This window comes from Pseudomonas meliae (genome assembly GCF_001400515.1).
Taxonomy (GTDB): Bacteria; Pseudomonadota; Gammaproteobacteria; order Pseudomonadales; family Pseudomonadaceae; genus Aquipseudomonas; species Aquipseudomonas amygdali.
In genome coordinates this window covers 16,656-59,341 of record NZ_LJQT01000260.1, presented here as the reverse complement: position 1 = coordinate 59,341, position 42,686 = coordinate 16,656, and the positions used below count along the sequence as shown (strand labels likewise).

Sequence of the window (42,686 nt, the reverse complement as noted above, 5' to 3'; positions counted from 1 at the left end):
CGACGCAGAGCGTCGAGACCTGCATTCCCACGCGGGAGCGTGCGGAACGATAATCGCAACTATCGTACGACGCTCCGAGTCGTAAAGCCCAATGCTGGAGCGTAGCGATAACCGCTAGCGGTGTTCTGTCGTGCACGTACCGCTTTCTACACCTTCTTGTACAACTGGCTGCCTTCCTGCTTGAAGCGCTCGGCCTGCTCGGCCAGGCCTTTGGCGACATCGACTGCTTCGATCCGCTGGTTGGCGGCGTACTCGCGTACTTCCTGAGTGATTTTCATCGAGCAGAATTTCGGCCCGCACATGGAACAGAAATGCGCGACCTTGGCCGAGTCCTTGGGCAGGGTTTCGTCGTGGTAAGAGCGTGCGGTGTCCGGGTCCAGGCCAAGGTTGAACTGGTCTTCCCAGCGGAACTCGAAACGCGCCTTGCTCAAGGCGTTATCACGGACCTGCGCCCCTGGATGGCCTTTGGCAAGGTCCGCTGCGTGGGCAGCGATCTTGTAGGTGATGATCCCAGTCTTCACGTCATCCTTATTCGGCAGCCCCAGGTGCTCTTTGGGCGTGACGTAGCACAGCATGGCGCAACCGAACCAGCCAATCATCGCGGCACCGATGCCCGACGTGATGTGGTCATACCCCGGCGCAATATCGGTGGTCAGCGGGCCCAGAGTGTAAAACGGCGCTTCGTCGCAGCATTCCAGCTGCTTGTCCATGTTTTCCTTGATCAACTGCATCGGCACATGACCGGGGCCTTCGATCATGGTCTGCACGTCGTGCTTCCAGGCGATCTTGGTCAGTTCACCCAAGGTTTCCAGCTCACCGAACTGCGCCGCATCGTTGGCGTCGGCAATCGAGCCAGGACGCAAACCATCGCCCAGCGAGAAGCTGACGTCATAAGCCTTCATGATTTCGCAAATGTCTTCGAAATGGGTGTACAGGAAGTTTTCCTGATGATGCGCCAGGCACCACTTGGCCATGATTGAACCACCACGGCTGACAATCCCGGTCACACGTTTGGCGGTCAGCGGTACATAACGCAGCAACACACCGGCGTGGATGGTGAAGTAATCAACGCCCTGCTCGGCCTGCTCGATCAGTGTGTCGCGGAACAGCTCCCAGGTCAGGTCCTCGACCGCACCGCCGACTTTTTCCAGAGTCTGATAGATCGGCACAGTGCCGATCGGCACCGGCGAGTTGCGGATGATCCATTCACGGGTTTCATGAATATGCTTGCCGGTAGACAGGTCCATGACCGTGTCAGAACCCCAGCGAATGCCCCAGGTCAGCTTGGCGACTTCTTCTTCGATGGAAGATCCCAGCGCGCTGTTACCGATGTTGCCGTTGATCTTCACCAGAAAGTTACGGCCGATAATCATCGGTTCCAGTTCGACGTGGTTGATGTTGGCCGGGATGATCGCGCGACCACGGGCGATCTCTTCGCGCACGAACTCGGCAGTGATTTCCTTCGGGATGCTCGCGCCGAAGCTGTGCCCCGCATGTTGCTGGGTCAGCAGGCCAGCGGCACGGGCTTCCTGAAGCTTCATGTTTTCGCGGATGGCGACGTATTCCATCTCGGCGGTAATGATGCCCTGACGCGCATAGTGCATCTGGCTGACGTTGACCCCCGCCTTGGCCCGGCGCGGGTTGCGCACATGAGCAAAGCGCAGCGCAGTCAGTTCGGCGTCGCTCAGGCGTTGCTGGCCGAAGTTGGAACTCAGGCCGGGCAGACGCTCGGTGTCATTGCGCGAGTCGATCCACGGCGAGCGAACATCCGCCAGGCCTTTACGCACGTCGATGATCACGTTGGGGTCGGTGTACGGGCCGGAGGTGTCATAGACCGTGACCGGCGCGTTGATTTCACCGCCGAAGTCAGTCGGTGTGACGTCCAGAGTGATTTCGCGCATCGGCACGCGGATGTCCGGGCGTGAGCCCTGAACGTAGATTTTCTGCGAACGGGTAAACGGCTGTACCGATCCGGAATCGACTTGTGCCGACTCGCTCAAATGGGCTGCGTTTTTTAGTGTTGTACTCATCACGGGCTCTCCAGACATCCGGTTGCGGATTTATTGTCGGAGTGACCTGACGTGACGGACGGGTGCACCAGTGCTGGTGCTGAGTATCGAAAGGAGACGTACGCTGTTCATTTTTTGAACAATCGACCCCGGACGATACTCAAGAGGACTCGCCGGGAGACGAGAAATCTTGTTCCCTACGCAGGCGCTAACCTGATCAGGTTCAACGGGATCCGGTTTAACCGATCTCAGCCTCATAGCAAGGCACCCCGACAAGAACGCGATCAGTCTATGCCGGGGCGCGGTCGCAATGCCAACCTATTTGCACAGGGCTCGATAAATGGCGCAAATCGCCGATTGTTGCTAAAAGAGTCTGGCTCTACACTCGCTAACCCGGTTTCTCTTTAAACCGTGATTACTTTCTTCATGAACAGGGAATGCCTCATGCTGCGCAAACTTTCGTTGGTTGTGGCCGTTTCGTTTGCGTCCAGCGGCCTGACGTGGGCAGCCGATATGCCACTGCCGACCCAGACAGGTCTGCTGAATGTCTATCAGAAGGCGGTGGACAACAATGCCGACCTTGCGGCATCCCGCGCCGATTACGATGCCCGCAAGGAAGCCGTACCGCAGGCCCGCGCCGGTTTGCTGCCGAACATTTCCGGCAGCGCACAAAGCAACAATACCCGCACCAGTATCGACCAGCCCAGAGCCGTGGCCACCCGTAGCGGTAACGTCTATCAAGCCACCCTGAGCCAGCCGATCTTCCGTGCCGACCGCTGGTTCCAGTTGCAGGCCGCCGAGGCGAGCAACGAGCAGGCGGCACTAGAGCTGTCGGCTACCGAGCAGAACCTGATCCTGCAAGCGGCACAAAGCTATTTCAGCGTGCTGCGCGCCCAGGACAATCTGGCCTCGACCAAGGCCGAGGAGGCAGCGTTCAAACGCCAGCTCGATCAGGCCAACGAGCGTTTCGATGTCGGCCTGTCGGACAAGACCGACGTGTTGCAGGCGCAGGCCAGCTACGACACCTCGCGTGCCAGCAGGATTCTCGCCAAGCGCCAGGTGGATGATGCGTTTCAAGCCCTGGTGACGCTGACCAATCGGGGATACAACTCCATCGAAGGCATCGTGCATACCTTGCCTGTGCTGGCGCCAACGCCGAACGATGCCAAGGCCTGGGTCGACACCGCAGCACAACAGAACCTCAACCTGCTGGCCAGTAACTACGCCGTCAACGCTGCCGAGGAGACCCTGCGTCAGCGCAAGGCCGGGCATGCCCCGACACTCGATGCCGTGGCGACTTATCAGCATGGCGACAACGACGCACTGGGTTTCAGCAACCCTAACTACACCGGGCGCAATTATGGCGGCGACGTCGAGCAGCGCAGTATTGGTGTGCAGTTGAATATCCCGATCTACAGCGGTGGCCTGACCAGTTCACAGGTACGCGAAGCCTATGCGCGCCTGAGCCAGAGCGAGCAACGCCGTGAAAGCCTGCGTCGTCAGGTGGTGGAAAACACGCGTAATCTGCACCGGGCGGTGAATACCGATGTCGAGCAGGTCCAGGCCCGCAAACAGTCGATCATCTCCAACCAGAGCGCGCTGGAAGCCACCGAAATCGGTTATCAGGTGGGCACCCGCAACATCGTCGACGTGCTGGATGCGCAGCGCCAGTTGTATGCCTCGGTGCGTGACTACAACAACACGCGCTATGACTACATCCTCGACAACCTGCGCCTCAAGCAGGCAGCTGGCACCCTGAGCCCGGGCGACCTGCAGGATCTGTCACGCTACCTGAAGGCTGACTACAACCCGGACAAGGACTTCCTTCCGCCCGACCTGGCAACCGCCGCGCAGAAGAACTTCGAGCGACCTGCAAAGCGCTGAGATTGCTGACCGATCTGGATGCTCTGCGCCCGACTTCAAGTCATGCAGCGCGACGCAGATTTGTGACGCGGAGNNCGTGAGGAACGATAGGCGTCTGGACGAGCTCAACTATCGTGCCGACGCTCTGCGTCGGCATGCAGTTCTGGACGCTCCGCGTCCTCCGACTCAGCGCCTGCCCATCAACCGCCCGATCCCGTCGAGCAGGCGTTGCAGCGCGCCCTGATTGGCCTTCATCACAGCCAGCCCTGCATCGGCCATGCTGCGAGCCTGCTGTGGCTGGTCGAAAAGCCCCTGCACGGCGGCGGCCAGCGTGGTCGCATCGCTGACCTCTTGCAACGCACCGGCAGTGCGCAGCATGGCGGCAATCTCGAGGAAGTTGAACAGGTGCGGGCCGCTGAGCACCGGTTTGGCCAGCGCAGCAGGCTCCAGCAGGTTGTGGCCGCCGTTAGGCACCAGGCTGCCGCCCACAAAAGCGATATCCGCCAGCGCATAGAGAAACAGCAATTCGCCCATGGTATCGCCCATCAGCACCGAGACGTCCGGCGTGACAGCCTGCGCGGATGAGCGCCGAACCGTCGCAAAACCCTGCTGCTGACACAGCGCATGCACGCTGTCGAAACGCTCGGGATGACGCGGCACCAGGATCAGCAGCGCATCAGGATGGCTCGTCAATAACGTGCGATGAGCTGAAAGAACGCTTTCATCCTCGCCTGCATGGGTGCTGGCGGCGATCCATACCGGACGCTGCGTCGCCTGCCATTGCTCACGCAAGTGCGCGGCACGTTCCAGCAATTGCGGGTCAATACTCAGGTCGAACTTGATCGAACCGGTCACTGCAACGCACTCGGGACGCGCGCCCAGATCACGAAAGCGCTGCGCCTCGACTTCTGTCTGCACCGCGAACCAGGCCATTTGCGCCAGCATCGACCGGGCAAGCTTGGCAAAACGTGCGTAGCCCCTCGCCGAGCGCTCCGAAAGCCGCGCATTGGCGAGCACCACGGGGATCCCGCGCAGGGCGCATTGGTGGATGTGGTTGGGCCACAGCTCGGTTTCCATGATGATGCCCAGCCGGGGCTGCACATGATCGAGAAAACGCCCTGCCGCCCAAGGCAAGTCATACGGCAGGTAGCAATGCTGAATGCGCGGTTCGCTGGCGAACAGCGCCATGATTCGTTCCGAACCTGTGGGCGTCATGCAAGTCACAGTGATCGGCAGTTGGGGGTATTGCAGCAGCAGCGCGCGAATCATCGGCGCGACCGCGATGCTTTCGCCCACTGACACCGCATGCACCCAGATACCACCGCGCTGCATGGCAGGCAGGCCGCTGGCGAACCGCTCGCCGATGCGTTGGCGATATGCCGGAGCCTTGCGCGCACGTAACCACAGGCGCAGGGCAACCAGTGGCAGGCCGAGATGAAACAGTAGGGTATAAAGGGTTCTAGTCATGGGCGCGGAGTTTATCAGCCCGCCATCACAAGTCGCTAGAATGCGCAGCCTGACGAAAAGGAATGCACCATGAACGCTTATTACCTGCTGGCTATCGCCGTTTGCGCGGAAGTCATCGCCACTACTTCTCATGAAAGCCGTGAAAGGGTTCAGCACTCCCCTGCCGCTGTTGCTGCTGATCACTGGTTATGCGATTGCATTCTGGATGCTGATTCTGGTGATGCGCACGATCCCGGTCGGCATCACCTACGCCATCTGGTCGGGCATGGGCATTGTCATGGTGAGCATTGCGGCGTTCTTCATCTACGGCCAGAAACTCGACCTGCCCGCGTTGTTGGGCATGGGCATGATTGTGGCTGGCGTAGCCGTCATCCAGCTGTTCTCGAAAACCGCCGGGCATTGAAAAGCCGATCCTTTATAATGCTCGTACTTTTTGCTCACTGAGGTGCTCATGCCATCGGTTATTTCCACTGACGTGCTGATTGTCGGGGCTGGCGTAGCCGGTCTATGGCTCAACGCCCGGTTGCGTCGTCAAGGGTTCTCGACAGTGCTGGTAGAAAGCGCCAGCCTGGGTGGCGGGCAAAGCCTCAAGTCTCAGGGGATCATCCACGGCGGTGCCAAGTACGCGCTGCACGGCGCGCTTTCCGGTGCCTCCGAGGCCATCGCCGATATGCCGCGCCGCTGGCGTGAAGCTCTCGATGGCAAAGGCGAGCTGGACCTCTCCGGTGTACGCCTGCTGTCCGAGGCCCACTACTTGTGGTCGCCAGGCACCATCGCCGGCAATCTCACCAGCTTCTTCGCCAGCAAGGCGGTGCGCGGCCGTGTGGATCAGGTCAAGGGCGAGCAATTACCGCCCGCACTGCAAAACCCCAAATTCAAGGGCAAGGTCTATCGTCTCGCGGAACTGGTGGTCGATGTGCCGAGCCTGATCGAGCGACTCGCCGAGCTGGCCGGTGACAGCCTGCTGGCCGGTCAGAATGTTGAGCCGCTGTACGAGGGCGATGAGCTGGTCGGGCTGCGCGTCGATGGGCGCGATATTCATGCCCAGCGCATCGTACTCAGTGCTGGCGGTGGCAACGCCGACCTGCTCAATGCACTTGGCGTATCGCAACCGCAGATGCAGCGCCGCCCGTTGCACATGGTGCTGGTCAAGGGCCCGACCCTGAAACCGCTGTTCGCCCACTGCCTGGGTGGCGGTCCCAAGCCGCGCATCACGGTCACCACCCACCCTGCGGCTGACGGCCAGTGCGTGTGGTACCTGGGTGGCGATCTGGCTGAGGCCGAGGGCGTGGTGCGCGAGCCGGACGCGCAGATCGCCGTCGCCCGCAAGGAGCTTGAAGCCCTGCTGCCGTGGGTCGACCTGAGTCAGGCACAATGGGCGACCCTGCGCGTGGACCGCGCCGAGCCTGCCCAGTCGGGGCTGGTGCGGCCAGACAACGCCTTTCTCGACAGCCAGCGTCGCCTGATGGTTGGCTGGCCGACCAAACTGGCACTGGCTCCGGACTTCGCTGACCGGGTTCTGTCGCAGCTTTCGAGAGATGGCATCCATCCGACACCGCAGTCACCACTGGTTGATGTACCAAGGCCGCCGATGGCCATACCTGTCTGGGATGAGCTGCTGCCATGAGCCTGAAAACCCTGCACGACCTGCATCGCCCGCTCGGCAATAGCGGCCTGAGCGTATCGCCCCTTGGCCTGGGCACCGTCAAACTGGGCCGCGACCAAGGCGTCAAATACCCCAGCGGCTTCAAGATTCCCGATGACCAGCAGGCGCAGATGCTGCTGCGCATGGCTCGCGACATGGGCATCAACCTGATCGACACTGCACCCGCCTATGGCACCAGCGAAGAGCGCCTGGGACCGCTGCTGCGCGGTCAGCGCCAGGACTGGGTGATTGTCAGCAAGGTCGGCGAAGAATTCGACAACGGTAAGTCGAGCCATGACTTCAGCGCTGAGCACACCCGCAAATCGGTCGAGCGCAGCCTGAAACGACTTGAAACCGATTTTCTCGATCTGGTGCTGGTGCATTCGGACGGCAACGACCTGGCGATCCTCAACGAGGCCGAGGTGTATCAGACCCTCGCCGACCTCAAGCGCGAAGGCAAGATTCGCGGCTTCGGCTTTTCCGGCAAGACGGTCGAAGGCGGCCTGTTGGCATTGCGCGAGGGGGATTGTGCGATGGTCACCTACAACCTCAACGAGCAAGGCGAGAAACCGGTGCTGGATTACGCTGCCGCCCACGGCAAAGGCATCCTGGTGAAGAAAGCGCTGGCCAGCGGTCATGTCTGTCTGACGCCGGGCACAGACCCGGTGCAGGCCAGTTTTCAGCTACTGTTTAAACATCCGGCGGTAGCCAGTGCTATTGTCGGCACCATCAATCCGTTGCACCTGGCGCACAACGTTGCAACTGCCGCTGCCGTGATTTGCCGTCAAGCCTGATTGAGGCGGCCGACCCCAACGCAAGAAGGAGCCGTTATGCCGCGAACACTGATCCGCAAGAACCCCAGCAACTTCAAGACCCTGCCGCTGTTTGTCGAGGCCACGCCGGAAGGCCTGAGCTACCAGAGCATCGGCATGCCGATGAACTTCGCGCAGACCTTGCAGCGGCGGCGCAAGATCGACGTGCCAGACACCGAACGTTTCTCCACCGAGCTTGCCAATCTGGGGGTGTCCGTTCGCCTTACCGTCAGCTGGCAGAATCGCGATTACTGGGTGCTGGTTCGCCAGCGTCGCCAGGACCGTGGCGACGTCGTACTCAAGCTGATCTCGGGTTATGTGCCGGCCCACGAACTGACCCTGCCACTGCATACCGCCATTCAGGAAGTGGCCGAAGAGTGCATGATCGAAACGCCTCAGGGCTGGCTGAGTGGACTGTTCAAAGAGACCTGGCTGCCTGCGCCATATGCCGCTGCGCTGCATTATCGCGAGGCCATGCCCTTTCGTCTGAGCCCGCTCTCCGGCGCAGCGCGGCCGGTGCGAAGCGGCAGCCTGACACTGCTGGAACGCCCACGGGCTTATGTGCATTTACCCACCGCGTCCTTGCAGCTGATTTACGACATGCGTCTGGAAATCCCCAAGGAAGCGCGCCCGGTCAGCCTTTTCCATGTTGATGAAGTGCTTGAAAACGATCAACTGGTCGCCCGCCTCAACCGCAGCAAACCCGACCTGTACCTGATGCCGCTGGAAAATGGAGTGCCGCTGCCCGAGCTGTACACGCTCAAGCGCGACAAACTGATCCCGGCTGGCACCCGAGGGCTGTACCTGGCCGAAAGTTTCGCCGCGCAGGATGGCTGGATCGTGCGTGAGGAACGAATTCGCTGGAAAGACTGGCTACGCCAGCAGGGCATGGCCCCACCGGCGAAGAAGTCAGGACTGAAACGCCTGACCGGAAAAGCCCGTGAGCTGCTGCACGCCATGAGCGGCAAGCTATGAGCCTCAAGCCTTTTGATTTGCCTTGGCTTACGGCTTGCAGCTAAAAACTATCCCTGCCCGCGGATCTTCTCGACAATTGCCGTAGTCGAGCTGTTTTCCACCAGCCCCAACACACGCACATCGCCACCGTACGCATGGACGATATCGGCACCGACCACCTGGTCAACGCCGTAATCACCGCCCTTTACCAGTACGTCCGGTTTGACGTGACTCAGCAGATTTTCAGGGGTGCCTTCAGGGAAGCTGATCACCCAGTCCACTGCACCCAACCCTGCCAGCACGGCCATACGCCGGTCGACACTGTTGATCGGACGGCCCGGCCCTTTCAGGCGGCTGACAGACGCATCATCGTTGACGGCAACGATCAGACGATCACCCTGCGCGCGCGCCTGCTCCAGGTAGGTCACATGACCCGCGTGGAGGATGTCGAAGCAGCCATTGGTGAAGACGATTTTCTCTTTGTGCGCGCGCGCATCATCGACCGCCAGCAATAGTTGCTCCAGCCCCAGCACGCCGCGCTCGGAACCTTCTTCACGCTGAATGGCGCGGCGCAGTTCCGGGGCGCTGATGGCTGCTGTACCCAGCTTGCCGACCACAATGCCTGCTGCCAGATTGGCCAGCGCCACCGCATGCGGCAGTTCCTCGCCCGCAGCAATCGCTGCTGCGAGAGTGGAAATTACCGTGTCACCGGCGCCGGTCACATCGAACACTTCGCGAGCGCGGGCTGGCAGATGCAGCGCCTGCTGATCAGGACGCAGCAGGGTCATGCCATGTTCACCACGGGTCACCAGCAGAGCGCCCAGGTCAAGCTCCTGCATCAGCTGCGCGCCTTTGGTGACCAGCTGTGCCTCGTCTTCACAATGCCCTACGATGGCTTCGAATTCGCTGAGGTTCGGCGTAATCAGGCTGGCACCGCGATAAATCGTGAAATCCTTGCCCTTGGGATCAGCCAACACCGGGATTCCGCGTTTGCGGGCAGCCTGAATCAGTGCCTGATGGTTTCTCAGCGCGCCCTTGCCGTAATCGGACAGGACCAGCACCTTGATGCCATCCAGCAGGCTGTAGACCTCTGCACTCAGTGCCAGCGGGTCAGTATTGAACGCCTCTTCGAAGTCGATACGCAGTAGCTGCTGATGGCGACTGATAACACGCAGCTTGACGATAGTGGGCTGATTGGCAATGCGCTGAAAACGCGCCAGCACACCCGCTGCTTTCAGGCTGTTGGCCAGACTTTCTGCGGCCTCGTCGTCACCCGTCACACCGACCAGCGAAGCCGGTGCGCCCAGTGCAGCGATGTTCAAGGCCACGTTGGCAGCGCCGCCCGGACGGTCTTCGATTTGATCGACCTTGACCACAGGCACCGGCGCTTCAGGGGAAATACGCGAGGTGCCGCCATGCCAGTATCTGTCGAGCATCACATCGCCAACCACCAGGACAGGGGCCTGATCAAAGCGCGGCATGGATAACTTCATGGAACTACCCGTACTTTAAAAATAGACAGGGGCGGAATCTTAGCACAGGGGTTTATAACCGACAGGCTGTTGAATCACACCGCCCGAAGGCAGGCAGGCCGCAGGGGCCCGCCCGGTGAGAGCGAGGTCAGACTGCCCCGACAGGTGCCGGCTCGTCCAGACCCATGGCATGCAGACGGGCGTAATAGCCGTTCTGTGCCAACAGCTCGGTATGCGTGCCGCGCTCGACGATCTGCCCGGCGTCCATGACCAGAATCATGTCGGCCTTTTCGATGGTCGAAAGGCGGTGAGCGATGACTAGCGTGGTTCGGCCCTTCATGACGTGATCCAGGGCCGCCTGGATGTGGCGTTCGGACTCGGTGTCGAGCGCCGACGTAGCTTCGTCGAGGATCAGCAGCGGTGCGTTTTTAAGCAGTGCGCGAGCAATGGCCAGACGCTGCCGCTGACCACCGGACAGCAGCACGCCGTTTTCGCCCACCTGAGTATCGAACCCCTGCGGCAACTGGTCGATGAACTCTTTGGCATAGGCATCGGCGGCGGCCGCTTCGATGTCGGCACGTGGAGCACCTGCCAGATCGCCATAGGCAATGTTGTTGGCGATCGTGTCGTTGAACAGCGTGACGTTCTGGTTGACCTGGGCGATGTGCCTGCGCAGGTTGCGCAGGCGGTAATCATTGACTTCAACGCCATCGAGCAGGATGTTGCCCATCTCGTGCCCGTAAAAACGCGGTATCAGATTGGCCAGGGTCGATTTACCGCTGCCGGAACGGCCTACCAGCGCAATCATCTGCCCAGGCGCTGCGGAGAAACTGATGTCGTTCAACACCTGACGCTCGGTCTGCGGGTAGAAGAAGCTGAGGTTCTTCACCTCCAGGTGGCCGGCCACGCGATCACGCTCGATCGTGCCGGTGTCGACTTCTTCTTCCACGTCCAGTTGTTCGAAGATGCTCTCGGCCCCAGCGACGCCTTTCTGGATCGTCGAACTGACTTCCGACAGCTGGCGAATCGGCTTGGGCAGCAGACCGGCAGCAGTGATATAGGCAACCAGATCGCCCGCGGTAGCATCGCCTCGCAGGAACAGCACCAGAAACATCAGCACTGCCATGGCGCTGTAGATCACCAGTTGCAGCATCGGCGTATAGATGGCACCGGTTTTGGTCATGCGCAGTTGTTTGCGCGTGTTGCTGTCACTGGCCTGAGCGAAGCGGTTCTGTTCGTAGGACTCGCCACCGAAGCTGCGTACCACGCGATAGCCCTGAATGGTTTCCGAGGCAACGTGCGTAACATCGCCCATCGCTACCTGAATCTTCTTGCTCTGCTTGCGGAATTTCTTGCTTGCACTGCCGACCATGACGGCAATCAGCGGCAGGATGGCGAGCATGACCAGAGTCAGCTTCCAGTTCATCATCAACAGGTAGATGAACAGGAACACCACGGTCAGCCCTTCACGAATCACCACTTTGATGGCATCGGTGGCGGCACCGGTGACCATCGTGACGTTGAACGTGATACGCGAAATCAGGTGGCCGGAGTTGGTCGTATCGAAGTAACGATTGGGCAGTACCAGCAACTTGTTGAACAGCTCCACCCGCAGGTCATGGACCAACCCGAGAGACACCTTGGCCAGGAAGTAGTTACCCAGGAAAGAGCCAAGCCCCTGCCATGCGGCGATCAGAACGATCAGCAACGGCACTGCCTGCAACAGTTGCAGCTCACGCAGATAAGGCACATTGGGGAACAGCACGGCTTCAGGGTTGGTCAGGCCATCGACGAAGTATTTCAGGATGCCGGCAAGCATCGGCTGGGTCGAGGCGAAGATCACGAAACCAATGATGCTGAGCAGGAAGATGCCCACATACGGACGCACATAAGACAACAGACGGAAATAGATTTTCACGCTGGAAGTCGAGGACGATTCGGAGGTTGTCATGAGAATCCGTCGTATTAAAAAGAGGCCGAATTGTATCACAGCGGTTTTCGCGGCTGCCTGCTGCGGTAACATAGGCGGCTCGTCCATTCCCTGAGGTTTCTGATTGCTGCTTGAAACCGGCAAAGCAGGCTTCTGTATGACGACCAGTAGCCCTTGGGGCGTAAAAACCGGAGTATCGATGCAAGCGCTTGACCACGCCCATTACCTTGATCTGGTTCAAGGTGCCGAAGTGCTTGAAGCCGATGGCACGGGCGACAAAGTACTACGTCTGCGTGACGGCTCCATGTTGAAATTGTTTCGACGCAAACGCCTTGTCAGCTCGGCAGCCTGGTATCCCTATGCCCAACGCTTCGCAGACAACTGTGAAACGCTGATCAAACGCGGCATTCCCTGCCCGCGCATACGCTCGGTAAGCCGCATCGCCGAAATCGAGCGCGATGCAGTGCATTATGATCCGCTGGCAGGCTTCACCCTGCGCCAGCTATTGGGCAGTGCGGTGGCCGACGACAAGCTGCGCAGGCAACTGGGAAGCTTCATTGCCCACCTGCATGAAAAGGGCATCTACTTTCGCTCGGCCCATCTGGGCAACGTTATCCTCACACCGGAAGGCACCCTTGGCCTGATCGACATTGCCGACATGAAAACCTATCGCCGCGCATTGCGTAAAAGCCTGCGCTTGCGCAACTTCAAGCACATGTTGCGCTATCAGGAGGATCGCCAATGGCTGCTGGATAACGGCAACCCGGCGTTTCTGGATGGCTACATGAGCGCTCAGAGCCTGTGCGACACCAGCGAACTGGTCCAGGCTATTCAGTAACGCTTTCACTAAAAGAATGGCCGCTTTCGAAGCGGCCATTTTTTATCTTACTGCTGCTGCCTGAGCCGATGCGCCTGCACAATACGGCCCAGCACCATCGTTGCCGGTAACAATACCAGCACCCAAAGCTCATCCGGGTTACCGACCAGCTGGCCACCGTCAAAGTTGAGCATCAACAGCGCACAGGCCAGGTAAAGGCCCCAGGCATCACCGTTGCGCAAGGTGTTCCACAGCGTCATCGCCATCACGACCAGAAACATCACCAGCGAAGCCGCGCCGGTGTACAGCCCCAGCGACACGAAAATGTTGTGTGGATGCTGGATGGGCATACCGCCCGTTAGAGTCTGGGTGGTATAAAAATCGACACCACAACCCAGCACCCAGCCGCAGCGACGCCATTCACCGGTCATGATTTCAAACAGCTCGACGCGATAGGAGTCGCCTCTGACCATCAGCAGAGCGACCCACTGCTCATCTTTCACAAGCCAGAAGCCTATGGCAGCCACAACGCCTGTCACCACCAAGGCCACTGCTGTGCGCAGCGGAAAGCGGTAAAGCGAATACGCTGCGCAGATGGCAAACAGGAAGGCTGCGCCCACCAGCGCGGTGCGGGTCTGGACGACGAAAGCCGTTAACACCAGAGTAACGAGAACTGCAGACACCGCTTCAATCCAGCGCCGCTCTCTGGCCCATAGCGGCAGTGCCAGGGCAAGGCTGCAAACCAGCCATGCGCTGGTGTAGATCACATTCTCCATACGCCCCGGAAGAATGGCCACACGCTGACCGAACTCAAATTTCCCGGTTCCCCAGCTGTAAATGCTGCTGAGCAGAATGTACAGGCAGATGGCCCAGAACATGCCGCGCACGAACAAACCGCGCCGGAAGAAACCGTTTTCCGTAATACCGGCCACGACAAAGACAAACAGGCTGACGTAGACAATATGCTTGTAATACTGGAACTCCTGCGCTTGCAGCGCCGGCACCAGAAAACACGCCATGAATACAGCCCAGGCTATGCCCAGCGGCTCTGCAAACACCCCGGCGCTGCGGTACTTGATCAAGAAGAACAAGCCCGGCAAGGCGGTGAATGCGTAAAACAGATTGTTGGTGATCTTGGCTGACGGGTTAAGAATGAAACTCAGCAGGAAGACAACAATCGCTACGGTGAAATACGTCTGTACTTTGTTGCTGGGGATTGTGATTCGGTCAACTGACATTATTGAGCAACCAACCTGTTACCAGACCAGCAAGCACAGCGATGATCAGCTTGACGCGATCACGACGCTTGCGACGCTGTTTGTCGAGCCGCTCCTGCGGCACCACCACATGCTCACCGAACCCGGTGTGCAATACGGCATCATTTTCCAGAATCAGAGCGTAACGGTTTTGCGACGCGAATAATTGTGAAAGTTTCTTCTCGCCACCATGCTCGGCATACGGTGCATGCTGCTGGTAATCAGCCAGGCGGCGCAGCCCGGGATTGAAGGAAAAACCCTGCCACTCCGGCTTGTGCGAGCCCAGCTTGTAAAACGGGATACCTTCGACCACTTCACGCTCGTTCAGATAAACATAGGGGCTGTGAATACGCAGATCATGATTGTAGCTGCGCAACCAGACCTGCAATGCCTGAGGGTCGTGCTTGAGCAGCGTCATTGATTCTTCGATGAAGTGCGGGCGGTAGAAATCCCAGTCATCCTCGCAATGGAAAACCCAGGATGTCTCGACCAACGAATAGGCCGCATCGACAGAGCGCATCTGCCCCAGCTTGGGACTGTTGATGATGAAACGTGTATGCGGGCGCCAGTGTTCTGGAATACAGGCCTGGACCTGAGCATCACCCGAGTCTTCGGTAATCAGCACATGGCGTATGGGCGCGGTATTGAAACGGTCGAACGTTTCCAGGGTGCGCTTCAACAAGTCGAATCGACCACAACTGGTGACGACCAGCGTAATGTCGCTGTTTTCGCTGAATACCATCATTCGTTCCCAATCATTGAATATTCATAATTCCTTACCATCCCAACCGTGACCGCAGGCGATCGAGCCAGCTCATCGCCGGCATGCTGCGCAGCGGCGAATGCATTGCGTCCACGATGGCTTTTCCAAGGGCATGGAATGTAAAGCGTTCTTCGACCAAAGTCTGCCCATTACAGGATATTTCGCTGGCCAGCACGGTGTTCTCGCGCAACTTCGCCAGCTTTTCACGAAGCTGGGGAATGTCGCGATAGAGCACGATGTTGTGCATGTCGACAAAGCCCAGCGCGCGGTTTTCTTCAGCGCCCTGATCAAAGGCCAGTAGCACGCAACCGCAGACCATGGCCTCGAAATTCTTGATCATGTACTCGCCCATGCCGACATCGGCACTGACGAAAAAGCGGATGCGGTTAAGGGTGTCGCAATACTCTTCCCCGGACTTGGTACGCGTGACGAGCAGATTCTCGACCTGCCCCAACTCATCCAGCAACGCCTTGCGGCCGCTGTAGGCCACACTGTTGGTGCTGCCCACGAACGCCAGTTCGATGTCACGCTCACGCGCCTGCAATTGCAACAGGCTCTGGTCATAGCCCTTGGGCACGAACACCGCGTCGAAGCCTTCCTGGCGCAGGCGCTCGCTGACCATGAACCCCGAGCAGATCACCCGCGCCCAAGGCAGCTTGCGATAGTGCGCACTGAACCTGCCGGTGTATTTGCAAGGAATGTAGTTCTGGTAGGCATCGTGTTCAAGGATGACCAGATTGGGAATCGTGCGGATGAACCCGACCTGACGCACTTCCTGCTTGAAGCGCAGGAAAAACACGATCCGGTCATAACGGCTGACGTCCACTTCGCGGCGGAAATAGCCACGCAGGTTGCGTTGCTCCGCGGAACTCAGCCAGCGCACATCGCATTCGCAGTGTGCCGCGATGCCGTCATAGAGACGGTCCAGAATCGCACGCTGCTCTTTCTGGACCAGAAGTAGAACTTTCATGGTTTTCCTTGCAGTACTGCGCCTGCTGAATCAGATGTCACGGCTGCGCCAGAACAACTCGTGTCGTCGCACAGCTTTGCGGAAGAATTCGTTTTCGCCTTCGGCCGGCCAGTGGCGACCGGCCAGAACGCGTTGCAACGTACGGCGCACACGGCGTTTGAACGGCATCGGCGGCAACAGGTCATGCATCATACCCAGCGCCATTGCCTTGTCGCGTTGGGCCGCAACCGATAAGTGCAGGCTGTACGGTACCAGCGGCAGACTGGCATCGAATACCGGCGGCAGGCTGATGCCACTGTAGGCATCGCCCATTGGCCAACGGTCGTTGTCGTGCAAGTGGTTGGCGTAACCGAGCACCACGTCTGGCTGCCATTCAAGACCGGCCAGCGCTTCACGCACGGCTGCCTGGGCACAGATATGGTCGGGATGCGGATCGATGGCCGGGTGCGGCATGACAATAACCTGCGGCCTGGCCTTGAGGACCAGTGCACGCAGGTCGGCGAGCAGGTTATTCCAGGTCGGCAGGCCGTCATCGCCGGGCAATGGTAGCGTATTGAACTGGCGAAACAACCGCGTATCGGTCAGATCCGCCTCACGCGAAGCGACCGGCGTATCCGGCGCGGCCTGCATGGCGGGTAACTGCAGGCAGAAATAACCCAACTGCACACACTGAGACTCAGGCACACCGCCCCAACGTGCGACGGCGATGCTGTCCCAGGCCCGCAACCGGCCTTTCATGCGCGCAGCTTCGGCGCGCTGCATGCCCATCTGGCGATAATGTTCAGCCTCGATCTCACCGGCGGTCAGCGTGACAATCCAGGCTTCCTCGGCCTGGCTGTAAAGCCCGAACGCGGCGAGCTCGGCATCGTCGGCATGCGGTGCGATGACCATGACACGCTGCTTTCGCGCATCCGCCTGACGAAACAGCCAGAGGCGCGGCGTACCAGCAAGACGACAGAAACGTCCGCGCAGTTGCAGGGCACCCGCAGCAAGCGGCTCGCCAAGCCCGTTCAGGTTCAGATAACGCACGCCGCAAACGCCACGCTCGAAGGCCTGCCGGTCACTCAAGGCCTGCCCCTGCAACTCCACCACCGGGTCGAGAAAACGTCCCAGCCAAGTGCTTTTTACTGTCAGTGCCAGTATCAATGTTTCGTCGCCGTTCAGTTGCACGGCGGGGTCGATCAGCAACGTGCCACCGTCCAGGCGGACGCTTGGTACTTCGCTGTCGGCCGGAAAACTGTACTGATAGTCGTCGGCGGGTGAATAAAACAGATGATCGGCAAACCAGGCTTCATGGGCGACCCATGCGCAAACAGCCACGAGCGGCACCAGCCACCAGAACGTCAACAAGCCGATGGCAATCAACAGCAGCAGGCCACCCAGTAACGCCAGCCGCTTGCTACGGCGATGGCGCTTGAGCAACTGTTGCTTGCGACTCAAATCTGGAACACCGGAACGGGGTTGCACCATCGGTCCTTGTACTCGCGGTCGGCACGACCAAAGGAAAAACGCAGTGATTTGCCCAAGGCGCGGGCGTTCTCCCAGGCGGACTGGGTATTGACGAAACTCAGCACGCTGCCTGGGCTGAAGTCCCGGGTTTCGGGATCGACACCGCCGTTGACGTACTCGATGCTGACCCACTGCGGCGCTTCGACGCGATACACCAGTTGAATGGCAATCGGCGCATCGTTGAGAAACACCACCGAACCGATCAGCAGTTCACGCAGCAATTCGATGACCTCGGCCTTGTGCCGGGCACCGGTGGCCTCAAAGCCCCAGCGACGCTGAAACAGATCGCAATACATACTCGCCAGCTCGGCGCTGCTGAACTCGCTGACAGGTCTTACCGTGCCGCCAGCCTCCTCCAGCAAGCGAAGTTCACGACGCTGGTTGTAACGAAATTTCTTGGACAGTTCTTCGGGCGTACGCGCCATCGCCAGCGATTCGGTCTGCGGCCTGAAGGTGCTGATGCGGCCCTCGTTGAGCGCAGACACATAGCGGGCACGATGGCGGACCGGGACCTGAATGTCATCGGCCACCGGCAAAATCAGCTCGGCGTTGCCCAGGTCGAACAGGCCTTTCTTGCCGTGACGCTTGAGTTCGTCCTTGGACAGCGCCAGCGAACGCCCCCAGGTGGCAATCGCTGCCTTTACTTCGCCGCCCTGCTCCCAGGCCAGATAACGCACAGCAATACCGGAAAACGCCGACAGGCGCGCAACGACCAGCGGATGAGTGGCTACGCTGCCACCCAACCGTTGCCATGCCTGCTCGTAAGCAGCCGCGTCGATCTGCACCCAGCCACGCTCGCGCCAGCCTTTGAATCGATTGAGCATCAGGCCCCCGCCGTCAGGCTGGAGACTTGCGGCAGCCGCCAGAAGACATCGCGCACAGCATGATCGGAAAAGCGTTCGCGCAAACGCAGCAACATGCGCTCGGCGCAGTCCTGACGCTGCTCGGCGTCAAGACCGGCCATGTGTACCAGGCCGTGCGCCAGGCTGTGAACATCACCCAGCGGGAACAGCAGACCCACGTCTTCGACCACTTCCTTCGCGCCGCCGCAGGACGTTGCAACCAATGGCACACCAGCCACCATCGCCTCCAGCAGGACCATGCCGAACGGCTCGTGGTCAGAGCTCAGGGCGAATACATCGAACGCCTTGAAGTAGCGACGGGCGTCAGGCACCTGCCCAAGAAACAGCACCTGCGGACCAATGCCCAGCTCCAGCGCAAGCGCCTTGAGGTTTTCTTCCAGGCGGCCCTTGCCGAGAATCACCAGCTGGCTGTTCTCGGGAAGATTGGGCAGAGCCTCGGCAAAACCGCGCAACAGCGTGGCCTGATCCTTGTCCGGATGCAGGCGACCGACGTTGGCGACGATCCAGGCCGATGCCGACAGCCCCAGCTCTGCGCGGGCATCTTCAGCGGAAAACTGACTGCCCTGCAGTTGCTCGACGTCGATCCGGTTGTACAACGTCTGAATGCGCTCGGCCGGCCACTTGGGCAGGCTGCTGCGCATGTCGTCGCGGACCGCATCGGAAACACCGAGCAGGCTCAGGCGCTTGCGAAACAGGTTGGCGAACAGCTTGCGACTGCGCCGGTGGTAATCGCCGAACGCATGATGCACACCGATCACCGGCAACCTCGTCGCCAACAGGGCGATGTACACCGGCTTGAAGCGGTGCGCGATGCAAAAGCTGAACGAGCGCGTCGCGGCAATTTTGCGCAGGTCACGGATGGCACCCAGCTTCAGGCCACGAATGGCGCTGGAGCTGTATTCCATGAACAGCACTTCGTCCGAACCGCAGTCAGCGACGACATCCGGATCGGCGGCACCGGTCAGAAACACCGTCGTCACCCGATAACCCTTGCCGGCGAACAGGCTGGCGTATTGCCGTGCGCAGTCCAGAAACGGCCCATCATAGCCGTGACAGAACTGCAGTACGTGACGATCAGCCGAGCGTGTCATAAGCCTCGACGCCCTCTTTTACCACCAGGATGTCTTCCATGATCAGGTACTCGAGATCCGAGCCGAAGAACATGTTCAGCGCATCGGTCGGCGAACAGATCATCGGTTCGCCACGGCGGTTGAGCGAGGTGTTCAGGGAAACGCCATTGCCGGTCAGTTCTTCCAGCGCCTTCATCATGTCGTAGTAGCGCGGGTTGTATTCGCGCTTGAGCACCTGGGCACGGGAAGTGCCGTCTTCATGGACGACTTCCGGAACACGGGTTTTCCACTCTTCCGCCACTTCGAAAGTGAAGGTCATGAACGGTGCCGGGTGATCGATCTTGATCATCTGCGGCGCGACGGTGTCGAGCATCGACGGGCAGAAAGGCCTCCAGCGCTCGCGGAACTTGATCTGATGGTTGATACGGTCGGCTACCCCGGTAACGCTCGGGCAACCGATGATCGAGCGACCACCCAGCGCACGCGGACCGAACTCCATGCGTCCCTGGAACCAGGCGACCGGGTTGCCCTTGACCATGATTTCGGCAATCCGCTGTGGCGTATTGTCGATCTGACGCCAGACCGGCTTGCTCGGGTGACGGGCACAGGCCGCGATCACGTCTTCGTTGCTGTACGCCGGGCCAAGGTAGACGTGTTCCATCTTCTCGACTGGCACACCGCGAGCGTGGGACACATAAGCCGCGGCACCGACCGCCGTACCAGCATCGCCGGACGCAGGCTGCACGAACAGTTCCTTGACTTCAGGACGGGCAATGATGCGCTGGTTGAGCTTGACGTTCAGCGCACAGCCACCGGCGAAAGCGATCTTGCCGGTCTCCTTGAGGATGTCACCCAGGTAGTGATCCATCATCTGCAACGCGAGCTTTTCGAACAGTGCCTGCATGCTCGCGGCATAGTGAATGTAGGGCTCGTCGGCTACGTCGCCAACGCGTTTCGGGCCGAGCCACTCGATCAGCTTCGGCGAGAAGTAGAAGCCCTTGCCGTTCTCTTTATAGCGACGCAGGCCAATGACATTGGCCAGCTCGGTATTGATGATCAGCTCGCCGTTCTCGAACGTGGCCAGACGCGAAAAATCATACTTGCTGGCATCGCCGTACGGTGCCATGCCCATCACCTTGAATTCGCCGTCGAGCATCTCGAAACCGAGGAATTCGGTGATAGCGCCATACAGGCCGCCCAGCGAGTCCGGATCGAAGAATTCCTTGATCTTGTGGATCTTGCCGTTTTCGCCATAGCCGAAGAAGGTCGTGGCGTACTCACCCTTGCCGTCGATGCCCATGATCGCGGTTTTCTCGGTGAAACCGGAGCAGTGGTAGGCGCTGGATGCGTGGGCCAGGTGATGCTCGACCGGCTCGATCTTGATCTTTTTCGGATCGAAGCCCAGCTGCTCGAGGCACCAGACGATCTTGTTGCGGTAGCGCTTATAGCGGCGGTTGCCCATCAGCAACGCATCAAGGGCGCGATCCGGCGCGTACCAGTAGCGCTTGGCGTAGTGCCAGCGGGCCTTGCCGAACAGGCTGATGGGGGAGAACGGAATTGCAACCACGTCGACGTCCGAAGGCTTGATGCCTGCCTGTTCCAGACAGAACTTCGCCGACTCGTAGGGCATGCGGTTCTTCGCGTGTTTGTCACGAACGAAGCGCTCTTCTTCAGCCGCTGCTATCAGCTTGCCGTCGATATAAAGCGCTGCGGAAGGATCATGGCTAAGGGCGCCGGACAGGCCAAGGATCGTCAATGCCACTAGGGTCTAGCCTCTTTAGTCTGCATGCAGGCGCATTGCGCCCGAGAAAAGGTGTGCCCCCGCACAGCGGGCTGAGGGCAGCTAAAGGGCGGGATTATAACGTAATGACCAAGGATTGGCTCGACGCGCTGAAATGTCATCGGGGATGCCCGCCGGACGGCGTAGGAAACATCTCTTTCTCAGCATCAATAACTATCTACGACCTGACGCCCGTTGCTTCTGATTAATTGAGGTCCATCGTCGCCGGCCCTAAGGCCGTCGCTCAAACCTCAGCGCCTGAAGCGCGCAATGGAACGCCTGTCATGACACAAACACTGTCCTCTTTGGCTATAACGCCTACACCACTGAAACCTGCCGATACCTGGCCTGCCGCCTCCGCCGCACTGAAAAGGCTCGATGAACTGCGCACACTTCTGGCCATCGAGCTGAAGGCCCAGCCTGGCCCGGGCGAAGCGCTGTTGACTGCGCTTGGCGGTGCCGATGTTTCTGAAAGGGAACTGGAAATATTCAGCCTGCTGCAACAGACCGATGACTACTGGACAGACCCTGGCAAAAACGCTGAAAGCCGCCGCGACCGGCTTGTACCTGCCTTGCAGCGAGCCTTGCGTGATGAAGCCAGCGTCAGGATTCACGAGCGTGATCTGGAGAGTGGCTATCTTGTCTGCCTGCCGGACTCGCCCGATCAAAGCCCGGCGCTCACTTACGCCTCGCTGCATGTGCAACTGCACGATGACGAACACGTTGAAATGGCAGGCGCGCTGGCGATATCCGAGGAACAGGGACGCACGCTGCTGATGTTACCCGGGCTCGGTATCATGGGCTTTGCCACGCAGGCACTGATGCTCGTAACCCTGGCGCGCTGGCTCAACACAGCGACGTTGCAGGATGCTCTTCTGAACACGATGGAAAGGCGTCATCAAGATCAGCTTTTCAAGATCATCCAGGACGCCGACCTTTACCTTGAGCCATTCAAGGCTGAAGACCTGCAACTACAGCCGGTCACCACCACCCCCTTCATGCATGCCCTGGATCGCCTGCTGAACAAGCAGCGCAATGACATTCGCCATGCGTGCGAACGACCTGATACTGAAGACCGGGCAACACGTCAGGCGCTGATTCAGGCAGCCATCGACATGCGCGGCCTGCTTGGCCCTGCCTACATGCTCGAACTGCGCGAACTGACCAACAGGCAACGTCAGTATCATCGAAGCATGCCGGACTGGATGAAGATTGCCAGCGAAGCCGACCTGCAGACCTATGCCTGGCACTTGCGACACTACGATGAGGCGCATGCAGCGATGCTCAGTGTACTGGGCAGCGCGGCCTCTCCAGAACATTTTGCCGAAGCACGTTTGCGCACCCGGCTGGCCGATGACCTGGGCCATGATCTGGACCCACGCGCATTGAGCATCGACACGCGGCGCACGCTGCCATCCACGAGCGAGACCTACCGCGTGACATGCTCACTGGTCGAGCTGGCACTCTATGGCCTGCACCCGGAAGACGAGAGTGCAGGCTCGGACTTTCTCGATCACACCGTTATCACTCTTGATGGCAAACCGCTTGATGCAGCCTGCTCGGCATTGAATCCAGCTTACCTTGCCGGAGTTATCGATGAGCTCGATCTGCGGGCGGAGTTTGGCGAGTTTCAACGCAAGGCTTACCAGCAAGAGCACAACCGGCAAATGCTCTGCGCACTGGCGCGAACCCGACTGACCGCGCAGGGTTGGGCGGCGAAGATGCAGGGGCATATCCAGCCCGGTGATTTCGCCATGGTCGCGGCACTGACCGGCCCGGCAGCGCGCGCATCCGATCCAGCACTGCGTGTACAACAGATCAAACTCAACAACCGCAACGTGATGGCCAGATTGCTGGTGTTTCGCAAGCAGGGTGCCGAGGGGCGTACGCAGCGGCTGATCATGGTCGCCACCGATGCACCCGGGCAGCAGTACTTCAAAGCCTTCGACACTGAAACCCAACTGCTGCACGAGGTGGTCGGCTGGACTGCTTCGCCATCAATGGTCAACTACCTGCTCGATCAGGTGGAAGTGGATGCCCGTGCGGCACTGGCAGAGCAACTGACGGCACTGGCGCTCAAACCCCAGCCTTCGAAAGACTTCATTCAGTTTATTGATCATGCGGACTGCGAGTCGGCCTTGCGCCGCTTTACCGACGAACAGACCCGCATATTGCTTTCCGAACAGGCCAGGCATACGCCGGACTGGTACCTGCGCGCCAGTCGCGCCCAGCGCCGGGAACTGCTGGCCCTTGAACAGGCCATTGGCGGAGCGCTCGACAACTATCAGGCGCAGCCACACACCGGAGTCAAGCCATTCAAGGATTACGTACACCAACGTGCCAGCCAGCAAATCGGCAAGCTGCTTAACGTACCAGCCGGCACGGTAGACCCCGACCTGATCGTAATTACCACCGAGCGCGAAACACTGACCTACACCGACATGCTGCTCAATGGCTATGACGACAGCATTGACCCCTTGCGTGCTTCCGCAGCAACCAACGCGACGTTCAGCGGCCCGGAAGGCATCGACGTGAGCGCGCTGTCAGCTGCTGCCGTTGCAGGTTCGGTGCGCGGTCAGTGGCTGGCGGACGAGTACATTGCCTTGATCAGAAACACCCTGCTGAACAGCGAAAGCGAAGGCTACGCCTACCGTCGCCAGTTCAGCGTGATAATCACGCAACTGCAGATGCAGGCAGCGGCATTGCGCAGCGTGCTGAAAGGTCATATCGAAGCAGCGCACTATGCGTGGTTGAAACAATCTCTGGATAACGCCCACCTTGACGACACCGCCTCCCGCGAGCGATATCCCCTCTACCCGCTGCAAGTGCATGTGGACAAACCGTTTATCGCCTCGGGGCTGACCGGCGTCGATCAACTGGTCATTCCCAGCACGCTGCTCACCCACGTCGAAACCGTGCAGGGCTGCGTGGTGATCCTGCCGACACAGACTCGCCATGCTGCGCTGCTCTACACGCCGCAGGCGCCTGACGGTATCGAGTTTCGTCTGTTCAGCGACTTTGTGCGCTCGCTCGTTAGCGAAGGCATGATCGATTACTACAAGGATCGCTGCCGGATCAAGGCGCGTCGAACCTTGTCGTTCTTGCTCCGCGACATGCAGCAGGGCAAGGCCAACAAACCTCCGGTCATTCCCAAGGCATTCATTGCAGACTTCGCCGACACCTGTTTCAACAGGCCGCTGGAGCGCAGGTTGCGTGATGTGGAAGAGACCACCACCGGCCGCAACGACATGCTCGTCCGGCTGATCTGGGTCAGCGTCGAGATAATTGCTACCGCCTTGACCCTGCCGTTCCCACCGGCAAGCTTTGCGGTTGGCAGCCTGCTTTCATCGCATGACAGCGGGCAGGCAGTTGCCGCCTTGACTGAAGGCGACCAGCAACGCGCTGCAACATACATGCTCTCGGCACTCTTCAACGGCATCGGCGCAGGCAGCGACTTGTTGGTTGGCATTAAGGGCTTCGGCGGCGTATTGCATCAGCTTGAGCACGGTCATCAATCACCGCCGGTCCTGCGCTCGTTCCAGCGCCAGTCCTCGCTGCCGCGTTACGAGGACCTGTACCCGGTTGAACTGCAGGAGCAGGTTTTTCTGAGCGGCAAGCCCAACGCCCATGGTCACGCCGCAGTTTTCCATGCACCCCACGTCGCCTCGGCGCCCCCGATGGCAACCGGTCAGTTCGCCCTGCGAGAAGCCGCTGGTGCCTGGCAGCCGCTCCTGCCACCGCCCAACGCCGTGGCGCGCGTGCCTTCGGGGTTGCGCACCGACCTGGCAGTCGACGTTTCGCTGGATAACGTGCCACGTATCACCGACGGCCACGCGAAAGGCGTGTACGCACTCAACGGAAAAAATTACATCCGGTTGTCAGATCACACCTTTCAGGTTCAATACGATGCGCATCTGCGCTGCTGGCAGATCATCGATCCGGCCAATCCATTCGCATTCTTCGGCAAACAGCCGGTTCGCCTGAATGAACAGGGCCAGTGGCTGGTCGTCGACCGGCGCTTGCGCGGCGGCGGGCTGGACGGTCCGGGGAGCTATAGGCCACTGCCTGAAGATGCCGCCGCAGGCTCGCTCAACACGTTGATCGACTATGAGATGCCAAGCACCATGAGAGCGCATCTGGACATCGTCATCAGCAAGGAAGTCTTTGACCCGACCGGCGCAGGTCTGGAAATCTATTTCGAGACCTATTTCACGGAAATACGCCAGACCTTTACAGCGTTTCGGGAAAAGCTCTACCAGGACGCTCAGGCATTTTTTGCCCGATTTTCTCCGCCGCCCAGGCCGACACTGCCCGCTTATGGCCTGCCCGGTAGAGTCGAGACGCTGATCGAGCACATCTTCACGCACAGCAACGGGTTGGTTTTCAGCGAGGCCCCAAAGTCGGTAGCCAGCAAGCGCCTGCTCCTGCTCCTGCTCAACATGCCATTGCTGGCAGAACAGCGTGTCGAGGTCCTGTACATCGAACACCTGCTCACCGACAAACACCTGCGCAAACTGGCCAGATATCGCCAGTTGGGCAAAAAGAGTCGCTCTGGCTCTCATGAGCTCAAGTACTACCTGCACGACGTCAATCGCGGCGCCTTGAACAACTCGAGCAGCGAATACGACTACTACCACCTGATCAAGGAAGCCCACCGTCACGGCATCGAAGTGCGCCCGTTCAGCTCGTCGATAAGCTACCCGTTTTTCGGCCATTCGGTGCTGGCCGCCGCTGATGATCCGGCAGCGGCCAGCAAAATGAGCAACTTCTTCGGGCACAGGCTCATCAGCCAGGACATCGCACCCGGCTCTTCCAAACGCTGGGTCGCACTGCTCGACCAGAAACTTGCCACGACGCATGATCAGGTGCCCGGCATTGCCGAGATGCAAGGGTCGTCAGTGTGCATGTTCAGGACATACCGGCAGGACGCCCGACCCGCATAAGTGAAGGTACCGACGGGCCGCATCAAAACACGCCGACTCGCTGTGACTTCACCATCGCGTTTGCCGACCCTGCGCTGCCGGGCATTCCGCTGCCCCCCGCCACCCCTGTGGATGACATGCTGATCCGAGAACTGAGGGGCTCCGTTGCCGAGGGCGAGCATTGGGCGGGCCAGTACGGGTTTGTCCACGGCGAAAACACTACCTGGCTACGCGTACCACCCGAAGAGTGGACTGCCGACAGCCCGATGACAGCGATCCAGCAATCCTTGGCCGACGCGACCTATGAGATGCCGCTTGATACCAGAACGACGCTTCATACATTGGCGAACTTCGAAAGGAAAGGGCTCGACATGGAGTATTTTTTTGAAGACACAAAACTCGACACTGTTCGCAATACGTTCGCCCAGCGCCGCAAAAATCTCCAAAAGGACGCCGCCACGATCAGATCAGCCCAACTGCCACCTCGCCCGACATTGCCAGCCATCGAGCCACAGACGAGCACGGCGGGGCTGCTTGAAACCCTGTACCGTCACACGGAAGGCATCGTTATCGGCGAGTCGCATTTTTCTGTTTCGAGCAAAAAACTGATCATCGACAACCTGCCATTGCTGGCGCGGCAAAACGTCAAGACGCTGTACATGGAGCACCTGCTGACCGACCTGCATCAGGCGGACCTGGATCGTTTCTTCGAAACCGGCCAGATGAGCAAAACGTTGTTGCATGACCTGAAAATCCTGGACCGTGGGCATCACACCGATCCGGACAAGGTCTATAACTTCGAACAACTGATCATCAAGGCGCGGCAGTACGGCCTGGAGGTCCGCGCTATCGACTGCGCAAGCAGCTATCACCTCAAAGGCATTGCCAGGGAAGAGTCCATCACCCGCCAGCAGATGATGAATTACTTTGCGTCGCGCACAATCCGCAGGCATCAGGACGTGATGGGTTCCCACAAATGGATCGCGCTGGTTGGCAACAGCCATTCCAATACCTACCAGGGCGTTGTACCCGGTATTGCAGAACTGCAAGGAGGGATCGGTCTGCGGGTTATCGATGTGGCACCAGGGAAATCGACCGGCGTAGTACCGGATCCGGGAGAGCTTGTTACGGGAGGCATAACCAATGAACAGGTCTACATCAAGGGCGATTACCGAGTGGCTATGGAAGTGTCGCGCCCAGAGTCAGCCAGGCTCTTGAGCATTGACCAACGCCTCTTCAAGCCGGGAATGTTTCTGGTGCAACAGGGCGAAGGCGATTTGCAGACCATCGTCCATCGTGCTCGTGACACATGGATTCATCGCACACCGGTGCAGCGCAATGCCGAGGGCAAACTGTATCTGGAGCGTGTGCGTTGGCCGCGTATCCACCTCAAACCCTTCGACGACATGGGCGCGCTGGTGACGGCCCTCGAGGCGATGAACCTCACCCGCATTGCCTGAGAGGCCAGGCTCAGTCTGGCGTGATCTTCGGCAAGCGCTGCTCCAGTATCTGGTGCAGCGCACTCTGCACCGGCCAGTTGCGCATAAACCGCGCCCGGTCACGCGCGTAGGCTGCTGCAAAGGACGATTGAGAACTGTGCTGCTGCATGGCATCCAGGTCGATCATCGCCCAGCGATCGGTGTGCCAGAACAGGTTATGCCCCTTGAAATCACCATGACTGATACGCGCCTGGATAAGCTGTGCGAACAGCGTGTCCAGCGCCAGCAGTTCGGCCTCTGGTGCATCACCGGTTGCCACATGGGGAGCGAAGCGCTCGATGATGTCCGGTCCCTCGATAAACTCGGTCACCAGCCAGGCTTTGCTGCGCAAGCCGAGAAAACGCTTTTCCTGAACTGCCAGCGGTTTTGGCGTGGCGATGCCGAGAAACATCAGGCGGTTACCTTCGCGCCATGAATGCCAGGCCCGGCTGGGACGCCAGAAGCGCTTGAGCCAGTAACTGAAATTCTTGATGTTGTAACGCTTGATGACCAGCGTACGACCACTGATTTCGACACGGCCGACGCTCGCAGCGCCACCGGTCTTGTACAGATGCCCCTTGCCGAGCAGGGCATCAGCCTGAGCCAGCACCGGTAGCATCGCGGGTTTTTCCTCGCGACGAACAGCACGGAACACCGAAGCGCTGTCCTCGACGCTGAACAGACTGCAATCGCGCACGGTCTTGCTCATGAAGTCCTTGAGCCGCCAGCTGCGAACCTTGTCGATCTGCTTTTGCAGCGCCTCCATCGGCAAACCATGTTCGGCGTTGCTCAACAGGTAATGCACCAGCAACTCTTCAGTGAAGAGCTCGAAAGACCTGGGCAACTGGGCGAAGAACACGCCGAGGTTTTCCAGCACCTTTTGCCGGGACAACGGTTTGCCGGCCTGCTCGGCGCGAATGCCAGCACCATCAATCAGGTACAGCCGGCCTTGGTGGCGCAGCAGATTGTCCAGATGCAGATCTTCCTGCCACAAGCCTTTGGCGTGCTGTTGAGCGATGGCGCTCAGCGCCTCGCCGAGCACGGCTTGCTGCTCATCCGCCAGCGGTGGCAGGTGCTGGACAGCATTCCAGGCATCGCCCAGGCTTGACGCCTGCTCCAGAAACTCGAACAGCAGCCAGCCACCCTCGCCATCCTGCAAACCGTCGGCCAGCAGCAGCGGAGTGGTCAGCCCCTGTTGGGCAAGCAGACGCACCCCGGCCAGTTCACGCTGAAAGTGCCGGGCCGCTTTGTCGCCCACCAGCAGTTTTGCCAGCACCGTTCGGCCTCGCCAAACGCCTGCGCCCACATAGCGCTGCCCCGGCAATACCCGCAGCAGGGTCAATAATTGCAGTTCAGCCGAACCGGCAGCATCGGCCAGCGTCAGACTCATCGGCAACTCGGGGGTACGTCCGGCATTCTTGAGTTCAGACAAGCGCATCAACGGGTCTCTTTATCATCGCGGTGTTGAAGGTCTCGTTTGTGAGCGCTGCGCTTGCCCAAACGCGCATTCCAGGCATCGACCAGCAAGCTGTCCGGAGTGGCTTGCAGATAAGCCGCCAACAGTTCGCGGCGATCGGCCTCATTCCACATCGGCGCGCGGCGCAGCAGCGGTTCGAGGTCCCGGGCAAGGTCACGCTTGCCGAAGATCACCGGACGGGTTTTCTCCAGGTCGATCAATTGCGCCTGGTAGCCCTTTCCCACCGCCTGCAGAAAAATATGCTTGGGATAAAAGCAGCCATGAACCTGTCCGGCGCCGTGCAGCGTGCGCGCCAACTGGCCGCAGGCGTGAAGTACCGCCAGACGCTGGACGCTCTCCATCTGGTTCCAATGCTGCAACAGTTCGTCAAGATCGGTCCAGCCGTCCAGCGCACGCGTCATGAGGATCGCCCGGTATTCCCCGTCGACCTTGCGCTCGCCATAAAACACCGCTTGCAGCGCTGGAATGCCCAGCTTGCGGTAGCGACTGATGTTACGAAACTCACGAGAGAAGGACGGCTCGCCAAACGGATGATGCAACGTGTGGGTCAGGTAATTGCTCTGGCGCTTGAGGTAAAACCCCTGACCGTCCAGGTCGAGACGGAACACACTGCTCCAGCCGCCGCGCCCGGTATTGGGCTCGTCGACCGCATCAAGCCTGATGTTCCAAAGCGATTCAAAATCAGCCAGGTTGTGACGCGCCAGTAACGGCTGGTCAGCACTGGCAATAAAAACGCTCATTCACGGCCCTCGAAAAAGCTGACGATATGTCGAATACGTTTCTTGTCGGAGGCGTTCAACCGCGTTCGCTGACGGTACTGCAGGTAGAAGCGCAGACGCTGGGTAGCTGACAAGTGATACTTGGCGACCTTGTCCAGGCACGCCAGATCCTTGGTGATCCGATAGCGCAGCATGAAGCTCCACCAGAATGCGCCATTGGGGCAATCGATGAAAAACAGCTTGCCTTCGTCATCGACCAACAGGTTGCGCCATTTCAAATCATTATGTGTGAAATGGTTGTCGTGCATGGTCCGGGTACAGGCAGCCAGCTGATGACTTACAGCGTCGACCCATTGCCGGTCGGCCAGTCGCGGATCCTTGCGTTGCGCCAGCGCAGACAAGTCTTCGGTATTGGGCAAGCCGCGAGTGATCAGTGCGCCGCGATCATACGCTGCGCCGTTGCGCTCCAGCCCCCAGGCCACCACTTCTGCCGTGGGAATGCCCCATTTGGCAAAACGTTTGAGGTTCTGCCACTCGGACTTGACCCTGGGCTTGCCGATGTAACGGCGCAGGCCTTTGCCCGCACCTACGTAGCGTTTGACGTAGTAGTAAACCCCGGCGCGCTCGACGCGGATGACGTCGGACAGCGGGTCTCGGGTCAACTGCTGGCCTTGCAAGGCAAACACGGAATCCAGACTGCCGAAATCCTGCTGCAGAAAAGCGTACTCGGGCTCAAGCTTCCAGCCCGCCATCAGAGCGCATCCCCGTAGCGCACTTTGCGCTGATACAGCTTGTCGGCCTTCTTCTCCAGCCAGCTCAGCAGCGGCGCTTCCTTGAGCAGTATTTCGCGCAGCGGTTTCTGGAAATAACCCTTGAGAAAACGCAGCTTGTCGCGTCGCGTGAGACCAATGTCCAGCGCTGAAAAATACAACGCGGCCAGGTCCTTGTTGCGCCAGCGCGGCGTGATCGCACGTCGGGTCTGAGCACGGTGCAGGTCGATGACCGACAATCTGAAATCGTCAGCGGTGACCGGCGTATCGGTGTGCAGCAGAAAATGACAGATGTAACAGTCGCGATGGTTCACGCCGGCGCGGTGCATCATGCCAACCAAGCGGGCAACTTCGGCGATAAACGCTCTTTTCAGACGGGGCTCGGGCGGCTGGGTGCGCCAGTTGAGGCTTACGTCTTCCAGGCTGGTAGTCGGGGCCAGCTCTTCAGTGACAATAAACGAATGCTGCGCGGCAGGGTTGCTGCCACGTTCACCATAGGCCACGGCCGTCATGGTCGGCACGCCGACTTCATGCAGACGCTCGATGGCGTCCCACTCCTTGCCCGCGCCCAGCACCGGCAACTTGGCAGTAGCCAGGTTCTTGGCGATTTCGCCCCAGCCGATGCCACGGTGGATCTTGACGAAGTAGCCACGCCCGTTGACCTCGGTGCGCAGCGTGCGGCGTCCTTCCAGCTCGCGGTAGACCTCGCCGCTCAGGCCCTCGACCTCGACGAACGCATCGCGTCCGGCCCACAGGCTCTTGAACGGTTCAGCCAGGAACAGCTTCATCAATAGTGCTCCGCCAGAATCACATCCGCAGCGTGTTGCGGCATGCTGTAAAGGTCCGCTGTGTCAGCAAAGGCCAGGCCATTGCGACCCCAGGCGCTGCGCACGTCATCATCCTCAAGCATGTCCGACAGGTAGCGATTGAGTTGTACCTGATCGAACGGCTCGTCCAGCACCCGCCCGCAGTCAGCTTCGGCTATGTAATGGGCGTACCCGCAGACTGCACTGACCAGAACCGGCAAACCGGCGACCAGTGCTTCAAGCAATACGGTGCCAGTATTCTCGTTGTAAGCCGGATGAATCAGCAGGTCGGCGCCCAGCAGAAAACGCGGAATATCGCTGCGCCCTTTCATGAACGTCACCTGGTCGCCCAGGCCCAGCGCCGCGCTTTGCAACTGGAATACTTTGGGGTCGTCCTGGCCGATTACAAACAGGCGGGTACGCTTTTTGAGCTCGGCAGGCAACGCCGCTAGCGCCTTCAGGCTGCGATCGACGCCCTTTGTCTTGAAACCGGAGCCGATCTGCACCAATAACAGGTCTTCGTCGGCAAGCCCGAATTCCTTGCGAAAGCCAGCACGGATGTCTGGTGCGTCCGGCGGTGCGCGGCGATCCTGGGAAATGCCCGGTGGCAACAAATGAAAGCGCGACGGCGGGGTGTCGTAATGCTTGATGAACAGCGGCTGCTGTACTTCGGAAATCATCAACACCTGAGTTTTCGAGTCTTTAGCGAACACCGCGCGCTCGTAGTCAGCAAAGTGGCGATAACGGCCCCACTTGCGATACAGCGGGCTGCGCAGGTTCTGCGCCTTGTCCTCGAAGCAGCCGTCGGCGGCGTAATACACATCCAGACCGGGCATCTTGTTGAAACCGATCAGACGGTCCACCGGGCGCCTGGCCAGGTCTGCTTCCATCCACGCCGTGAGCTTTTCATTGCGTCGATGATTGAAGAAAGCCTTGACCGGCGCTACCAGCACTTCAAAACCGGGCGGCACATCGCCTTCCCAGATCAGGGTGTAGACGCGGATCTGGTGGCCGCGCTGCTGGCACTCCAGAGCAATGCGCATGAAATCGCGTTGCAGACCGCCGAACGGAAAGTATTTGTAGAGTACAAAAGCCAGTTGCATCAGCCAGGTTCCTTTGCCAGCAACAGCGCGCCCAGTTGGCTCGCTACTCGCTCGGGATTCAAACGAGTGAAGCACATCGGCCACTCGCGTTTAAGGTCGAACCGGCGCTGATCATCGGCGGTCGGTTGGTACGTGCATTTCTTTTGCAGGCAAGGTGTGCAGCCCGGATAGTCGCTGGCCAGATGCACCTGCGACTTGCCATACGCTCCGGTCAGGCCCGGGTTGGTCGGGCCGAACAGGGAAATGGTCGGGACGTCCAGTGCGGCGGCCAGGTGTCCGATGCCGGTATCGACAGCAACGCAGGCCTGTGCGCTGGCCAATACCCGCGCTACACCCGCCAGATTCAATTTCGGCAGCACGTGTGCGCTGTCCAGACCGTCGGCAATGCGCTCGGCGCGTGCCTTTTCTGCCGGGTTGCCCCATGGCAACTGCACCTGCAGGCCGCGAGCGGCCATCAGTTCGGCCAGTTGTCGCCAGTACAGCTCGGGCCAGTGCTTGGTGTCCCAGGTTGTGCCATGCAGGAACAGCACGAACGGAGCCTGCAACGTGTCATCCAGAGTCGCCAGCGGCTTGAGGCCGTAGTCGCCCATACCGGACGGCTGTGGATAACCCAATGCCTGAGCGAACAACTGACGCAGTCGTTCGACCGCATGCTGCCCGCGCGGCACTGCAAAAGCGCGGTCATAAAAGCGACTGGCGACCGGTTCGCGTGCCGAGTCGCGGTCCAGCCCCGCCACCGGCGCATCGACATAACGTGTCAGCCAGGCACTTTTGAACAAGCCCTGAGCGTCAATCACCAGATCGTAGCGCTGTTCGCGCACCTGCTGTTTGAAGCGCCGCCACTCCCCCGACCTGAAGGTCTGCCAGAGGTGCTTGCGCCAGCGGCGGATCGCCACCGGGATCACCCTGTCGACCGCTGGGTGCCAGGCGGGAATTTCGGCGAAACCCTCTTCCACTACCCAGTCAAAGCGGATGCCGGGCAGCGCTCGCTGCGCATCGGTCAGTGCGGGCAAGGCATGGATCACATCGCCCAGCGAAGAAGTCTTGATCAGCAGTACCCGCAAAATCAGGCGACCTCCACCGGCGTGCTGTTCAGGCGGCTCAGCGCCTGAATCACGGCGTCCGGTTCAAGCAGACGCATACAGTTGTAATGGCCGAAACGGCAGGTGCGCTCAAAGCACGGGCTGCACTCGATACCCAGGCGCACCACTTCCACTGCGTCGGCCAGCGGTGGCGTGAAGCCCGGCGAGGTCGAACCGTAGACGGCCACCAGCGGGCGGTTCAGCGCTGCGGCCACATGCATCAGGCCGGAATCGTTGGACACCACCGCGTCGGCACACGAGAGCAGGTCGATGGCTTCGGCCAGCGAGGTTTCACCACTGAGGTTGACCGACTCCTCACGCAGACCGGGAATCAGTTCCTGGCGAATACTCTCGCCGACCGGGTGATCCTTTTTCGAGCCGAACAGCCAGACTTGCCAGCCTTCGCGAATGCTGGCGTCGGCGACTTGTGCGTAATGCTCGGCAGGCCAGCGCTTGGACTCGCCGAACTCTGCACCTGGGCATAGTGCCAGCACCGGACGATCGAGGGTCAGGCCGAACTTGCTCAACGCCGCATCGCGAGTCGCGGTGTCGATGCGCAGGCTCGGCTTGGGATAAGGACGCGGCAACTCGGTGCTCTTGTCGAATGCCAAGGCCATGAAACGCTCGATCATCAGCGGATAGCGCTGTTTGTCGAGGGTGCGCACGTCATTGAGCAGGCCGTAGCGGAATTCGCCACGCCAGCCGGTACGTTTCGGTATACCAGCGAAAAAGGGTACCAAAGCGGATTTCAGCGAATTGGGCAGCAGGATAGCCTGATCGTATTGGCCAGCCAGGGACTTGCCGATCCGGCGACGGGTCGCCAGCTCCAGGGCACCGTGCCCCAGTGGAAAACTGAGCGCAGCACGAACCTGCGGCATGCGTTCCAGTATCGGACGGCTCCATTCAGGGGCCAGCACGTCGATTTCGCACTCGGGATGACGCTGTTTCAGACACTGGAACAGCGTTTGTGCCATCACCATGTCACCGACCCAGCTAGGCCCAACGATCAGAATTTTCATGTTCTATCCAAAAACGACCAGAAACGATCAGGGAGGCCGATCAGACTGCGTGACATTCCCACACAACCTGTCGCCTCCCTGTCATAGCTTTATATAGTGTTGCAGCGGAATATGGCGTTGCCGCGCGGCTCAGCTCAAACCCATCTGCGTCCAGATCCGCATCACCTCACGCCGCTGGGCATGAAACTGATCGCCGCTGACCACGCCCGCCTGCTTCTGCAAAGCCTGACGATGCGCTGCCGAGCGGTACGCCTTGTAGGCTTCGCGCAACAGGCCGGCGTCCGTGTCAGGCAACAGTCCGGCGTCCTCAAGCCCTTCGAGAATCCGAATGTTGTCGGTGTATTGCAGCAGCGCTGGATGCTCTCTGGACCACGCCAAGGCGGCGTATTGCACCATAAATTCGATATCGACGATACCTCCGGCGTCCTGCTTGAGGTCGAACGGCACCGACGCCTCGAAGGCATTGGCCGCCCTTCCGGCTGCTGTCACGCGGGTGCCGAGGTTGTCGCGCATCTTGCCGCGCATCTCGCTGACTTCGGCGCGCAGCTTGTCCAGATCACGCTCGCACCCCAGCACATCGGCACGGACTTTTTCGAACTGCTCGCCAACATCGCGACTGCCGGTCATCACCCGCGCACGCACCAGCGCCTGATGCTCCCAGGTCCAGGCTTCATTGGCCTGATAACGGGCGAAGGCCCCCAGCGAACTGACCAGCAACCCGGATGCACCCGACGGCCGCAGGCGCATGTCGACGTCATACAGCTGACCGGAGTTGGTTTGCGTGGTCAGCAAATGGATCACCCGCTGCCCCAGACGAGTGAAGAACTGCGCGGTGTCGATCGGTTTGGCACCGTCGGTCTCGGCCTCCAGATCGCCATCATGAATGAACACCAGATCCAGATCGGAGCCGTGCCCCAGCTCGATGCCGCCGACCTTGCCGTAGCCGACAATCACGAAACCTGGGTCGCACAACGTGCCGTCCGGGCGCGAGGGCGTGCCGTGGCGAGCCACGCTGTAGCGCCACGCCAGCGCCAGCACCTGGTCCAGAATGGCCTCGGCCAGCCAGGTCAGGTAATCACTGACTTTCATCAATGGCAGACTGCCAGATATCTCGGACGCCGCAACCCGCAGGCTGTGGGCCAGCTTGAAATGCCGCAGGGCTTCCATCTGCTGCTCGAGATCGTCCTCCGGGATACGAATCAGCCGCTCACGCAGCTCGGCCGCCAGCTCTGGTGCCAACGGCGGATTGAACAGGCGACCTTCATTGAGCAGCTCATCGAGCAGCAGCGGGAAGCGTGCGATCTGCTCCGCAATCCATGGGCTGGAAGCGCACAGGGTCAGCAGTTGTCGCAACGCATAGGGGTTTTCGGTCAGCAACACCAGATACGCCGAGCGCCGGGCGACCGCTTCTACCAGCGGCAGCACACGTTCCAGCACCAGGTCGGGCTTCTCATGCTCTACCGCCTGAGCCAGCAACCGAGGGATGAACGCATCCAGCCGCTCACGACTCAGACGCTGCATCGAACGCAGATTGGGACTGCTGCGCAAGCTGGCCAGATTTTTCAGTGCCTTTTCCGCATCGACGAAACCGGCCTGCAACAGCTGGCGACCCGCGGCTTCCTCGTCCTGGGACTCTTCCCACAGGGGCAGCCACTCGCCACCCACCGCGACTTCACTGTCGTCCTGCTGCTCGTCGTCGGGATCCGAATCGGGGTCGGCGATGACCTGACGGAAATGCCAGGACACCCGACTGCGCCAGTACATAAGGCGCTCGTGAAAACTGACCCAGTCGGCAAAGCCCATGATCAGGGCAATGCGTGCCTGATCCTGATCGTTGTCCGGCAACATTTGCGTCTGACGGTCGGCAATCGCCTGAATGGCGTGCTCGGTGTAACGCAAAAATTCGTAACCCTCGCGCAGCTCTTCAGTCACCGCCGAAGGCAGATAACCCTGCCCTTCAAGGGTTTTCAGCACTTTGAACAGCGGGCGCTGTTGCAGGCTCAGGTCGCGGCCACCGTGGATCAGCTGGAACGCCTGGGCGATGAACTCGACTTCGCGAATACCCCCGGCACCGAGCTTGATGTTTTCCGCCATGCCCTTGCGCTTCACTTCCTGCTGAATCAGCTGCTTCATGGTGCGCAGCGCTTCAATGGCCGAGAAGTCCAGATAACGGCGATACACAAACGGGCGCAACATATCCAGCAGCTCGGCACCTGCCGTCTGATCGCCGCCGACCACTCGCGCCTTGATCATCGCGTAACGTTCCCAGTCGCGGCCCTGATCCTGGTAATACTGCTCCAGCGCGTTGAAGCTGAGCACCAGCGCCCCGGAAGAACCGTAGGGCCGCAGGCGCATGTCGACCCGGAACACGAAACCATCGACAGTCACCGGGTCCAGCGCCTTGATCAGCCGTTGCCCCAGGCGAATGAAAAACTCCTGATTGTCCAGCGCACGCTTGGTGCCCTGCGTCTCGCCGCCCTCCGGGTAGGCAAAGATCAGGTCAATGTCCGACGAAAGGTTCAGTTCTACCGCGCCTAGCTTGCCCATGCCCAGAATGACCATGTGCTGCGGCTGCCCCGAGTGACGACCGGTAGGTGTGCCGAACTGCTCGCAGTGCCGTGGATACAGCCATTGGTAGGCTAGGTCGATCGAGGCATCGGCCATTTCCGACAGATCACGGCAGGTTTCGATCAGATCGGCCTGACGGGTCAGATCGCGCCAGATGATTCGCACTTGCTGGCGTGCGCGCTGCCGACGTAGATTACGCCCCAGCTCGTCATCACTGGCGGCGCTCGACAGGGCATCGGCAATCTGACCGCGCAATTGGCCAGCAGAGAAGCTACGCTCCAGCTCGCCCGAATCGGCCAGTTGCAGGAGCATCTGCGGGTCACGGCAAACTTGCTCGGTGACAAAATCACTGGCGGCGCAAACCCGGTCGAACGCCTTGCGGCGCGCTTCGGGCCAGGCTTCGAAAGACGCCAGCGCGTCCTCTGACAAAGCAGTGAGCGCGGCCTGGAAAGTCTGGCGGGCACGGGTAATCAATGGCAGCAGAATGGCCGGAAATTCAGCCCGTAAAGGTAGGCTCATGGTCTATCCTTGATCGGCGTGCAAACGCCCGTCTGTCATGACGGCAAGACGCATCTGCCAGCACCGCTTGTCGAACAAAGGTTATAAATTGCTGGAAAAATCAAATTAGAAGCATAAAAATCCGCTTTTTACCTGCAAGATATTCAATAGCAATCAACAGTAACGTCTTAAGTTACAAGACAACAGGAGCGATTGAGTCGCTTCTCTGTAGTTTTACTACTGGGTCCGATACTCGGAGGGCTGAAATCGTCGTCGATTTGTAGTAAAACTACACGCCGCCGGATCCCACCCTCCGGTAATCCAAGAATTTATGTCGTCTGCCCACAAGGCCAGTCGCAAACTCAGGCAACCGATTCTGGAAGCCTTTCCGCCCTGGAGCAAGCCATGCAAGACCTCGATCCCGTCGAAACCCAGGAATGGCTGGACGCCCTGGAATCGGTTCTCGACAAAGAAGGCGAAGACCGCGCTCACTACCTGATGACCCGTTTGGGCGAGCTGGCCACCCGTAGTGGTTCGCAGCTGCCGTACGCCATCACTACGCCATACCGCAACACGATTCCTGTCACCCACGAAGCACGCATGCCTGGCGACCTGTTCATGGAACGCCGCATTCGCTCGCTGGTGCGCTGGAACGCATTGGCAATGGTCGTCAAAACCAACCTGAACGACCCGGATCTGGGCGGCCACATCTCCAGCTTCGCCTCCAGCGCCACGCTGTACGACATCGGCTTCAACTACTTCTTCCAGGCCCCGACCGACGAACACGGTGGCGACCTGATCTATTTCCAGGGTCACGCATCGCCAGGCGTCTATGCCCGTGCGTTCCTCGAAGGCCGTATCACCGAAGACCAGATGAACAACTTTCGTCAGGAAGTCGACGGCAACGGCCTGTCGTCTTACCCACACCCGTGGCTGATGAAGGATTTCTGGCAGTTCCCGACTGTATCGATGGGCCTTGGCCCGATCCAGGCAATTTACCAGGCACGCTTCATGAAGTACCTGGAACACCGCGGTTACATCCCGGAAGGCAAGCAGAAAGTCTGGTGCTTCCTGGGTGACGGCGAGACCGACGAGCCGGAATCCCTGGGCGCCATCGCTCTGGCCGGTCGCGAAAAGCTCGACAACCTGATCTTCGTCGTCAACTGCAACCTGCAGCGCCTCGACGGTCCGGTTCGCGGCAACGCCAAGATCATCCAGGAACTGGAAGGCGTGTTCCGTGGTGCTCAGTGGAACGTCACCAAAGTCATCTGGGGCCGTTTCTGGGACCCGCTGCTGGCCAAGGACGTCGACGGTATCCTGCAACGTCGTATGGACGAAGTCATCGACGGCGAATACCAGAACTACAAGGCCAAGGACGGCGCGTTCGTCCGCGAGCACTTCTTCAACTCGCCTGAACTCAAGGCAATGGTTGCCGATCTGTCCGACGACGAGATCTGGAAACTCAACCGTGGTGGCCACGATCCGTACAAGGTTTATGCGGCCTACCACGAAGCCGTCAACCATAAGGGTCAACCGACCGTGGTTCTGGCAAAGACCATCAAAGGCTATGGCACCGGCGCCGGCGAAGCGAAAAACACTGCACACAACACCAAGAAGGTCGATGTCGACAGCCTGCGTCACTTCCGTGACCGTTTCGACATCCCGGTCAAGGACTCTGAACTCGAAGCCCTGCCGTTCTACAAGCCGGAAGAAGGCAGCGCCGAAGCCCGTTACCTGAGCGAGCGTCGTGCTGCGCTGGGTGGCTTCGTACCTCAGCGCCGCGCGCAGAGCTTCAGCCTGCCGACGCCGCCACTCGATACCCTCAAGACCATCCTTGACGGTTCGGGCGACCGTGAAATTTCCACCACCATGGCTTTCGTGCGCATCCTGGCGCAGCTGGTCAAGGACAAGGAAGTCGGTCAGCGCATCGTGCCGATCATCCCGGACGAAGCCCGTACCTTCGGTATGGAAGGCATGTTCCGCCAGCTGGGCATCTACTCGTCAGTCGGCCAGCTCTACGAGCCAGTCGATAAAGAACAGGTAATGTTCTATCGCGAAGACAAGAAAGGCCAGATTCTCGAAGAAGGCATCAACGAAGCGGGCGCCATGTCCTCCTTCATCGCTGCCGGTACTTCGTATTCCAGCCACAACCAGCCGATGATTCCGTTCTACATCTTCTACTCGATGTTCGGTTTCCAGCGTATCGGCGACCTGGCATGGGCTGCTGGCGACAGCCGCACCCGTGGTTTCCTGATCGGCGGCACCGCCGGTCGTACCACGCTGAACGGCGAAGGCCTGCAGCACGAAGACGGTCACAGCCACATTCTGGCGTCGACCATCCCGAACTGCCGCACCTTCGACCCGACTTACGGTTACGAACTGGCAGTGATCATCCAGGACGGCATGCGCCGGATGTTCGAAGAGCAGCAGGACGTTTTCTACTACCTGACCGTGATGAACGAGTCCTACACCCAGCCAGCCATGCCGGCCGGTGCGGAAGAAGGCATCGTCAAGGGCATGTACCTGCTCGAAGAAGACACCAGGGAAGCGGCGCACCACGTCCAGTTGCTGGGCTCGGGCACCATCCTGCGTGAAGTTCGCGAAGCGGCGAAGATTCTCCGTGACGAGTTCAACATCGGCGCTGACGTCTGGAGCGTTACCAGCTTCAACGAACTGCGTCGCGACGGTCTGGCTGTAGAGCGTAACAACCGCCTGCACCCTGGCCAGAAGCCGGAACTGAGCTATGTTGAGCAGTGCCTCAACGGTCGCAAAGGCCCGGTCATTGCATCGACGGATTACATGAAGCTGTTCGCTGACCAGATTCGTCAGTGGGTTCCAACCAAGGAGTATAAAGTCCTGGGCACCGACGGTTTCGGCCGTAGCGACAGCCGTAAGAAGCTGCGTCACTTCTTTGAAGTCGATCGTCACTTCGTTGTGCTGGCAGCCCTGGAAGCTTTGGCGGATCGTGGCGATATCGAACCTAAAGTGGTGGCGGAAGCCATCGCCAAGTTCGGCATCGATCCTGAAAAACGCAATCCACTGGACTGCTAAGAGTCTGCTTCAAGAGCGCTGATCAGAGCGTAAACAGCCGAGGATGCGGAATTTACCTACCGTAAATGAGCATCCAACGCTGTTTCGTTGTAACTGAACCAGCGTATTGGTGAGTGAACAGGTTCTCCTAAGGAGAGACATAGTGAGTGAGTTAATTCGTGTACCCGACATCGGCAACGGTGAAGGCGAAGTCATTGAATTGATGGTCAAGGTCGGTGATCGCATCGAAGCCGACCAGAGCATTCTGACGCTGGAATCAGACAAGGCGAGCATGGAAATCCCTGCTCCCAAGGCTGGCGTCATCAAGGCCATGAAGGTCAAGCTGGGCGACCGCCTGAAAGAAGGCGACGAGCTGTTCGAGCTGGAAGTGGAAGGCGAAGCGGCTGCCGCACCTGCCCCCGCAGCCGAACCTGCCGCGGCACCTGCTGCTGCCGAAAAACCGGCTGAAGCTGCACCGGCACCTGCCGCTGCTGCGCCTGCTCCGGCAGCCAGCGCCAGCGTTCAGGACATCCACGTGCCGGACATCGGCTCGTCGGGCAAGGCCAAAATCATCGAGCTGATGGTCAAGGTCGGTGACTCCATTCAGGCTGATCAGTCGTTGATCACCCTGGAATCCGACAAGGCCAGCATGGAGATCCCATCTCCGGCAGCAGGCGTTGTCGAGAGCATCGAAGTCAAGCTGGACCAGGAAGTCGGTACCGGCGACCTGATCCTCAAACTGAAAGTCGAAGGCGCAGCGCCCGCCGCAGCTCCGGCACCTGCTGCCAGCGCACCGGCTGCCGCTCCTGCCAAGGCTGAAGCGGCTGCACCGGCCGCTGCTCCAGCGCCGAAAGCCGAAGCAGCACCTGCTCCGGCTGCACCGGCCAAAGACGGCGCCAAGGTTCACGCAGGCCCGGCTGTTCGTCAGCTGGCACGCGAGTTCGGCGTCGAGCTGAGCGCGGTCAGCGCCACCGGCCCACACGGCCGCGTGCTGAAAGAAGACGTTCAGGTTTACGTCAAGACCATGATGCAGAAGGCCAAGGACGCTCCGGCTGGCGGCGCAAGCGGCGGCTCGGGCATTCCGCCGATCCCGGAAGTCGATTTCAGCCGTTTCGGCGAGATCGAAGAAGTACCGATGACGCGCCTGATGCAACTCGGCGCTTCGGGTCTGCACCGCAGCTGGCTGAACATTCCGCACGTCACGCAATTCGACCAGGCCGACATTACCGACCTGGAAGCTTTCCGTGTTGCGCAGAAAGGTGCTGCAGAGAAGGCTGGCGTCAAGCTGACCGTTCTGCCACTGCTGCTCAAGTCCTGCGCCCACTTGCTCAAGGAGCTGCCGGACTTCAACGCTTCGCTGGCACCTAGCGGCAAGGCCGTGATTCGCAAGAAGTACGTGCACATCGGCTTTGCCGTGGACACCCCGGATGGCCTGTTGGTACCGGTTATCCGCGACGTCGATCAGAAGAGCCTGTTGCAGCTGGCCGCCGAAGCCGCAGCACTGGCTGAAAAGGCACGTAACAAAAAGCTGACTGCAAACGACATGCAGGGCGCGTGCTTCACCATCTCCAGCCTCGGCCACATTGGCGGCACCGGCTTCACGCCGATCGTCAACGCGCCGGAAGTGGCGATCCTCGGTGTTTCCAAGGCAACCATCCAGCCCGTCTGGGACGGTAAAGCCTTCCAGCCGAAACTGATGCTGCCGCTGTCGCTGTCCTACGATCACCGCGTGATCAACGGCGCAGCTGCTGCCCGCTTCACCAAGCGCTTGAGCGAATTGCTGGCGGACATTCGTACAATCCTGCTGTAAGCCCTGCAGGCCCGTTCCCGGACGGGCCTTGCTGTACACCTTTGCGAGCTGCCACGCTCGAACCTCAACCCCGCCCTCCAGCGGGGATTTTTTTGCCTGGCTATCGCGCCCATGCTCCGCGCTCATTGCTGGATTCTGTGGGAGTGACCGGGGCGGCGATCCGCATTGCTCACGACCATCTTCTGGGGTTGTACGGACCCCTTCGCGAGCAAGCTCGCTCCCAC

Annotated in this window: 26 protein-coding genes, 2 pseudogenes and 1 riboswitch; of the genes and pseudogenes, 9 read left to right on the top strand and 19 right to left on the bottom strand. The window is 59.8% G+C overall.

Going from position 1 to position 42,686, the window contains the following annotated elements:
• Positions 1-146: 146 nt before the first annotated feature.
• Positions 147-2,030, bottom strand: a complete 1,884-nt coding sequence (gene thiC, locus ALO64_RS12255) for a phosphomethylpyrimidine synthase ThiC (RefSeq protein ID WP_044343236.1) — start codon at positions 2,028-2,030, stop codon at positions 147-149.
• A gap of 156 nt (positions 2,031-2,186) precedes the next feature.
• A riboswitch (TPP riboswitch) is annotated at positions 2,187-2,291 on the bottom strand.
• A 162-nt stretch (positions 2,292-2,453) separates the two neighbouring features.
• Between thiC and ALO64_RS12250 the strand changes: the two genes are divergently transcribed.
• Positions 2,454-3,893 (top strand): TolC family outer membrane protein, encoded by a 1,440-nt coding sequence (locus tag ALO64_RS12250; protein ID WP_044343235.1) that lies wholly within the window; start codon positions 2,454-2,456, stop codon positions 3,891-3,893.
• A gap of 165 nt (positions 3,894-4,058) precedes the next feature.
• Here the strand turns inward: ALO64_RS12250 and waaA are convergent, their stop codons facing one another.
• Positions 4,059-5,339: a lipid IV(A) 3-deoxy-D-manno-octulosonic acid transferase gene (gene waaA / locus ALO64_RS12245; RefSeq protein ID WP_044343234.1), complete on the bottom strand. Its 1,281-nt coding sequence runs from the start codon at positions 5,337-5,339 to the stop codon at positions 4,059-4,061.
• A gap of 69 nt (positions 5,340-5,408) precedes the next feature.
• On the opposite strand from waaA, the pseudogene ALO64_RS12240 reads away from it, so the two are divergent.
• The 4 genes and pseudogenes from ALO64_RS12240 to ALO64_RS12225 all read left to right on the top strand — a co-directional run bounded on the left by ALO64_RS12240 (position 5,409) and on the right by ALO64_RS12225 (position 8,771).
• Positions 5,409-5,742 (top strand): annotated as a pseudogene (locus tag ALO64_RS12240) (SMR family transporter).
• 48 nt (positions 5,743-5,790) lie between these two features.
• A complete protein-coding gene (locus ALO64_RS12235; RefSeq protein ID WP_002551788.1) occupies positions 5,791-6,966 on the top strand; it encodes an NAD(P)/FAD-dependent oxidoreductase in 1,176 nt (391 codons plus the stop codon).
• Entirely contained in the window at positions 6,963-7,778 is an 816-nt protein-coding gene (locus ALO64_RS12230) for an aldo/keto reductase (protein WP_044343233.1), read from the top strand. Before ALO64_RS12235 ends, ALO64_RS12230 begins: the two co-directional genes overlap by 4 nt.
• Positions 7,779-7,814: 36 nt before the next feature.
• Positions 7,815-8,771, top strand: coding sequence for a hypothetical protein (locus ALO64_RS12225; RefSeq protein ID WP_002551786.1), 957 nt, complete (start codon positions 7,815-7,817; stop codon positions 8,769-8,771).
• A gap of 47 nt (positions 8,772-8,818) precedes the next feature.
• Here the strand turns inward: ALO64_RS12225 and hldE are convergent, their stop codons facing one another.
• Both hldE and msbA read right to left on the bottom strand, forming a co-directional pair.
• Positions 8,819-10,243, bottom strand: a complete 1,425-nt coding sequence (hldE, locus tag ALO64_RS12220) for a bifunctional D-glycero-beta-D-manno-heptose-7-phosphate kinase/D-glycero-beta-D-manno-heptose 1-phosphate adenylyltransferase HldE (RefSeq protein ID WP_044343232.1) — start codon at positions 10,241-10,243, stop codon at positions 8,819-8,821.
• A gap of 127 nt (positions 10,244-10,370) precedes the next feature.
• On the bottom strand, positions 10,371-12,173 hold the full coding sequence (msbA, locus tag ALO64_RS12215; protein WP_002551784.1) for a lipid A export permease/ATP-binding protein MsbA: 1,803 nt from the start codon (positions 12,171-12,173) through the stop codon (positions 10,371-10,373).
• A gap of 178 nt (positions 12,174-12,351) precedes the next feature.
• On the opposite strand from msbA, the gene ALO64_RS12210 reads away from it, so the two are divergent.
• Positions 12,352-12,990, top strand: coding sequence for a BUD32 family EKC/KEOPS complex subunit (locus ALO64_RS12210; protein WP_002551783.1), 639 nt, complete (start codon positions 12,352-12,354; stop codon positions 12,988-12,990).
• 47 nt (positions 12,991-13,037) lie between these two features.
• Here ALO64_RS12210 and ALO64_RS12205 read toward each other — a convergent pair whose 3' ends face one another.
• Genes ALO64_RS12205 through ALO64_RS12175 form a run of 7 tightly spaced genes read right to left on the bottom strand, consistent with a single transcriptional unit; the run spans position 13,038 to position 21,162 of the window.
• The gene (locus ALO64_RS12205; RefSeq protein ID WP_044343231.1) at positions 13,038-14,207 is read right to left on the bottom strand and encodes an O-antigen ligase family protein; all 1,170 of its coding nucleotides are present in this window, start codon (positions 14,205-14,207) and stop codon (positions 13,038-13,040) included.
• Positions 14,197-14,970: a glycosyltransferase family 2 protein gene (locus ALO64_RS12200; RefSeq protein WP_005743024.1), complete on the bottom strand. Its 774-nt coding sequence runs from the start codon at positions 14,968-14,970 to the stop codon at positions 14,197-14,199. Before ALO64_RS12200 ends, ALO64_RS12205 begins: the two co-directional genes overlap by 11 nt.
• 31 nt (positions 14,971-15,001) lie before the next feature.
• Positions 15,002-15,958, bottom strand: coding sequence for a glycosyltransferase family protein (locus ALO64_RS12195; RefSeq protein WP_044343230.1), 957 nt, complete (start codon positions 15,956-15,958; stop codon positions 15,002-15,004).
• Positions 15,959-15,988: 30 nt separating this feature from the next.
• Entirely contained in the window at positions 15,989-17,398 is a 1,410-nt protein-coding gene (locus ALO64_RS12190) for a PIG-L family deacetylase (protein ID WP_044343229.1), read from the bottom strand.
• Positions 17,395-18,291 carry an antimicrobial resistance protein Mig-14 gene (locus ALO64_RS12185; RefSeq protein ID WP_002551778.1) on the bottom strand — a complete coding sequence of 299 codons (897 nt, stop codon included), beginning with the start codon at positions 18,289-18,291 and terminating at the stop codon, positions 17,395-17,397. The genes ALO64_RS12190 and ALO64_RS12185 overlap by 4 nt, the downstream gene beginning before the upstream one ends.
• Positions 18,291-19,421, bottom strand: coding sequence for a glycosyltransferase (locus tag ALO64_RS12180; RefSeq protein ID WP_044343228.1), 1,131 nt, complete (start codon positions 19,419-19,421; stop codon positions 18,291-18,293). Before ALO64_RS12180 ends, ALO64_RS12185 begins: the two co-directional genes overlap by 1 nt.
• On the bottom strand, positions 19,405-21,162 hold the full coding sequence (locus tag ALO64_RS12175; RefSeq protein WP_044343227.1) for a carbamoyltransferase family protein: 1,758 nt from the start codon (positions 21,160-21,162) through the stop codon (positions 19,405-19,407). The genes ALO64_RS12180 and ALO64_RS12175 overlap by 17 nt, the downstream gene beginning before the upstream one ends.
• Positions 21,163-21,464: 302 nt before the next feature.
• On the opposite strand from ALO64_RS12175, the pseudogene ALO64_RS12170 reads away from it, so the two are divergent.
• Positions 21,465-27,562 (top strand): annotated as a pseudogene (locus ALO64_RS12170) (dermonecrotic toxin domain-containing protein).
• Between the two features lie 10 nt (positions 27,563-27,572).
• On the opposite strand, the gene ALO64_RS12165 reads toward ALO64_RS12170, so the two are convergent.
• The 8 genes from ALO64_RS12165 to glnE form a co-directional block, all read right to left on the bottom strand.
• Complete coding sequence (locus ALO64_RS12165; RefSeq protein ID WP_044343226.1) at positions 27,573-29,018, bottom strand: lipopolysaccharide kinase InaA family protein; 1,446 nt, start codon at positions 29,016-29,018, stop codon at positions 27,573-27,575.
• Positions 29,018-29,797 (bottom strand): lipopolysaccharide kinase InaA family protein, encoded by a 780-nt coding sequence (locus ALO64_RS12160; protein WP_005731086.1) that lies wholly within the window; start codon positions 29,795-29,797, stop codon positions 29,018-29,020. The genes ALO64_RS12165 and ALO64_RS12160 overlap by 1 nt, the downstream gene beginning before the upstream one ends.
• Positions 29,794-30,528, bottom strand: a complete 735-nt coding sequence (locus ALO64_RS12155; RefSeq protein ID WP_002551772.1) for a lipopolysaccharide kinase InaA family protein — start codon at positions 30,526-30,528, stop codon at positions 29,794-29,796. Before ALO64_RS12155 ends, ALO64_RS12160 begins: the two co-directional genes overlap by 4 nt.
• Positions 30,528-31,334: a lipopolysaccharide core heptose(I) kinase RfaP gene (gene rfaP / locus ALO64_RS12150; RefSeq protein WP_005731084.1), complete on the bottom strand. Its 807-nt coding sequence runs from the start codon at positions 31,332-31,334 to the stop codon at positions 30,528-30,530. Before rfaP ends, ALO64_RS12155 begins: the two co-directional genes overlap by 1 nt.
• Complete coding sequence (locus ALO64_RS12145) at positions 31,334-32,455, bottom strand: glycosyltransferase family 4 protein (protein ID WP_044343224.1); 1,122 nt, start codon at positions 32,453-32,455, stop codon at positions 31,334-31,336. The genes rfaP and ALO64_RS12145 overlap by 1 nt, the downstream gene beginning before the upstream one ends.
• Positions 32,455-33,519: a lipopolysaccharide heptosyltransferase I gene (waaC, locus tag ALO64_RS12140; RefSeq protein WP_004666429.1), complete on the bottom strand. Its 1,065-nt coding sequence runs from the start codon at positions 33,517-33,519 to the stop codon at positions 32,455-32,457. The genes ALO64_RS12145 and waaC overlap by 1 nt, the downstream gene beginning before the upstream one ends.
• A 2-nt stretch (positions 33,520-33,521) precedes the next feature.
• Positions 33,522-34,556 carry a lipopolysaccharide heptosyltransferase II gene (gene waaF / locus ALO64_RS12135; protein WP_002551768.1) on the bottom strand — a complete coding sequence of 345 codons (1,035 nt, stop codon included), beginning with the start codon at positions 34,554-34,556 and terminating at the stop codon, positions 33,522-33,524.
• A gap of 129 nt (positions 34,557-34,685) precedes the next feature.
• On the bottom strand, positions 34,686-37,643 hold the full coding sequence (glnE, locus tag ALO64_RS12130; protein ID WP_044343223.1) for a bifunctional [glutamate--ammonia ligase]-adenylyl-L-tyrosine phosphorylase/[glutamate--ammonia-ligase] adenylyltransferase: 2,958 nt from the start codon (positions 37,641-37,643) through the stop codon (positions 34,686-34,688).
• Positions 37,644-38,027: 384 nt separating this feature from the next.
• Between glnE and aceE the strand changes: the two genes are divergently transcribed.
• Positions 38,028-40,673: a pyruvate dehydrogenase (acetyl-transferring), homodimeric type gene (aceE, locus tag ALO64_RS12125; protein ID WP_044343222.1), complete on the top strand. Its 2,646-nt coding sequence runs from the start codon at positions 38,028-38,030 to the stop codon at positions 40,671-40,673.
• A 142-nt stretch (positions 40,674-40,815) separates the two neighbouring features.
• Complete coding sequence (aceF, locus tag ALO64_RS12120) at positions 40,816-42,462, top strand: dihydrolipoyllysine-residue acetyltransferase (protein ID WP_044343221.1); 1,647 nt, start codon at positions 40,816-40,818, stop codon at positions 42,460-42,462.
• Positions 42,463-42,686: the final 224 nt, after the last annotated feature.

Coding starts and splice junctions, on each gene's coding strand:
- thiC (WP_044343236.1), bottom strand. CDS start 2,030: ATGAGTACAACACTAAAAAACGCAGCCCATTTGAGCGAGTCGGCACAA.
- ALO64_RS12250 (WP_044343235.1), top strand. CDS start 2,454: ATGCTGCGCAAACTTTCGTTGGTTGTGGCCGTTTCGTTTGCGTCCAGC.
- waaA (WP_044343234.1), bottom strand. CDS start 5,339: ATGACTAGAACCCTTTATACCCTACTGTTTCATCTCGGCCTGCCACTG.
- ALO64_RS12235 (WP_002551788.1), top strand. CDS start 5,791: ATGCCATCGGTTATTTCCACTGACGTGCTGATTGTCGGGGCTGGCGTA.
- ALO64_RS12230 (WP_044343233.1), top strand. CDS start 6,963: ATGAGCCTGAAAACCCTGCACGACCTGCATCGCCCGCTCGGCAATAGC.
- ALO64_RS12225 (WP_002551786.1), top strand. CDS start 7,815: ATGCCGCGAACACTGATCCGCAAGAACCCCAGCAACTTCAAGACCCTG.
- hldE (WP_044343232.1), bottom strand. CDS start 10,243: ATGAAGTTATCCATGCCGCGCTTTGATCAGGCCCCTGTCCTGGTGGTT.
- msbA (WP_002551784.1), bottom strand. CDS start 12,173: ATGACAACCTCCGAATCGTCCTCGACTTCCAGCGTGAAAATCTATTTC.
- ALO64_RS12210 (WP_002551783.1), top strand. CDS start 12,352: ATGCAAGCGCTTGACCACGCCCATTACCTTGATCTGGTTCAAGGTGCC.
- ALO64_RS12205 (WP_044343231.1), bottom strand. CDS start 14,207: ATGTCAGTTGACCGAATCACAATCCCCAGCAACAAAGTACAGACGTAT.
- ALO64_RS12200 (WP_005743024.1), bottom strand. CDS start 14,970: ATGATGGTATTCAGCGAAAACAGCGACATTACGCTGGTCGTCACCAGT.
- ALO64_RS12195 (WP_044343230.1), bottom strand. CDS start 15,958: ATGAAAGTTCTACTTCTGGTCCAGAAAGAGCAGCGTGCGATTCTGGAC.
- ALO64_RS12185 (WP_002551778.1), bottom strand. CDS start 18,291: ATGCTCAATCGATTCAAAGGCTGGCGCGAGCGTGGCTGGGTGCAGATC.
- ALO64_RS12180 (WP_044343228.1), bottom strand. CDS start 19,421: ATGACACGCTCGGCTGATCGTCACGTACTGCAGTTCTGTCACGGCTAT.
- ALO64_RS12165 (WP_044343226.1), bottom strand. CDS start 29,018: ATGCGCTTGTCTGAACTCAAGAATGCCGGACGTACCCCCGAGTTGCCG.
- ALO64_RS12160 (WP_005731086.1), bottom strand. CDS start 29,797: ATGAGCGTTTTTATTGCCAGTGCTGACCAGCCGTTACTGGCGCGTCAC.
- ALO64_RS12155 (WP_002551772.1), bottom strand. CDS start 30,528: ATGGCGGGCTGGAAGCTTGAGCCCGAGTACGCTTTTCTGCAGCAGGAT.
- rfaP (WP_005731084.1), bottom strand. CDS start 31,334: ATGAAGCTGTTCCTGGCTGAACCGTTCAAGAGCCTGTGGGCCGGACGC.
- ALO64_RS12145 (WP_044343224.1), bottom strand. CDS start 32,455: ATGCAACTGGCTTTTGTACTCTACAAATACTTTCCGTTCGGCGGTCTG.
- waaF (WP_002551768.1), bottom strand. CDS start 34,556: ATGAAAATTCTGATCGTTGGGCCTAGCTGGGTCGGTGACATGGTGATG.
- glnE (WP_044343223.1), bottom strand. CDS start 37,643: ATGAGCCTACCTTTACGGGCTGAATTTCCGGCCATTCTGCTGCCATTG.
- aceE (WP_044343222.1), top strand. CDS start 38,028: ATGCAAGACCTCGATCCCGTCGAAACCCAGGAATGGCTGGACGCCCTG.